General features: G+C 59.2%; 49 protein-coding genes (1 of these 49 running past the window's edge). 14 read left to right on the forward strand and 35 right to left on the reverse strand.

Annotated features, from left to right (window positions below):
* Window positions 1-351: 351 nt before the first annotated feature.
* The gene (gene gmhB / locus BVU99_RS03570) at window positions 352-915 is read right to left on the reverse strand and encodes a D-glycero-beta-D-manno-heptose 1,7-bisphosphate 7-phosphatase (RefSeq protein ID WP_025304009.1); all 564 of its coding nucleotides are present in this window, start codon (window positions 913-915) and stop codon (window positions 352-354) included.
* A gap of 188 nt (window positions 916-1,103) precedes the next feature.
* Between gmhB and metN the strand changes: the two genes are divergently transcribed.
* From metN to proS, 6 genes are all read left to right on the forward strand, one after another.
* The gene (metN, locus tag BVU99_RS03575; protein ID WP_049203287.1) at window positions 1,104-2,135 is read left to right on the forward strand and encodes a methionine ABC transporter ATP-binding protein MetN; all 1,032 of its coding nucleotides are present in this window, start codon (window positions 1,104-1,106) and stop codon (window positions 2,133-2,135) included.
* Window positions 2,128-2,781: a methionine ABC transporter permease MetI gene (locus BVU99_RS03580; protein ID WP_004932010.1), complete on the forward strand. Its 654-nt coding sequence runs from the start codon at window positions 2,128-2,130 to the stop codon at window positions 2,779-2,781. The genes metN and BVU99_RS03580 overlap by 8 nt, the downstream gene beginning before the upstream one ends.
* A 39-nt stretch (window positions 2,782-2,820) precedes the next feature.
* On the forward strand, window positions 2,821-3,636 hold the full coding sequence (locus BVU99_RS03585; protein ID WP_025304010.1) for a MetQ/NlpA family lipoprotein: 816 nt from the start codon (window positions 2,821-2,823) through the stop codon (window positions 3,634-3,636).
* Window positions 3,637-3,750: 114 nt separating this feature from the next.
* On the forward strand, window positions 3,751-4,155 hold the full coding sequence (gene rcsF / locus BVU99_RS03590) for an Rcs stress response system protein RcsF (protein ID WP_025304011.1): 405 nt from the start codon (window positions 3,751-3,753) through the stop codon (window positions 4,153-4,155).
* The gene (tsaA, locus tag BVU99_RS03595) at window positions 4,152-4,859 is read left to right on the forward strand and encodes a tRNA (N6-threonylcarbamoyladenosine(37)-N6)-methyltransferase TrmO (RefSeq protein ID WP_033644898.1); all 708 of its coding nucleotides are present in this window, start codon (window positions 4,152-4,154) and stop codon (window positions 4,857-4,859) included. The genes rcsF and tsaA overlap by 4 nt, the downstream gene beginning before the upstream one ends.
* A gap of 112 nt (window positions 4,860-4,971) precedes the next feature.
* Window positions 4,972-6,690, forward strand: a complete 1,719-nt coding sequence (gene proS, locus BVU99_RS03600; protein WP_099817541.1) for a proline--tRNA ligase — start codon at window positions 4,972-4,974, stop codon at window positions 6,688-6,690.
* Between the two features lie 60 nt (window positions 6,691-6,750).
* Here proS and nlpE read toward each other — a convergent pair whose 3' ends face one another.
* From nlpE to BVU99_RS03615, 3 genes are read right to left on the reverse strand one after another with little or no spacing between them, the layout of a single operon-like run.
* Window positions 6,751-7,434, reverse strand: a complete 684-nt coding sequence (nlpE, locus tag BVU99_RS03605; RefSeq protein WP_016929868.1) for an envelope stress response activation lipoprotein NlpE — start codon at window positions 7,432-7,434, stop codon at window positions 6,751-6,753.
* Between the two features lie 29 nt (window positions 7,435-7,463).
* Window positions 7,464-7,877 (reverse strand): alternative ribosome rescue aminoacyl-tRNA hydrolase ArfB, encoded by a 414-nt coding sequence (gene arfB, locus BVU99_RS03610; protein ID WP_004931997.1) that lies wholly within the window; start codon window positions 7,875-7,877, stop codon window positions 7,464-7,466.
* Between the two features lie 3 nt (window positions 7,878-7,880).
* A complete protein-coding gene (locus BVU99_RS03615) occupies window positions 7,881-8,429 on the reverse strand; it encodes a YaeQ family protein (protein ID WP_025304016.1) in 549 nt (182 codons plus the stop codon).
* Window positions 8,430-8,642: 213 nt separating this feature from the next.
* Between BVU99_RS03615 and BVU99_RS03620 the strand changes: the two genes are divergently transcribed.
* Together BVU99_RS03620 and rof are read left to right on the forward strand one after the other, a co-directional pair.
* Window positions 8,643-8,843 (forward strand): YaeP family protein, encoded by a 201-nt coding sequence (locus tag BVU99_RS03620; protein WP_033652508.1) that lies wholly within the window; start codon window positions 8,643-8,645, stop codon window positions 8,841-8,843.
* Window positions 8,830-9,093, forward strand: a complete 264-nt coding sequence (rof, locus tag BVU99_RS03625; protein WP_004931991.1) for a Rho-binding antiterminator — start codon at window positions 8,830-8,832, stop codon at window positions 9,091-9,093. The genes BVU99_RS03620 and rof overlap by 14 nt, the downstream gene beginning before the upstream one ends.
* 50 nt (window positions 9,094-9,143) lie before the next feature.
* On the opposite strand, the gene BVU99_RS03630 is transcribed toward rof, so the two are convergent.
* The 8 genes from BVU99_RS03630 to BVU99_RS03665 all read right to left on the reverse strand — a co-directional run bounded on the left by BVU99_RS03630 (window position 9,144) and on the right by BVU99_RS03665 (window position 18,686).
* On the reverse strand, window positions 9,144-9,458 hold the full coding sequence (locus BVU99_RS03630; protein ID WP_025304017.1) for a c-type cytochrome: 315 nt from the start codon (window positions 9,456-9,458) through the stop codon (window positions 9,144-9,146).
* Window positions 9,458-10,789 carry a tRNA lysidine(34) synthetase TilS gene (gene tilS / locus BVU99_RS03635; protein WP_099817542.1) on the reverse strand — a complete coding sequence of 444 codons (1,332 nt, stop codon included), beginning with the start codon at window positions 10,787-10,789 and terminating at the stop codon, window positions 9,458-9,460. The genes BVU99_RS03630 and tilS overlap by 1 nt, the downstream gene beginning before the upstream one ends.
* A 56-nt stretch (window positions 10,790-10,845) precedes the next feature.
* Window positions 10,846-12,291, reverse strand: coding sequence for a dipeptide permease DtpD (gene dtpD, locus BVU99_RS03640; protein ID WP_099817543.1), 1,446 nt, complete (start codon window positions 12,289-12,291; stop codon window positions 10,846-10,848).
* Window positions 12,292-12,359: 68 nt separating this feature from the next.
* On the reverse strand, window positions 12,360-14,498 hold the full coding sequence (gene cadA / locus BVU99_RS03645; protein WP_043139919.1) for a lysine decarboxylase CadA: 2,139 nt from the start codon (window positions 14,496-14,498) through the stop codon (window positions 12,360-12,362).
* A gap of 95 nt (window positions 14,499-14,593) precedes the next feature.
* Window positions 14,594-15,937, reverse strand: a complete 1,344-nt coding sequence (cadB, locus tag BVU99_RS03650; protein WP_025304021.1) for a cadaverine/lysine antiporter — start codon at window positions 15,935-15,937, stop codon at window positions 14,594-14,596.
* 369 nt (window positions 15,938-16,306) lie between these two features.
* Window positions 16,307-17,863: a lysine decarboxylation/transport transcriptional activator CadC gene (gene cadC / locus BVU99_RS03655; protein ID WP_089181232.1), complete on the reverse strand. Its 1,557-nt coding sequence runs from the start codon at window positions 17,861-17,863 to the stop codon at window positions 16,307-16,309.
* An 89-nt stretch (window positions 17,864-17,952) separates the two neighbouring features.
* Window positions 17,953-18,342 carry a VOC family protein gene (locus tag BVU99_RS03660; protein WP_025304023.1) on the reverse strand — a complete coding sequence of 130 codons (390 nt, stop codon included), beginning with the start codon at window positions 18,340-18,342 and terminating at the stop codon, window positions 17,953-17,955.
* A 110-nt stretch (window positions 18,343-18,452) separates the two neighbouring features.
* Window positions 18,453-18,686, reverse strand: coding sequence for a glutaredoxin domain-containing protein (locus BVU99_RS03665; protein WP_025304024.1), 234 nt, complete (start codon window positions 18,684-18,686; stop codon window positions 18,453-18,455).
* 147 nt (window positions 18,687-18,833) lie between these two features.
* On the opposite strand from BVU99_RS03665, the gene BVU99_RS03670 reads away from it, so the two are divergent.
* Window positions 18,834-19,379: a MarR family winged helix-turn-helix transcriptional regulator gene (locus tag BVU99_RS03670; protein WP_025304025.1), complete on the forward strand. Its 546-nt coding sequence runs from the start codon at window positions 18,834-18,836 to the stop codon at window positions 19,377-19,379.
* A 4-nt stretch (window positions 19,380-19,383) separates the two neighbouring features.
* Here the strand turns inward: BVU99_RS03670 and BVU99_RS03675 are convergent, their stop codons facing one another.
* The 18 genes from BVU99_RS03675 to rpsB all read right to left on the reverse strand — a co-directional run bounded on the left by BVU99_RS03675 (window position 19,384) and on the right by rpsB (window position 41,350).
* Window positions 19,384-21,525: a lysine decarboxylase LdcC gene (locus BVU99_RS03675; RefSeq protein WP_025304026.1), complete on the reverse strand. Its 2,142-nt coding sequence runs from the start codon at window positions 21,523-21,525 to the stop codon at window positions 19,384-19,386.
* A 111-nt stretch (window positions 21,526-21,636) separates the two neighbouring features.
* On the reverse strand, window positions 21,637-22,596 hold the full coding sequence (gene accA, locus BVU99_RS03680; protein ID WP_019455765.1) for an acetyl-CoA carboxylase carboxyl transferase subunit alpha: 960 nt from the start codon (window positions 22,594-22,596) through the stop codon (window positions 21,637-21,639).
* Window positions 22,597-22,608: 12 nt separating this feature from the next.
* On the reverse strand, window positions 22,609-26,097 hold the full coding sequence (gene dnaE, locus BVU99_RS03685; protein ID WP_025304027.1) for a DNA polymerase III subunit alpha: 3,489 nt from the start codon (window positions 26,095-26,097) through the stop codon (window positions 22,609-22,611).
* Between the two features lie 78 nt (window positions 26,098-26,175).
* Entirely contained in the window at window positions 26,176-26,769 is a 594-nt protein-coding gene (gene rnhB, locus BVU99_RS03690; protein ID WP_025304028.1) for a ribonuclease HII, read from the reverse strand.
* A complete protein-coding gene (gene lpxB, locus BVU99_RS03695; RefSeq protein ID WP_004931967.1) occupies window positions 26,766-27,914 on the reverse strand; it encodes a lipid-A-disaccharide synthase in 1,149 nt (382 codons plus the stop codon). The genes rnhB and lpxB overlap by 4 nt, the downstream gene beginning before the upstream one ends.
* Window positions 27,915-27,917: 3 nt before the next feature.
* The gene (gene lpxA, locus BVU99_RS03700) at window positions 27,918-28,706 is read right to left on the reverse strand and encodes an acyl-ACP--UDP-N-acetylglucosamine O-acyltransferase (protein WP_025304029.1); all 789 of its coding nucleotides are present in this window, start codon (window positions 28,704-28,706) and stop codon (window positions 27,918-27,920) included.
* A gap of 3 nt (window positions 28,707-28,709) precedes the next feature.
* Entirely contained in the window at window positions 28,710-29,165 is a 456-nt protein-coding gene (gene fabZ / locus BVU99_RS03705; protein ID WP_004931962.1) for a 3-hydroxyacyl-ACP dehydratase FabZ, read from the reverse strand.
* Window positions 29,166-29,325: 160 nt separating this feature from the next.
* The gene (gene lpxD, locus BVU99_RS03710; RefSeq protein WP_025304030.1) at window positions 29,326-30,348 is read right to left on the reverse strand and encodes a UDP-3-O-(3-hydroxymyristoyl)glucosamine N-acyltransferase; all 1,023 of its coding nucleotides are present in this window, start codon (window positions 30,346-30,348) and stop codon (window positions 29,326-29,328) included.
* Between the two features lie 3 nt (window positions 30,349-30,351).
* Complete coding sequence (gene skp / locus BVU99_RS03715; protein ID WP_025304031.1) at window positions 30,352-30,849, reverse strand: molecular chaperone Skp; 498 nt, start codon at window positions 30,847-30,849, stop codon at window positions 30,352-30,354.
* A gap of 156 nt (window positions 30,850-31,005) precedes the next feature.
* A complete protein-coding gene (gene bamA / locus BVU99_RS03720) occupies window positions 31,006-33,432 on the reverse strand; it encodes an outer membrane protein assembly factor BamA (RefSeq protein WP_099817544.1) in 2,427 nt (808 codons plus the stop codon).
* A 35-nt stretch (window positions 33,433-33,467) separates the two neighbouring features.
* The gene (gene rseP, locus BVU99_RS03725) at window positions 33,468-34,823 is read right to left on the reverse strand and encodes a sigma E protease regulator RseP (protein WP_025304033.1); all 1,356 of its coding nucleotides are present in this window, start codon (window positions 34,821-34,823) and stop codon (window positions 33,468-33,470) included.
* Window positions 34,824-34,850: 27 nt separating this feature from the next.
* Complete coding sequence (gene cdsA, locus BVU99_RS03730) at window positions 34,851-35,693, reverse strand: phosphatidate cytidylyltransferase (RefSeq protein ID WP_099817545.1); 843 nt, start codon at window positions 35,691-35,693, stop codon at window positions 34,851-34,853.
* 9 nt (window positions 35,694-35,702) lie between these two features.
* Window positions 35,703-36,461, reverse strand: coding sequence for a (2E,6E)-farnesyl-diphosphate-specific ditrans,polycis-undecaprenyl-diphosphate synthase (gene ispU / locus BVU99_RS03735; RefSeq protein ID WP_025304035.1), 759 nt, complete (start codon window positions 36,459-36,461; stop codon window positions 35,703-35,705).
* Between the two features lie 277 nt (window positions 36,462-36,738).
* Window positions 36,739-37,935, reverse strand: a complete 1,197-nt coding sequence (gene ispC / locus BVU99_RS03740) for a 1-deoxy-D-xylulose-5-phosphate reductoisomerase (RefSeq protein ID WP_049206171.1) — start codon at window positions 37,933-37,935, stop codon at window positions 36,739-36,741.
* A gap of 157 nt (window positions 37,936-38,092) precedes the next feature.
* Window positions 38,093-38,650, reverse strand: coding sequence for a ribosome recycling factor (gene frr, locus BVU99_RS03745; protein ID WP_004931943.1), 558 nt, complete (start codon window positions 38,648-38,650; stop codon window positions 38,093-38,095).
* Window positions 38,651-38,769: 119 nt separating this feature from the next.
* On the reverse strand, window positions 38,770-39,495 hold the full coding sequence (pyrH, locus tag BVU99_RS03750) for a UMP kinase (protein ID WP_004931940.1): 726 nt from the start codon (window positions 39,493-39,495) through the stop codon (window positions 38,770-38,772).
* A 148-nt stretch (window positions 39,496-39,643) separates the two neighbouring features.
* Complete coding sequence (tsf, locus tag BVU99_RS03755; RefSeq protein ID WP_025304037.1) at window positions 39,644-40,495, reverse strand: translation elongation factor Ts; 852 nt, start codon at window positions 40,493-40,495, stop codon at window positions 39,644-39,646.
* Window positions 40,496-40,624: 129 nt separating this feature from the next.
* Window positions 40,625-41,350, reverse strand: coding sequence for a 30S ribosomal protein S2 (rpsB, locus tag BVU99_RS03760; protein ID WP_016929891.1), 726 nt, complete (start codon window positions 41,348-41,350; stop codon window positions 40,625-40,627).
* Between the two features lie 345 nt (window positions 41,351-41,695).
* Here rpsB and map point away from each other — a divergent pair, with 345 nt between their 5' ends.
* The 4 genes from map (at window position 41,696) to BVU99_RS03780 (ending at window position 46,613) form a co-directional block, all read left to right on the forward strand.
* Window positions 41,696-42,490, forward strand: coding sequence for a type I methionyl aminopeptidase (gene map / locus BVU99_RS03765; RefSeq protein WP_004931936.1), 795 nt, complete (start codon window positions 41,696-41,698; stop codon window positions 42,488-42,490).
* A 73-nt stretch (window positions 42,491-42,563) separates the two neighbouring features.
* Window positions 42,564-45,227, forward strand: coding sequence for a bifunctional uridylyltransferase/uridylyl-removing protein GlnD (gene glnD / locus BVU99_RS03770; protein WP_099817557.1), 2,664 nt, complete (start codon window positions 42,564-42,566; stop codon window positions 45,225-45,227).
* A gap of 42 nt (window positions 45,228-45,269) precedes the next feature.
* The gene (gene dapD, locus BVU99_RS03775; protein ID WP_004931932.1) at window positions 45,270-46,094 is read left to right on the forward strand and encodes a 2,3,4,5-tetrahydropyridine-2,6-dicarboxylate N-succinyltransferase; all 825 of its coding nucleotides are present in this window, start codon (window positions 45,270-45,272) and stop codon (window positions 46,092-46,094) included.
* A 129-nt stretch (window positions 46,095-46,223) separates the two neighbouring features.
* On the forward strand, window positions 46,224-46,613 hold the full coding sequence (locus BVU99_RS03780) for a DUF3461 family protein (RefSeq protein WP_004931929.1): 390 nt from the start codon (window positions 46,224-46,226) through the stop codon (window positions 46,611-46,613).
* A gap of 57 nt (window positions 46,614-46,670) precedes the next feature.
* Here BVU99_RS03780 and BVU99_RS03785 read toward each other — a convergent pair whose 3' ends face one another.
* The 5 genes from BVU99_RS03785 to BVU99_RS03805 all read right to left on the reverse strand — a co-directional run bounded on the left by BVU99_RS03785 (window position 46,671) and on the right by BVU99_RS03805 (window position 56,834).
* Window positions 46,671-47,123 carry a flavodoxin gene (locus BVU99_RS03785; protein ID WP_033644870.1) on the reverse strand — a complete coding sequence of 151 codons (453 nt, stop codon included), beginning with the start codon at window positions 47,121-47,123 and terminating at the stop codon, window positions 46,671-46,673.
* A 33-nt stretch (window positions 47,124-47,156) separates the two neighbouring features.
* Window positions 47,157-47,927: a tRNA pseudouridine(65) synthase TruC gene (gene truC / locus BVU99_RS03790; protein ID WP_099817558.1), complete on the reverse strand. Its 771-nt coding sequence runs from the start codon at window positions 47,925-47,927 to the stop codon at window positions 47,157-47,159.
* 60 nt (window positions 47,928-47,987) lie between these two features.
* Window positions 47,988-50,336, reverse strand: coding sequence for a penicillin-binding protein 1C (gene pbpC, locus BVU99_RS03795; protein ID WP_099817546.1), 2,349 nt, complete (start codon window positions 50,334-50,336; stop codon window positions 47,988-47,990).
* A gap of 49 nt (window positions 50,337-50,385) precedes the next feature.
* Complete coding sequence (locus tag BVU99_RS03800; protein ID WP_099817547.1) at window positions 50,386-56,361, reverse strand: alpha-2-macroglobulin; 5,976 nt, start codon at window positions 56,359-56,361, stop codon at window positions 50,386-50,388.
* Window positions 56,362-56,507: 146 nt separating this feature from the next.
* The gene (locus BVU99_RS03805; RefSeq protein WP_025304043.1) at window positions 56,508-56,834 is read right to left on the reverse strand and encodes a YqcC family protein; all 327 of its coding nucleotides are present in this window, start codon (window positions 56,832-56,834) and stop codon (window positions 56,508-56,510) included.
* Window positions 56,835-57,012: 178 nt separating this feature from the next.
* On the opposite strand from BVU99_RS03805, the gene BVU99_RS03810 reads away from it, so the two are divergent.
* Window positions 57,013-57,671 carry the 5' portion of an MFS transporter gene (locus tag BVU99_RS03810; protein ID WP_049206166.1) on the forward strand. Its footprint extends 580 nt past the window's final position, so only the first 659 of its 1,239 coding nucleotides appear in the window; its start codon is at window positions 57,013-57,015; the stop codon falls past the right edge of the window.

Consider the following 57,671-nt stretch of genomic DNA (forward strand, 5'->3'; position numbering starts at 1 on the left):
TTACTGCATGAATTTTACTTCAGTTAGTCACTCTTCAAGACTTGATATTTTTTTGCATCCGAAGATGCTGGATATCGTCTTGTGGAGTGCCCACACAGATTGTCTGATAAATTGTTAAAGAGCAGTGAGTTAGGCGCTTTCGCTTGCTAACTCGAGGTGGCGTATATTACGCTTTCCTCTTTCAGAGTCAACCCTAATTTTCAGGATTTTTTCTCTGCGACCCCCGGATACTCTGTGAAGTTGTTCACATGTTCCGTGTCGATGGAGGCGCATTATAGGGAGCTGGTTCAGAATGACAAGCGTTAATATGCATTTTTTATCTGACCGCTCACTATTCATTCGTAACGCCTATTAAACCCGCTTTTTGATGGCTGCAGGCAGGTCCGCCAGGCTATTTAGCACCCAATCGGCCAGCTTTTCGCCCTGCTCCGTCACCGGCTTGCCGGTACGCACCAGCACCTTGGTGCCGACGCCGGCCGCGATCGCCGCCTGCATGTCTTCCGGTTTATCCCCCACCATATAAGAAGCGGCCATATCGATGTTCAATTCCTGCTGTGCTTGCAACAGCATGCCCGGCTGCGGTTTACGGCAGTCGCACACCTGACGATACTCCTCTACTGCCGCCTCCGGATGATGCGGGCAGAAATAGATGCCGTCGAAGTCGACATCGCGATCGGCCAGCGACCAGTCCATCCACTCGGTCAGGTACATAAACTGGTCTTCGCTGAACTTGCCGCGCGCAATGCCGGACTGGTTGGTCACCATCACCAACGCGAAGCCCATCTTTTTAAGTTCGCGACAGGCGTCAATCACGCCGTCAATAAAGTGGAAATTGTCGATTTCATGGACATAACCATGGTCAACATTAATCGTACCGTCACGATCGAGAAAAATTGCTGGAACGCTTTGTGTCACCGCTTTGCTCCTGAGGGGCTGAATACGCTGACAGTATCGCATGTTTTACCCCGCACTGAGAACGCCGGAGAACGTCGCTGGCCGTTGACTTAGACGTCTAGACGCCTTAACATCTGATCCATACCTTGGTTCCACGCCGAGGTTTACTTTTATCTAGCCACGGGCAACCACGCTAAAATAAGAAGAATATGATTAAACTTTCTAACATCACTAAAGTGTTCCAGCAGGGTTCGCGCACCATTACCGCGCTCTCTGACGTGACCCTTCACGTCCCTGCAGGGCAAATCTATGGCGTCATCGGTTCCTCCGGCGCCGGTAAAAGCACGCTGATTCGCTGCGCCAACATGCTGGAGCGCCCAACGTCCGGCCAGGTGCTGGTCGATGGTCAGGATCTGACTTCGCTGTCGGAAAGCGAACTGACGCGCGCGCGCCGCCAAATCGGCATGATCTTCCAGCACTTCAACCTGCTTTCGTCCCGCACGGTGTTCGGCAACGTGGCGCTGCCGCTGGAACTGGACAATACGCCGCGCACCGAGATCAAAAAGCGTGTGACCGAACTGCTGGAGCTGGTCGGCCTGGCGGACAAGCACGACGCCTACCCGGCCAACCTGTCTGGCGGCCAGAAACAGCGTGTGGCGATCGCGCGCGCGCTGGCCAGCAACCCTAAAGTGCTGCTGTGCGACGAGGCCACCAGCGCGCTGGATCCGGCCACCACCCGTTCCATCCTGGAACTGCTGAAAGACATCAACCGCCGTCTGGGCCTGACCATTCTGCTCATCACCCATGAAATGGACGTGGTGAAACGCATCTGCGACCAGGTCGCGGTCATCAGCCAGGGGCAGCTGATCGAAAAAGACAGCGTCAGCGAAGTGTTCTCACACCCGAAAACCCCGCTGGCCCAACAGTTCATTCAGTCCACGCTGCATCTGGATATTCCGGACGACTACGCCGCGCGCCTGTCGCCGGAGCGCCAGGGCGACCGTCAGCCGCTGCTGCGCCTGGAATTCACCGGCCAGTCGGTCGATGCGCCGCTGCTGTCTGAAGCCGCTCGCCGCTTCAACGTGAACAACAACATTATCAGCGCCCAGATGGATTATGCCGGCGGCGTGAAATTCGGCGTGATGCTGGCGGAGCTGCACGGCAGCGACGAAGACGCGCTGGCGACGATTAAGTTCCTGCAAGAAAATCAGGTAAAAGTAGAGGTTCTGGGTTATGTCTGAGGCAATGATGTGGTTGATGGCGCGTGGCGTGTGGGAAACCGTCATGATGACCTTTGTCTCCGGCTTCTTCGGTTTCGTGCTCGGCCTGCCGGTAGGCGTGCTGCTGTATGTGACCCGCCCGGGGCAGATCATCGCCAACAATTCGCTGTATAAGATCCTGTCCGGGCTGGTGAACATCTTCCGTTCCATCCCGTTCATTATCCTGTTGGTTTGGATGATTCCTTTTACCCGCATGATCGTCGGTACCTCGATCGGTCTTCAGGCGGCCATCGTGCCGTTGACCGTGGGCGCCGCGCCGTTCATCGCGCGCATGGTGGAAAACGCCCTGCTGGAGATCCCGTCCGGTCTGGTGGAAGCGGCGCGCGCCATGGGCGCCACGCCGATGCAGATCATTAAGAAAGTGTTGCTGCCGGAAGCCCTACCGGGCCTGGTCAACGCCGCGACCATCACCCTGATCACCCTGGTGGGTTACTCCGCCATGGGCGGCGCGGTCGGTGCCGGCGGTCTGGGCCAAATCGGTTACCAATACGGTTATATCGGTTATAACGCCACAGTTATGAATACCGTATTAGTATTACTGGTAGTTTTGGTTTATCTGATCCAATTCTGCGGCGATCGCATCGTCAAAGCCGTTACCCATAAATAGTTTCACAGCATATTAATGCGAGTCTAATGAGGAAGGGATATGTCGTTAACATTTAAATCCATCGCGACAATTGGCGCACTGATCGGCACTCTGGCTCTGGCGGGCTGTGGCCAGGATGAAAAGAATCCAAACCACATCAAGGTCGGCGTGATCGTCGGCGCAGAGCAGCAAGTGGCTGAAGTGGCGCAGAAAGTGGCGAAAGAGAAATACGGTCTGGACGTCGAGCTGGTCACCTTCAACGATTACGTGCTGCCAAACGAAGCGCTGAGCAAAGGCGATATCGACCTGAACGCCTTCCAGCACAAGCCTTATCTGGATCAGCAGATCAAAGATCGCGGCTACAAACTGGTGCCGGTCGGCAGCACCTTTGTTTACCCGATCGCCGGTTACTCCAAGAAAATCAAATCGCTGGACGAACTGAAAGAGGGTTCTCAGATCGCACTGCCGAACGATCCGACCAACCTGGGCCGCTCGCTGCTGCTGCTGCAGAAAGTCGGCCTGATCAAACTGAAAGACGGCGTTGGCCTGCTGCCGACCGTGCTGGACGTGACCGAGAATCCGAAAAACCTGAAGCTGGTTGAGCTGGAAGCGCCTCAGCTGCCACGTTCTCTGGACGATCAGCAGATCGCGCTGGCGGTGATCAATACCACCTACGCCAGCCAGATCGGCCTGACGCCGGCGAAAGACGGTCTGTTCGTGGAAGATAAAGACTCGCCTTACGTCAACCTGCTGGTTGCGCGCGAAGATAACAAAGATGCGGAAAACGTGAAGAAATTCGTGCAGGCCTATCAGTCTGACGAAGTTGACGCCGCCGCCAACAAAATCTTCAACGGCGGTGCGGTGAAAGGCTGGTAAGCGCTTATTCACCAATTTTATTCCTATAATTGCAAGACGGGCCAAGGCCCGTCTTGTTATTTCCGCCATAGATTGCTTCAATAGCGCCACTTTCATTAAGGCAGAGGAATCTCAATGCGTGTTTTACCTCTCTGTTTGTTAGCGCTCGCGCTGGCCGGATGTTCATCGCAACGTATCGCGCCATCCTCAACAAACAGCACCAGCAAGCCGACCACGACCGCCCCGGCCAAGACCACGCCGGCCGCCCGCCCCGCTCCGGTAAAACTGTATAAAAGTGCAGAAGAACTCGTGGGTAAACCGTTCCGCGATCTGGGTGAAGTGTCCGGCGAATCGTGCCAAACCACCGTACAAGACTCCCCACCGAATCTGGCTACCGCCCGTAAACGCATGCAAATCCGCGCGTCTTACATGAAGGCCAACGCCGTGCTGCTGCACGACTGCCAGATTGTCAGCGGCGTCGCCGGTTGTTATCAGCAGGCCGTCTGCCAGGGCTCGGCGCTTAACGTCTCGTCCAAATGACCGAATTCGTTTTCGAGCAGATCGGCGTGATCCGCTCGCCGTATAAAGAGAAATTCGCCGTGCCCCGCCAACCTGGGCTGGTCGAAGACGGTGGCGGCGAACTGCTGTTGCTACCGCCCTACAACCAGGCGGAAGCGGTTCGCGGTCTCAGCGATTTCAGCCATCTGTGGGTGATGTTCATTTTCCATCAAACCATGGAAGGCGGCTGGCGCCCGACGGTACGCCCACCGCGTTTAGGCGGCAATGCCCGCATGGGCGTGTTCGCCACCCGCTCCACCTTCCGCCCCAACCCGCTCGGCATGTCGCTCATTGAGCTCAAAGGCGTACGGGTGAAAAACGGGGAAGTGGCGCTGGAACTGGGCAGCCTCGATCTGGTCGACGGTACCCCGGTGGTGGACATCAAGCCTTATCTGCCGTTCGCCGAGAGCCAACCGCAGGCCCGCGCCGGCTTTGCCCAGGCCGCGCCCGCCGGCGATATGCCGGTGCGTTTCGCGCCGCAGGCGGAACAGCAGCTGCAGCAACATCAGGCGCGCTACCCGCAATTAAGGCGTTTTATCAGCCAGGTGCTGGCACAGGACCCCCGTCCCGCCTATCGTAAAGGAGAGGACGTCGAACGGGATTACGCCGTCTGGCTGCTGGATTTCAACGTGCGCTGGCGCGTCGTAGACGGCCACACCGAAGTGCTGTCGCTCGACCCGCGTTAAAATTCCGCCGCCTCTCTTTTGGCGACCCGCTCGCGCTGGTAAACTAAATCACTTTTTGGCCGCCACTCTGGCAGCCCGATGCAATTTGCAGTTCTAACGGAACCAAAACACCATGCGTACTAGCCAATATCTGCTCTCCACTCTGAAGGAGACACCTGCCGACGCCGAAGTGATCAGCCACCAGCTGATGCTGCGCGCCGGGATGATCCGCAAGCTGGCCTCCGGTCTTTACACCTGGCTGCCGACCGGCCTGCGCGTTCTGAAGAAGGTTGAAAACATCGTTCGCGAAGAAATGAACAATGCTAATGCGATCGAAGTGTCCATGCCGGTGGTTCAGCCTGCCGACCTGTGGCAGGAAAGCGGCCGTTGGGAGCAATACGGCCCCGAGCTGCTGCGCTTCGTCGACCGCGGTGACCGTCCTTTCGTGCTGGGCCCGACGCATGAAGAAGTGATTACCGATCTGATCCGCAACGAGATCAGCTCGTACAAGCAGCTGCCGCTGAACTTCTTCCAGATCCAGACCAAGTTCCGTGATGAAGTGCGCCCACGTTTCGGCGTGATGCGTTCCCGTGAGTTCCTGATGAAGGATGCCTACTCCTTCCATACCTCGCAGGAGTCTCTGCAGGAGACTTACGACGCGATGTACGAAGCGTACAGCAAAATCTTCAGCCGCATGGGCCTGGATTTCCGCCCGGTGCAGGCCGATACCGGCTCGATCGGCGGCAGTGCGTCGCACGAATTCCAGGTGCTGGCAGACAGCGGTGAAGACGATATCGTGTTCTCCACCGGTTCCGACTTCGCCGCCAACATCGAGCTGGCGGAAGCGGTCGCGCCGGCGGCTCCGCGCGCGGCGGCCAGCGAAGCGCTGCGCCTGGTAGATACCCCGAACGCAAAAACCATCGCCGAGCTGGTCGAGCAATTCGCGCTGCCAGTGGAAAAAACCGTGAAGACGCTGATGGTACGCGCCACTGAAGAGAGCGGCCATAAACTGGTCGCCCTGCTGGTGCGCGGCGATCACGAGCTGAACGAAATCAAGGCCGAGAAGCTGGCGCAGGTTGCCGCGCCGCTGACCTTCGCCACCGAAGAAGAGATCCGCGCCATCGTCGGCGCTGGCCCGGGTTCACTCGGCCCGGTCAACCTACCGATGCCAGTGGTAGCCGACCGCAGCGTAGCGGCGATGAGCGACTTTGGCGCCGGCGCCAACGTTGACGGCAAACACTACTTCGGCATCAACTGGGAGCGCGATCTGCCGCTGCCGCAGGTGGCCGACATCCGTAACGTGGTGGAAGGTGACGCCAGCCCGGACGGTCAGGGCACGCTGCTGATCAAACGCGGCATCGAAGTGGGCCATATCTTCCAGCTCGGCACCAAGTATTCGGAAGCGATGAAAGCGACCGTACAGGGTGAAGACGGCCGCAACCAGGTGCTGACCATGGGTTGCTACGGCATCGGGGTCACGCGCGTCGTGGCAGCCGCCATTGAGCAAAACCACGACGAACGCGGCATCATCTGGCCGGACGCCATCGCGCCGTTCCAGGTCGCTATTCTGCCGATGAACATGCACAAGTCGTTCCGCGTGCAGGCGCTCGCCGAAGAGCTGTACAACACCCTGCGCTCCCTCGGCATCGACGTGATCCTCGATGACCGCAAAGAGCGTCCGGGCGTGATGTTCGCGGACATGGAACTGATCGGCGTGCCGCACTCTATCGTTATCGGTGACCGTAACCTCGACAACGAAGAGATCGAGTACAAGAACCGCCGCGTCGGCGAGAAGCAAATGATCAAAACCGGCGAAATCGTTGATTTCCTGCTGGGCCAGATCAAACGCTGAGCGACGAACGCCAGAAAATAAAAAACCCGCCTAGGCGGGTTTTTTTATATCCGAAAACGCTTACTTGCTGCTGCAGTTCTTGCTGCGATCGAACGCGATTTTGCCGTCCGGTACCACCGCCTTCTCTATCTGCCCTTCTTCCATCGATGGCTGCACGCTGAAGTGCGCATTGAAGGTCAGGAACACCGGCTCGCCGGCATTTTTGTTGGCTTTGGCGTAACCTTGCTCCAGCGCGATGTTGTTATCCACCGGGAACGTGATGCCGGTAGCGCAGTCCTTGAAGACTGCCGCATCCGCCATATAGGTGTAACTGCCTTTCATCACCATAGGGGTTTTAGGCAACGGTTTTTCAATTGGCTCCAGGCGGTAATTCAGCTTGGAGGCGATCGGCGCGCCGCTGCGATCCAGCATCTCCAGGCTCTTGCCCACCGGGCGGAAGTAGCGTTTTTCACCGGTGCTGTCGGTCAGCACCAGCTTATCCGCAGTGCGCGCCCATTTGCCGTAGTCGGCAAAGGTCTGATCGCCGTCTTTGGTGCCGCGATAGGTTTCCTGCAGAACAAAGGTGCCGTCCTCATCCAGGAACAGCGCCGTATCCAGCCCGCCGCAATCGGCGCAAGGCAACAATCCTTGATAACTCTGCGGCATCGCCTGCAGCGGTTGTTCCTTCGGCTGATAATGATTGTTGCATCCCAACAACGAGAGTGCGCCTGCCGCCAAGAACAGGGCTACCGTAATTTTCTTCACAGTTATTCTCCTACTGTGTTCATGTATTCCTAAGTGCGAACCTTGCCACGCAGCGCCTTGGTGGCGCCTTTACGCGTCTTGCCTTCCAGGCGACGCAGTTTCGCCCCTTTCGTCGGCTTGGTCGCCTTGCGCGTTTTTTCCACCACCATCGCCTGCTGAATCAGCGCGACCAACCTGGCCAACGCCGCTTCGCGATTCAATTCCTGACTGCGATACTCTTGCGCCTTGATAATCACTACGCCATCAGCGGTAATGAGATGATGATTCAGCGCCAGCAGCCTTTCCTTATAATACTCTGGCAGGCTGGATGCCCGGATGTCAAAGCGCAAATGGATCGCCGTTGAGGTTTTGTTCACGTGCTGGCCGCCCGCGCCCTGCGCGCGGATCGCCGTCAATTCCAGTTCATTATCCGGTATGGCTACGTTTCTTGACAGTTCCAGCACCGGTTACACCTGTGCCTGCTGCCACTCGGCAAACTGGATTTCCAGACTATTCTGAGCATCGGACAGCCAAATAGTTCCCTCCTGCAGCGTTGCCTGCAGCGTCATGGTGCGGCTGGCCAATGCCGTCAGGCGCGCCAACTGCTCGTCGTCAAGGAAACGCACGCTCAGGTTCTTGTAGCCGGCCACCTTACCCTGCATTCCCTGCCACCACACGTGCGCAGCGCGCTCGCCGTAGGCGTACAACACCACGCGCGGCGACTGGTTGCAGGCCTTGCGGATGCGTTTTTCGTCGGGTAATCCCATCTCGATCCACATTTCCAGCCCGTTGTGGTCGTTGCGCTGCCAGATCTCCGGCTCGTCGTCGGCGCTCAGCCCTTTGGTGAACACCAACCGCTCGTCGGCATGACAGATCCAGGCCAACAGGCGCAGCATCATGCGCTGCTCATTTTCGGACGGGTGTTGCGCCAGCGTCAGCGTGGCGTCGTGGTAGAAGTGACGATCCATATCAGCAATATTGACCGCGGCTTTATAAATGGTTGCTTTCAGCGCCATGGGTGACCTCGTTATTATCCGGCGACAGTGTACTTGATCAGGGCCAAACCCCGCCAGCGCGGCCAGGCTGCGGCAGTGCGAAAGGCGTGCCGGGGTGCTGATAACTCCATAACAGCTGTGCTATAGTCGTCTAGGATAGGATAAAACTCCGAGAGCCTGCGCCTCATCGCGATAGTAGTCTTGATGATGCAGAGGTTCTTAAGGGAGGAAACTGTGCAACAATACTGTGAGTTAGTACGCCGTACTTACGCCGAGATTGGCAGTGGAGATCTTGGCTACGTGCCTGATGCGCTGGCTTGTGCGTTAAAGGCATTGGACGATGTCGCAGCGAACCATGCGCTACCGTCCTCCGTTAGGGAACAGGCGGCCTTTGCCGCCGCTAACTTATTGGTGAGCGACTATGTTGATGAATGATGAGTACCAACCCATCAATTGCGATGACTACGACAACCTGGAACTCGCCTGTCAGCATAAACTTATTCTGAAGCTGGAGTTACGCGACGGAGAAGTGATCGAGGCCAAGGCGATCGACCTGCTGCAAAAGAAACGCGTTGAGTATCTGACCATCGAACAGAACGGCCAGCAGCGCGACCTGCGTCTGGACCATATCAGCAGTTTCAGTCATCCGGAAATCGGTACCGTGGTCGTCAGCCTGTCGGACTGAGCAGCGGTAACCCCATCCCAACAGGGCAGCCCAACGGCTGCCCTCGTCATTTAGGGCTTCAGGCTGGCGTAATAGGCCGCCAGATCGGCGATATCGTCATCCGACAGCCCCGACACGTAGGCCTTCATCACCTCGGCCTGGCCGCCGTTGCGTTCCCCTTTCTTGTACGCCTGCAATGCGTGCTGCAGGTACATGGCATTCTGCCCGGCCAGATTCGGGTACATCGGCACCGTCACCTTGCCCTGCGCGCCGTGGCAGGCCGCACAGGCGGCGGCTTTGGCCTGGCCGGCCGCCGCATCTCCCGCCGCCAACGCCGGCAGGCTGAACAGGCCGGCAGCCAACAGCGCGATTTCCACAAACTTCATCATTGCTCCTCACGATTATGATTTTTTTCCCAGCGCAGCCGCCACGGGCGTTCGCCTTCCGGCACCTGCCCCGCCTCACAGACGAATACGCCCAGCGCGGCGATCAGCTGCTCATCATAATAAATCAACGGGATGCGTTCACGCTGCCAGGGAGGAATACCCAGCTCCTGCCACAGTTTTTTTATCGGCCGCGAATGGACGCGCCCCACGATGCGCACCGCGCCCTGTAAGCCGCCGAAACGAATGCTAATCTGCTGCGATGGCTGCGGTGCACGCAGCGCCAGATCGCCCTCACCGGCAACCAACTGCCCCAGCCCGTCCGGCAACGTCAGCGGCTGGTCAGGCTGCCAGGGCAGATGCACATCGCGCAGCGCCGCCAGCGGCGGCAACAGGTGCAATCGGCCGCGGAAACGGCGGATCTGATAGGCGCCGAGCTGCAGCTGCGGTTCGGCATCTTCCCGGCTGAGCGCCACCTCATCCCACAGACGCTGAAGCTGCTCACGCGCCGGCATGGTGACGTTAAACAATGCGATCCAGCGCCGCAGCAAGGCGAAGCGCCGCACCGGCGAACAGTCGGTCAGGCCGTCAATCGCCAATGAGCGATCCGCCGCCAACAGGCTTTGCAGCTGTTCTGCCAACAGTTCGTCCAGCAGTTGCTCCTGCTCGGCGCACAGGCCGGCGCTGCGCGCTACCGCCGAGGCGAAGTGCGGCCAGCGCTGGTTGAGCTGCGGCAACACCTGCAACCGCAGGAAATTGCGATCGAAGCGCGTGTCCTGATTGCTGTCGTCATCTATCCAGGTTAAGGCGTGGCGTTGCGCGTAGCTTTCCAGCGTCTGACGCGAACAGCCCAACAGCGGCCGCAACAGCAGGTGCTCGCCCAGCGTCGCGCGCGCCGCCATCGCCGACAGCCCCGCCGGCCCGCTGCCGCGCTTGAGCGCCAGCAGGAAGGTTTCGCTTTGATCGTCGAGGTGTTGGGCGGTGAGCAGCGCTTCGCCCTCCGTGAGGGCGGCGCTGAAAGCGGCATAGCGCGCCGCACGCGCCGCCGCTTCGATGCCGCCCTGGCGGGCGTCCACCTGCACATGCGTCACCGTCAACGGGATCTGCCAGTCGGCACACCGGCTGCGGCAATGCTCAACCCAACGGTCGGCAAAGGCGCTCAGGCCATGATGCACGTGCAGCGCACGCAGCTGCAGCGCCGGACGTTGGCGGCGCAACGCCGCCAGCAGATGCAGCAGCACGCTGGAATCCAGGCCGCCGCTGAACGCCACCAGCAGCCGCTGCTGCGCGCCCAGCTGGTCCGCCACCTGCGTCGTTAATTGATCAGTATCCATCGGTAGGCTTTGTCACTTCTACATAGCTGCACGTTAACCCCGCCTACCGCCATCAATCAAGCATTAACCGTCCGGGCCTGGCGTCGCGTCAGCAGCCACCAGCCGCCCAGCACCGCGATCACCGCCAGCGCACATCCGGCCGCTCCCCAGCCGATCTGGGCGAAAATGCGGCCATACGCCTGCATCGCCGCCCCCTCTATGTGATCTTCGGCGGTCTGATTGGCGATGATGCCCGCCAGATAGTTGGCGATCGAACCGGTCGCCAACATATAGATGCCGGTCAACACGCCGGTGGCGCCGGGGATATTCAGCCGGGTGATCTGCGCCATCGCCACCGGATCGATAAACAGTTCGGCAAAGCCCATCACCGCCAAACCGGCGATCATCAGCCCCATCGATCCCGGCCCGTGCAGCCGCGTATTGAGCGCCATCAGCGTAAAGCCGACGCCGATCAACAGCAGACCGAAGGCGAACTTGCACCAGATGCGCAGCGTGCGGTCGCCATCGCCACTCGCCAGCCAGGCCAGCGCCACGCCGCCCAGCATCACCGCACAGGCGTTAACCGACTGGAACAAGGCGGTCGGCACCGTCCAGCCGAACCAGCGCCGGTCAACGAAATGATCGATAAACAGGCTGATGGAGCTGCCGCCCTGCTGGGCAAAGGCCCAGAACAGCGTGCCTAGCAGCATCAGCACAACGATCTGCCACAGCCCCCTGCGCTGGCCGGCGTCCGCGCGCAGCATAATGCGCGCCACCAGCACCACCGCCGCCACGCACACCAACCCGAGCAAATAGCCGGCCCAGCCACGTTCAAACAGCAGCGTGAAGAACAGCGGCGACGCCAGCAGCGCCGCCAGCAGCCATCCCCAGTGCGGCAAGCCCAGACTCCTGGCGCGCATCAGCGGTGCATTCACGCCGCGCGTGTGGCGGAAATGGCGTCCGCCCAGCAGAAAAATCACCAGACCGGCGAACATGCCGATCCCGGCCAACGCAAAGCCGACGTGCCAACCATAGCGTTCGGCCGCCAACCCGCAGGCGATCGGCGCCAGAATAGATCCGACGTTGCCGGCGGCGTACAGCAGCGAGAAGCCCCCTTCGCGGCGCGAGTCCTGCGCCGGATACAGCTCGCCCAGCAGGCAGCTGATATTGGATTTGAACAGGCCGTAGCCGCAGATGATGATGGCCAGCGCCAGATAGAGCGACTGGGCGGAGACCGCGCTCAGGCCAAGCACGATATGCCCCAGGGTCATCAGGGCCGCGCCGGCGATCACCGCGACGCGATTGCCCAGCAGGCGGTCGGCGAACCAGCCGCCAAGAATAGGAGTGACGTAAACTAACGAAGCGTAAGCGCTGTAGAGATCGATGGCGTGGCTGTCGGTATAGCCGAGTTGGTGGGTCAGATAGAGGATCAGTAACGCACGCATGCCGTAAAAGCTGAAATATTCCCAAATTTGTATCGCTACGACATAGTAGATTGCGCGCGGCTGTGAGGGTGTTTTCATGGTGGTCTCCCATCAGTCGGTGAACGGCAAAGGGGAAGCGCGAGCGCCTCCCCTCTTATTGGCTGCGGTTATTTCGCCTTCAGCACTTTCACCCGATAACGTCCGTCCGCCTGACGATAGGCGCCGTGAATGTCGGTTTCAAAGCCCGGATAATGCGCGCCGATTTCGCACAGCATCTGCAGGAACTCCAGCACCGGCCGGCTCTCTTCGGTCAGCATTTCGCCCGGCATCACCAGCGGCACGCCCGGTGGGTATGGGAGGATCATATTGGCGTTGACCTTGCCGACCATCTCTTCCAGATAGACCTCTTCCACTTCGCCGTGCAGCTCTTTCTGGAACGCCTGGTACGGATTCATCACCATGGTTGGCAGCACTTCGAACGCGCGGTACATCAGGTCCGGCAGGTTGTGCTGCTCCACTAAGCGGTGAATGTTCTGCGCCAGATCCTGAATGCGCATGTTTTCATAGAAATCAGGCGCTTCGTGATACAGCGAAGGCAGCATGTTTTTCACCCGCAGGTTCAGATCGAACGAGCGTTTGAAGTCGGTCATCGCGCGCAGCAGGCTGAGCGCCTTGGTTTTGTCGATGCCAATGCTGAACAGGAACAGCAGGTTGTACGGCCCGGTTTTCTCGACGATGATGCCGCGTTCGTCGAGGTATTTCGCCACGATGCTGGCCGGGATACCGAACGGCTGCATCTCGCCTTCCTTGCTCATCCCCGGCGTCAGAATGGTGACCTTGATCGGGTCCAGATACATGTGTTCGTTGTCGATGTTCTTGAAACCGTGCCAGGCGCTGTCGGAGCGCAGCGGCCAGCATTCCGGCTCATCGATATGCTCCGGCTGCCAGACGTCGAAGAACCAGCCGTCGGATTCGACTTTCAGGCGTTTGATCTCTTTGCGGAACTTGATCGCGCGCTCGATAGAGCCGTTGATCAGGCGCTTGCCGGCGTTGCCTTTCATCATCGCCGCGGCGGTTTCGGTCGACGCCACGATGCCGTAGTGCGGCGAAGTGGTGGTGTGCATCATGTAGGCTTCGTTGAAGGTTTCTTCGTTGATATCGCCCTTCACATGAATCATCGAAGCCTGCGAGAAGGCCGCCAGCAGTTTGTGGGTGGACTGGGTTTCGTAGATCACCTTGCCCTCCACGCGGCCGCCGCTCATGCCGCACTTGCCTTTATAGATCGGGTGGAAGTTGGTGTAAGGCACCCAGGCGGAATCGAAGTGGATCGACTTCACGTCCAGGGTGTTCTTGATAAAGTCGGTGTTGTACAACAGCCCGTCATAGGTGGAGTTGGTGATCACCGCGTGCACCGGCCAGGTGGCGTTCGGGGTCTCCTTCACGCGCTTGGCGATGGTGGCGCGCTGGAACTCGCTCTGCGGAATGCCGCCGAGGATGCCGTAGGCGTTGCGGGTCGGGCGGAAGTAGATCGGCGTGATGTCGCTCATCATCATCAGGTGAGTCAGCGACTTGTGGCAGTTACGGTCAATCAGCACCGTGCTGCCCGCCGGTGCCGAATACATGCCGACGATCTTGTTGGCGGTGGAGGTGCCGTTGGTGACCATGTAGCTGCGTTCGGCGTTGAACACGCGGGAAATGTACTCCTCCGCCTCTTTGTGCGGGCCGGAGTGATCCAGCAGCGACCCCAGTTCGGACACCGAAATCGAAATATCCGACTTCATGGTGTTCGGGCCGAAGAAATCGTAGAACAGGCTGCCCACCGGGCTCTTCTGGAACGCGGTGCCGCCCATGTGGCCCGGCGTACAGAAAGTGTATTTGCCTTCGCGCACGTATTTAAACAGCGCCTTGGTCAACGGCGGCAGGATGGTGTCGATATACTCGTCGGTGTTCTGTTTGATCTTGGCGGCGATGTCGGTTGCCGCGCCGAGCGCATATTCGAAGAAGCGCACCTGCATGCGCAGATCGTTCAGGCTGACGTCCAGCGTGGAATAGGTGTTGGCGAACGCGTACAGCGGCATGTACTCGTTCAGCTGACTGATCTCTTCGCACAGCTCCAGGTTGTATTTGTCCCAGTCGAAGATCACCCCGCACAGGCGGGCGTTGTTCTCGATCAGTTTCAGCAGGTCTTCGCGATCGTTAGGGTAAACGATGCGGAAATCCAGACTTTCCAGCGCCTGATGCAGTTCACGGATAGGCTCTTCTTTGAAGTAGACACCCATGTGATTCATGATGGCGATAACGTTCATATGCATTTCTCCTGGCAAAGCAAGCCCCTTCCCGTCGCGGCTGACAGGTCGGAAAGAAAGGGGCTGGGTAAATTCAGTCGGTCAGCGGACGCGAATCAGTGCGCTTTGGCCGTGGTGTTTTCATCGACCGCCGCTGCGTTGGCAGCCTGGCGGGTATTCATTTTCCGGGCGTAGAACATCAGGATAATCAGGCTGATGATAAAGGTGCCGGACAGTTCGAATGAGTTGGCGCCCATCAGCGCGATGAAGCAGAAGCCGCAGCCGCACACCGAAGCGATCAGGCTCAGCAGGTTGCGCACATTGACCCCTTCGAAGCGGATCAGATCTACGCAGGAATAGAAGTAAGGCAGCATGGTCAGCAGCACCGCGATGCCGGTCAGCTCGCCGAACAGGTCGGAAGCCTTGCCGCCTGCGGAGCTCATCAGGGTGATCAGCACCATCAGCGCGGTCATTTTGCAGCCGGCCAGCAGCAGGCCTTTTTTCGGAATGCCGTTTTTATCCAGCTCGCCGTACACTTTCGGGAAGTTGCCGTCATTGGCGGCGCGCACCCCGGCCTGGCCGACCAGCATCATCCACGAACCGAGTGAGGTCAGGCAGGCGAAGGCGGTGAAGGCGGAAACCATCGGTGCGGCCCAGTTGCCCATAATCGCCGAGGCGCTGATGGCGAACGGCGCGCCGCTGGCGGCCATTTCAGACGCCGGGAACATGCCGCTGATCACCTGGGTGGCGGCGATGTAGATGATGCCCGCCAGGCCGGTGCCGAGCATGGTCGCCAGCGGCACGGTACGTTTCGGGTTTTTCACCATGCCGGTGCTGACCGCTGCGGATTCCACGCCGATGAACGCCCACAGACACAGCAGAATACTTTTGATGACCGCATGGCTGTCGGTGGTGCCGGAGGTATTCCAGTTAGCCTGGTAGGTGGCGGCGTCAAACCAGTGCCAGCCGAGGGTGGCGGTCACGATCACCGGGATCAGCACCAATACCAGGCCCAGGGTAGTCAAACGGCTGACCCAGGTTCCGCCCAGCATGTTGACGAAGGTGAAGACCCACACGATGGCGATACAGGCGATACCGGCAGGTATCGGGTTGTTCAGCGCCGGGAAGAAGGTGGAGAGATAAGAAACGGCGGTAATGCCGATGGCCAGGTTACCGATCCAGTTGGCATGGTAATAAAGCACGCCGGTCTGGAAACCGAAGGCCGGGGAAATTTCACCGGCGTAGGCGATAGGGCCGCCCTGCTGCGGGTTTTTGGTGGCGAGACGGGCATACACATAGGCCAGCGACATCGCCCCGATAATCGAGATCACCCACCCCCAAATGGCGATGGATCCGAGACTCGCCAGGTTGGCGGGCAATAAGGCAATCCCGCTCCCCATCATATTGCCGGCGACGACGCCGGTGCAGGCAATAAGCCCTATTTTCTTGGGTGAAGCCATGGTCAGTTTCTCCTGATTTACGTTTCTTATAAGCCACACCCATAAATAAAAGATTTTAATGAGCCGGCTTGATAGTCAGGATGCTAACCATCGGGGGGAATAAAGTCCTAAAGATAAAGTGAGATTACGCTCATGATCATACAAATGATAACCTGAGGTTTTTGATTAACACATCAAGATAAAAAGGTTTGCTAAAGAAAAGATAAACATCGTTTAAAAACAGAATGATGCCCAGGTTAATAATGAATAACAAACGACAGAAAAGGAACAATATTACGCAGCAAAATAACACAATGGCGCAACATGTCTTCACCAATAAATAACGCCGACAGCATTCCCGGAGAATAATGGCGGCGTAGTATCGATTAATTATTGGTGCTGGTAGTTATTTAAATAAGGCACCACGTTGGTCAATGACGTCTGGAATACGCCATTGGTGATCCAATGCAAGGTATCCTCACCGGGGCGCAAATTGAACGCGGTAATATAAGAATCCGCCGCCAAATGATTCTGCCCCTGCATTTCATACACTTTGCCCAGCAACACATAATTCAGCCACGACATTTGCAACTCAATCCCCAGATCGATCGCCCGGTGCGCCTCGTCAATGCGCCCCTGCGCCAACGCATCGACCGCCAGAACTTGCTGCATGATCGGCGTGTTTTTCAATTCGGGGATCGTCGTCAGATGGCTGATATCGGCGCGCAATTGTGCCAAGGCCTGGCTGTCGAACGGTTGGTAAGAATTGCGTAGCACATCCACCAGCGCCTTTTCCGCCAGCAGGTAGTGGAAATTCGGCGCGCTTTTAATCAGCTCGCTCAGCTGAGCGCTGGCGCGAGTCAACGAATCGGCATCACCGTGGATCAACAATTGATGTGCCTGGTAGAAGCGCTGCAGCAGCGGCCCGTTGTCGGGCAGCAGCTGCGCCAGACGCTGCTCCAACTGCGGCGGCCAGGGCTGCTTCAGCGCCGTGGACAGGCTGGCGAGGAAATCGCTTTGGATCTTCAGCTGGTTATCGGCGGTAATGAAGTAACGCTTGTCCAACATGATTGAGCTGTCGGCGTTATCCACCAGCCGCACGGACAGGAAACACTGCTGGGCGCGGTAGTGGCGCTGATTGACGAACTCGATATACAGCGACTTGCCCGAGTTGCTGGGGCCGGAATAGTTGTAATTGGTTTGGTCGTGCACCAGGAAGGTCGAGTAGGTGTTGAGCGAATCGGTGATCAGCTCGCTGACGCCCACCACATAAGAGAGCTGCGGCATCCAGTTGCTGCAGCTCTCGCCGCCCTGGATGCGGATATCGATATCGCGCGGGTTGAGCAGCACCGGCATGGTCGAAACCGGCACGCGCTGCGACAGCGTGGCGATGCCGACAAACGCCACGCAGACGCTGAGCGCCGCCAGAAACGCCAGCCACACCCAGAACGTCGAGCGGAGATAAAAGCGCGGCTTCTTTTCGCCAGGCGCGGCGACCGGCGTTCGGGGCCGGCTCGGCGGCACGTACGGCGTCTCGTCGTCGTCATCGCTGCCGTCTTCCGGCTCATGCATGATCACCGCGATCTGCGGCGCCTGTGCGGGAGCAGGTTGCGTCTCGCCCTCTTCACACCATATCACCGACGTCGCCAGCTTATACCCACGCTTGGGCACGGTGATAATGTATTCCGGGCTGTCGCTGTCGCCGTCTTTCAGGTATTTGCGCAGCTCTGAAATACATTGGGTCACCACGTGGTTGGTGACGATATTGCGCTTCCAGACGTTGTCGATCAGCTCGTCGCGGCTCAGCACCACATCGGGGTGCCGGGCGAAATAGCACAGCATGTCGATCAGGCGCGGTTCCAGCGTTTTCTGGCGGCCGTCTCGGCTGATGGTGTTGTCGGCAGGGGTAACCAGCCACTCCCCGACGCGAAAAGCAGGCTCTTGCATGGCGGAAATAACTCTGTAGGCATGTAGGGCAAGGGCGCGATCATAGCATAACCGCCCCCGGCTGTGGCCGCCGGGAGGCGATTAAGCCGTTAACTCTCGTATAATTCTAACGGTAAACCATCAGGATCGCTGAAAAAGGTAAAGCGGGATTGGGTGTAGGGATCGACGCGCACCGGTTCGCAGGCAACGCCGGCCGCCTGCAGATGGGCGATGGCCCGATCGATGTCGTCAACGCTGAACGCCAGATGGCGCAGGCCGCAGGCCTCCGGGCGGCTGACGCGGGCCGGCGGCGAAGGGAAAGAAAACAGTTCGATAGTGTATTGTCCGTTGAGCGCGAGATCCGCTTTCCAGGAGTCGCGCTCCTCGCGGTAAACTTCACTCAGCAGGGTAAAACCGAGAATATCGCAATAGAAATGCTTACTGGCAGCGTAGTTCGCGCCAATGATCGCAATGTGATGCACCTGACGTAATCCCAGCATAGAAACCCTCTCCTGTTCATTCTGATGGGGCACGGTATCCGGCGGCGGCGATGACGTCAACGGCAAAAACCCCGCGGATTGCCGCGGGGCATGATTCAGCACACGGCGTCTCAGGCCTTCAGATCCGCCAACGCCGCGCCGAAGTTGATGTGCAGCACCTGCCCATCGACCACCAGCGCCGGTACACTCTGCACGCCGAGGCGCTCAGCTTCCGCCACGCGCGTTGGGCGTTCCCCCAGGTGCACCACTTCCACCTGCACGTTATCGCTCAACAGTCCCAACAGCTGCTGTTCGGCACTCACGCATACCGGGCAGCCGGCATGATAAAACACGGCCTTAGTCATCCTCATTCTCCTTGGTATTGACGGTTTCGGGCACGTTTACTTACCCATATTGTTTCGAATCGAAACAATGTGAACAGTATGCCAGCACCAATGACTTGTCAATATAGTTTTTAATCGATACTATTTACGCAGCCTGATGAGGATACGATGCTAAAACTGTTTGATCTGCTTGAACGCCTGAATAGCCTGCAACGCAGCTGGCTGCGCAGCCACGAAGAATTGGAAAGCCTGCCGCCGGTGCAGCTGAGCGCGCTCTACTATCTGGCACGCTGTAATCATTACTCCAACACGCCGATGGCCGTGGCGGAATACCTTGGCCTGACCAAGGGAACGGTGTCCCAATCGCTGAAAAAGCTGGAGCTGAACGGCATGATCGCCCGCACGGCGGACGCAAAGGATCGCCGCAGCGTGCGGCTGCGGCTGACAGAAAAATCGCGAAGTTTAATGGAGACTCTGTTTCCTCCTGCCTATCTGCAGCAGGCGCAAGACGCCATGCAGCAGGACGGCGAACAGTTGCAGGCGCTGTTAACCCAGCTGCTGCGCCAACTGCAGCGGCAGGAAAATGCGGCGCTGTTCGGCGAATGCCACCGCTGCCGCTATCACCAGCAGCGCAATGGCCAACCGTTTTGCGGCCTGACACAGGAACCGCTGCCGCTCGACAGCGTGAACCTGATCTGCCGAGAATTCGCCTAAACGATTATGCTGGCGCTTTCAACACCTTCACCAGATAGCGCCCGTCCTCCGTCAGTTTGGCGCCGTGGATGTCGGTTTCAAAACCGGGATAGCGCTCACCGATAGAGCACAGCATCAGCAGGAAATCGAGCACCGCCCGGCTCTCTTCGGTGATCATTTCTCCCGGCATCACCAGCGGCACGCCCGGCGGATAAGGCAGGATCATATTGGCCGCCACCTTGCCCACCAACTGATCCAGCTCGCAGGTTTCCACATTGCCGCGCACCTGCTCCTGGAACATCTGGTGCGGCGTCAGCTTCATTTCAGGCAGCACGTCGAACGCCCGCTGCATCAGGCGCGGCAGATCGTGTTGGCGGATCAGCCGATGAATGCCGGCAGCCAGATCCTGGATACGCATATGGCGATAAAAATCCGGATCCTCGGCGTACAGATCCGGCAGCATATTCTTCACCCGCAGGTTGAGATCGTAGGCGCGCTTGAAATCAGTCAGGCCGCGCAACAGGCTCATCGCCTTGGTTTTGTCGATGCCGATACTGAACAGGAACAGCAGGTTGTACGGCCCGGTCTTCTCCACCACGATGCCGCGCTCGTCGAGATACTTCGCCACCAGCGCCGCCGGGATCCCCTCTTCCTCCAGCGCACCCAGCTCGTTCATGCCCGGCGTCAGGATCGTCACCTTGATCGGATCGAGGTACATATGATCGCGATCGGTCTGGCCGAAGCCGTGCCAGTTATCGTCAGGATCCAATGGCCAACACTGCGCCTCATCGATCTCCTCCGGCTGCCAAATGTCAAAGAACCAACTGTCGCTCTCCTCGCGCAGCCGCTGCACTTCACGGCGAAAATGCAGCGCGCGCTCCACCGATCGATTGATCAAGCGGCGCCCCGGGTTGCCGCGCAGCATGGCGGCGGCGGTCTCCATCGATGCCACAATGCCATAGTGCGGCGAGGTGGTGGTGTGCATCATGTAGGCTTCATTGAAGGTGCTCTCGTCGTAGTCGCCCTTGATATGAATCATCGAGGCCTGAGAGAAGGCCGCCAGCAGTTTATGTGTAGACTGGGTTTCGTAGATGACCTTTCCGGGCACCCGATCGCCGCTCATGCCGCTCTTGCCGTCGTAAATCGGATGGAAGTTGGTGTAAGGCACCCAGGCGGAGTCGAAGTGGATCGACGGCACTGCCAGCGTCTGCTTGATGTAGTCGGTGTTATACAGCAAGCCGTCATAGGTGGAATTGGTGATCACCGCATGCACCGGCCAGGTGGCGTTCGGGGTCTCCTGCACCCGAGCGGCGATGCTGGCGCGGGTGAACTCGCGCTGCGGAATGCCGCCAAGGATGCCGTAGGCGTTGCGCAGCGGGCGCAGATAGATCGGAACGATATCGCTCATCATCAGCAAGTGGCACAGCGATTTGTGGCAGTTGCGGTCGATCAGCACCGTGCTGCCCGCCGGCGCCGAATACATGCCGACGATCTTGTTGGCGGTGGAGGTGCCGTTGGTAACCAAATAGCTCTGCTCGGCGTTGAAAGTACGCGCAATATACTCTTCGGCCTCGAGGTGCGGCCCGGTGTGATCCAACAGCGAGCCGAGCTCGGTGACCGAAATCGAAATGTCGGCCTTCAGGGTATTGGCGCCGAAAAAGTCATAGAACAGGCAGCCCACCGGGCTTTTTTGGAACGCGGTACCGGCCATGTGGCCCGGCGTGCAGAAGGTGTACTTCCCTTCGCGCACGTAGTTGAACAGCGCCTTGGTCAGCGGCGGCGTAATGGTATCAATATATTCTGCGGTGTACTGCTGGATGCGCTGCGCGATATCGTCCGCCGCATTCAGGCCATACTCGAAGAAATAGAGCACCATGCGCATTTCATGCAGGCTGACGTCGAAGGTGGAGTGGGTATTGATAAAGGCGTACAGCGGTAGGTATTCGTTCAGCTCGTTGATCTCGCTGCACAGCTCCAGGCTGTAGTCGTCCCAGTCGAAGATCACCCCACAGATGCGGGCATTGGCTTCGATCAGCTTCAGCAGGTCACCGCTGTTTTTGGGGTACACCAGTTGGAATCCCATGGTGGCCAGCGCCGCGTGGAGCTCGCGGATCGGCTCATCTTTGTAGTAGACGCCCGTCGGGCCCATGATGGCGATGATATTCATCGGCAGCTCCTGTCAGTTAACGGCCAAGTCTCTATAACACCACGAAAATCCGGCGGTGTGTAGCCAAAAAAAAACCGCCCGGAGGCGGTTTCTTGCAGCGAAGAACAGAACTCAGCAGTAGCCGTAGTTCATCAGACGCTGGTAGCGACGGTTGAGCAACTCTTCGTCGTTCAGACCATCCAGATCTTTCAGATCGGCCAGCAGCTGCGCTTTCAGCGCGGCAGCCATCGCCGGCACGTCGCGGTGCGCGGAACCCAGCGGCTCCGGGATCACCGAATCGATCAGCTTCAACTCTTTCAGACGCGGTGCGGTAATGCCCATCGCTTCTGCGGCCAGCGGCGCCTTGTCGGCACTCTTCCACAGGATGGAGGCACAGCCTTCCGGCGAAATCACCGAGTAGGTGCTGTACTGCAGCATGTTCACCTTATCGCCCACGCCGATCGCCAGCGCGCCGCCGGAGCCACCTTCGCCGATGACGGTGCAGATGACCGGGATGTTCAGACGCGACATCTCACGCAGGTTGCGCGCGATGGCTTCTGACTGGCCGCGTTCTTCCGCACCCACGCCCGGATAAGCGCCCGGAGTATCGATAAAGGTGATGAGCGGCATCTTGAAGCGTGCGGCCATTTCCATCAGGCGCAGCGCCTTACGGTAACCTTCCGGCGCCGGCATGCCGAAGTTGCGGCGGATCTTCTCTTTGGTTTCACGGCCTTTCTGGTGCCCGATGATCATCACCGGGCGGCCATCCAGGCGCGCAATGCCACCGACGATCGCTTTGTCGTCAGCGTAAGCGCGATCGCCCGCCAACTCTTCGAAGTCGGTAAAGATATGTTTGATATAATCCAGGGTATAAGGACGGCGCGGGTGGCGTGCCAATTGGGCAATCTGCCAAGCCCCAAGATCGGCAAAAATCTTGCGCGTCAGCTCAACGCTCTTTTCACGCAGGCGCTGAACCTCTTCGTCCAGATTAATATCTAATTTTTCGTCTTGACGGCTGACTGCAGTCAGCGAGTCAATTTTCGCTTCCAGCTCTGCAATCGGCTGTTCAAAATCAAGAAAATTCAGACTCATAGCATTCCTATTTTAGTCAAATTCCAAGTCCACCTGCTCATTGCCTACCAACGTCCGCAAATCGATCAACAAGCGGTCGGTGGGCGTCACGCGCCAGGTTGCGCCAAAACGCAGCTTGGCTCGTGCATCTTCCCGTTGATAGTAGAGATGCACTGGAATCGTCCCCGAGCGATGGGGTTCCAACGACTGACGGAGACGGTTCAAAAGCTGGTCATCAATTTGCCTGTCAGTCAGCGAGATAGCAAGCCCGCGAGCGTATTTTTCCCGGGCTTCACTGATGTCCATTACCTCGCGGGCCATCATTTTAAGCCCGCCGCTAAAGTCATCAAAGCTGACCTGTCCACTGGCGATAAGGATACGGTCTTTTTCCAACAAATGCTGGTATTTTTCTAGCGCTTCGGTGAATAGCATCACTTCCAGACGACCCGAACGGTCATCCAGCGTGCAAATGCCGATACGGTTGCCGCGCTTGGTCACCATGACCCGCGCGGCGACCACCAACCCGACGGCGGTAGTCATTTTGCCCCGATCCGTCGGGTGCATGTCTTTCAAACGCTGGCCACCGGCGTAACGTTCGATTTCCTTCAGGTACTGGGTGATCGGGTGGCCAGTCAGGTAGAGCCCCAGCGTCTCCCGCTCACCGTCCAGCACCACCTGCTCTGGCCAGGGCGCAATATTGGCGTAGGATTGCTCCACCTGCTCCGGCGCTTCCGCCAGTACGCCAAACATATCCACCTGGCCAATAGCTTCGGCTTTCGCATGCTGATCCGCCGCTTTCAACGCGTCGCCGAGCGAATTCATCAGCGCGGCGCGGTGCGGCCCAAGGCGATCGAACGCCCCGGACATGATCAGTTTTTCCAGAATGCGGCGGTTCAGTTTCTTGATGTCAGAGCGCGCGCACAGGTCGAACAGGTCTTTGAAGTAACCTTGTTCGCCGCTGTTGCGCGCCTCGATAATGGCCTCGATCGGCCCTTCCCCCACGCCCTTGATCGCGCCGATGCCATAAACGATCTCGCCATCGTCGTTGACGTGGAAGTGATACAGGCCACTGTTGATGTCCGGCGGCAGGATCTTCAGCCCCATGCGCCAACATTCGTCCACCAGCCCAACCACTTTGTCGGTGTTGTCCATATCGGCGGTCATGACTGCCGCCATAAACTCGGCCGGGTAGTGCGCCTTCAGCCACAGCGTCTGATACGACACCAGCGCATAGGCGGCGGAGTGCGATTTGTTGAAGCCGTAACCGGCGAATTTCTCCACCAGGTCGAAGATTTTCACCGACAGTTCACCGTCGATGCCGCGCGATTTCGCGCCGTCTTCAAAGCCGCCGCGCTGCTTGGCCATTTCGACCGGGTTCTTTTTACCCATCGCACGACGCAGCATGTCCGCGCCACCCAAGGTGTAGCCGGCCAACACCTGGGCAATCTGCATCACCTGTTCCTGATACAGGATGATGCCGTAGGTCGGTTCCAGCACCGGCTTGAGCGACTCGTGCTGCCACTGAATGTCCGGGTAGGAGATCTCTTCGCGGCCGTGCTTGCGGTCGATGAAGTTATCCACCATCCCCGACTGCAGCGGCCCCGGACGGAACAGCGCCACCAGTGCGATCATGTCTTCGAAGCAGTCGGGCTTCAGGCGTTTGATCAAATCTTTCATGCCGCGCGATTCAAGCTGGAACACCGCCGTGGTTTCCGAGCGCTGCAGCATGTCGAAGCTTTTCTTGTCGTCGAGCGGAATGGCGGCGATGTCGATCGGTTCCAGCCCGGTCTTGGCGCGCCGGGCGTTGATCATTTCCAGCGCCCAGTCGATGATGGTCAGAGTACGCAGGCCGAGGAAGTCGAATTTCACCAGCCCGGCGTATTCCACGTCGTTCTTGTCGAACTGGGTCACCGGATGGTGCCCTTCGGCATCGCAGTACAGCGGCGCGAAGTCGGTGATCTTGGTCGGCGCGATCACCACGCCCCCGGCGTGTTTACCGGCGTTGCGCGTTACCCCTTCCAACTTGCGCGCCATGTCGATCAGCGCCTTGACCTCTTCGTCGGCCTCGTAAATCTCCGGCAGCTGCGGTTCGGCGGCGAAGGCTTTCTCCAGCGTCATGCCCGGATCCGGCGGCACCAGTTTGGAGATGCGATCGACGAAGCCGTACGGGTGCCCCAGCACCCGACCTACGTCGCGGATAACCGCTTTCGCCGCCATGGTCCCGAAGGTGATGATCTGCGATACCGCTTCGCGGCCGTACATCTCCGCCACGTGCTCGATCACCTGGTCGCGCTTCTCCATGCAGAAGTCGACGTCGAAGTCGGGCATCGAAACACGTTCCGGGTTCAGGAAGCGTTCGAACAGCAGGTCGAATTCCAGCGGATCGAGGTCGGTGATTTTCAACGCATAGGCCACCAGAGAACCGGCGCCGGAGCCGCGCCCTGGGCCTACCGGCACGTTGTTGTCCTTCGACCACTGGATAAACTCCATCACGATCAGGAAGTAGCCGGGGAACCCCATCTGGTTGATCACCTTCAGCTCAACGTCCAGACGCTCGTCGTATTCCGGGCGGCGCTGCGCGCGCACTTCAGGATCGGGGAACAGGAACTCGAGACGCTCTTCCAGGCCCTCTTTCGATTTGAGCACCAGGAAGTCCTCGGTGCTCATATCGCCGGTTGGGAACTGCGGCAGGAAGTATTCGCCGAGGCGAATGGTGACGTTACAGCGCTTGGCGATCTCGACGCTGTTCAGCAGCGCTTCCGGGATGTCGGCGAACAGCTCGCACATCTCGTCTTCGCTGCGCATGTATTGCTGCGGGCTGTAGTTGCGCGGCCGCTTGGGATCGTCCAGCGTAAATCCGTCGTGAATGGCGACGCGAATTTCATGAGCGTCAAAATCGTCCTCCACCAGGAAGCGCACGTCGTTGGTGGCCACCACCGGCAAGCCGCGCTCGGTGGCCAATGCCACCGCCGCATGCAGATAGTTCTCTTCGTCCGGGCGGCCGGTGCGGATCAGTTCCAGGTAGTAACAGTCCGGGAAATACTGTTGGTAGAAGTCCAGGCATTGATCCACCTGCGCCTGGTTACCGCGCAGCAGGAACTTGCCGACGTCGCCCTGACGCGCGCCGGAAAGCAGGATCAGCCCTTCGCGATGTTCAATCAGCCAGTCGCGATCAATGGTCGGGCCGGCGGCGCCGTAGCCACGCTGATAGGCGCGGGAAATCAGCAGCGTCAGGTTCTGGTAGCCTTCGTTGTTGCTGGCCAGCACCGTCAGCTGAGCCAGTTCGTCGCCCAGCTCATCGCTTTGCACATGGAAATCCGCGCCGATGATCGGTTTGATCCCGGCGCCGTGCGCGCTGCCGTAGAACTTCACCAGCCCGCACAGGTTGGTGAAATCAGTGATTGCCAGAGCAGGCATGGCTAACGCGGCGGCTCTTTTCACCAGCGGCGCCGTCTTGGCCAATCCATCAATCATGGAGTAGTCACTGTGGACGCGCAGGTGAATAAAACGAGGTTCGGCCATCTCCAGATACCTGATTGAAGGGGCTCAGCAGGCTGAGCCCGGGTTAATGCTATCGTCGAGCCCGGTCAGGCCCGCAGACTACAGCGCCAGCGCTCTTTTCACCGGCGCGAAGCTGCGGCGATGATGCTCGGTGGCGCCCAACGCAGCCAGCCGCTCCAGGTGGAGGGCGGTCGGGTAGCCTTTATGCTGCGCGAAACCGTAGTCCGGGAACTCGCTGTCCAGCTCGGCCATTTCGCGATCGCGCGTGACCTTCGCCAGAATGGACGCCGCGCTGATCTCCGCCACACGGCTGTCGCCCTTCACCACCGCCTGCGAACGCATCGGCAGGTTCGGGCAACGGTTACCGTCGATTAAAACCATGTCCGGCGCGATATGCAACCCGGCCACCGCGCGCTGCATCGCCAACATGGTGGCGTGCAAAATATTCAGCTGGTCGATTTCCGCCGGTTCGGCGCGCCCCAGGCTCCAGGAGAGCGCCTTGGCGACGATTTCGTCATACAGCGCCAGGCGGCGTTTTTCACTGAGTTTCTTGGAGTCCGCCAGACCGACGATCGGCTGCGCCGGATCGAGGATCACGGCAGCGGTGACCACCGCGCCGACCAACGGGCCGCGGCCCACTTCGTCCACACCGGCAATCAGCGTGGCAGCGGGATAGATAAAGGGTTCAATCATGCTTTCGCCAGCTCCAACACAGCCTGAGCGGCCTGTTCGTCCGCACCGCAACGAATGCTTTGGTGCAAGGTAAGGAAAGTTTGTTTCAGCGCGTCGGTTTCCGGGCTCTCTTCCAACAGTGGCATCACGGCGGCGGCCAGTTTGTCCGGCACGCAGTCATGCTGCAGCAGCTCGGTGACAATCTCGCGCCCCGCCAACAGATTCGGCAGCGAAACGTAAGGCGTTTTCACCAGCTTCTGCGCCAGCCAGAAAGTGAACGGCTTCATGCGATAGCCCACCACCATCGGGCACTTGGCCAGCATGCACTCCAGCGCCGCCGTGCCGGACGCCAGCAGCGCCGCGTCGCTAGCGATCATCGCCTCGCGCCCCTGGCCGTTCAGCAGATGTACCGTCAGATCCGGCGCAACCTCGGCCTTGATGCGCTCAAACTGCTCGCGCCGTTTGGCGTTAACCAGCGGCACCACCACTTCCAGCTCGGGATAACGCGTGCGCAGCAGCTGCGCGGTTTTGAGGAAGTCGGCGCTCAGCATCTCGACTTCGGCGCCGCGGCTGCCCGGCAGCAAAGCCAAACAGCGCGCCTGCGGAGCGATGCCAAGCTGAGCGCGCGCCGCCAACCGATCGGGCTGCAGCGGCATGGCGTCCGCCATGGTGTGGCCGATAAACCGGCAAGGGACGTTGAAACGATCGTAAAACGCTTTTTCGAAAGGGAGAAAGGCCAGCACCAAATCGGTGGCTTTGCCAATTTTGAAAACGCGCTTTTGCCGCCAGGCCCACACGGACGGGCTGACGTAGTGGATGGTGCGAATGCCGCGCTGCTTGAGGCGGCCTTCCAGCGTGATGTTGAAGTCCGGCGCGTCGATGCCGACAAACACGTCCGGCCGCAGCTCACCGAAGCGGCGAGTGAGATCCTTGCGGATCTTCAAGAGGCGTGGCAAGCGCTCGAGCACTTCCACCACGCCCATGACCGCCAGCTCTTCCATTTCGTACCAGGCTTCGCAGCCTTCGGCCTGCATTAGCGGACCGGCGACGCCAACGAAACGCGCGTCGGGGATCTGCGCCTTGAGCGCGCGGATCAAACCGGCGCCGAGAATGTCACCGGAGGTTTCTCCGGCGACCAGTCCGATAGTCAATGGACGATTCGACATAGCTCAGCGAATGATGCCGCGGGTGGAACGGGTGAAGAAATCGAGGTACTGCTGCACCACCGGCTGCTCTTTGGCCAGGGCTTCGATTTCCGCCTTCGCTTCATCCAGCGTTTTTTCACTGCGATACAGGATTTTGTAGGCGTTGCGGATCGCCTGCATTTCATCCTTATCAAAACCGCGGCGCTTCAGGCCGACCGCGTTGACGCCAAATGGCGTAGCGTGGTTGCCCTGAGCGATGACGAATGGAGGCACGTCCTGAGCGACACCGGAACAACCGCCTACCATCACATGCGCACCGATAATGCAGAACTGGTGGATCGCCGTCATGCCGCCGATAATGGCGTGATCGTCGATTTCCACATGCCCCGCCAGCGTGGCATTGTTGGCCAACACGCAAGAATTGCCGACCACACAGTCGTGGGCAACGTGCACATTGACCATCAGCAGGTTATCGTTGCCCACTTTGGTCAGGCCGGTGCCCTGCGCAGTGCCGCGGTGAATGGTGACGCTTTCGCGGATGCGGTTGCGATCGCCCACTTCAACGCGCGTCGGTTCGCCTGCGTATTTCAGATCCTGGTTCACTTCACCGATGGAAGCGAACTGATAAATCTGGTTATCGCAGCCAATCTTGGTAATACCGTTCACCACCACGTGGGATTTCAGCACCGTGCCGGCGCCGATTTCCACCTGGGAGCCGACGTAGCAGAAAGGGCCGATATGCACGTTGGCGCCGATCACGGCGCCCTCTTCGACTATCGCGCTAGGATGGATAAAGGCGGTTTGGTCAATCACGGATTAAGCCTCCCGGCTGCGGGCACACATCATGGTTGCTTCGCAGACAATTTTACCGTCAACGGTCGCCACGCCTTTGAAGCGAGTCAGACCGCGGCGAGTTTTCTCGAAGGTGACTTCCATGACCATCTGATCGCCTGGCACCACAGGGCGCTTGAAGCGTGCTTCGTCGATACCGGCGAAGTAATACAGCTCGCCCGGCTCCAGTTTGCCGACGCTTTTAAACGCCAGGATACCGGTGGCCTGCGCCATGGCTTCCAGGATCAATACGCCTGGGAAAATCGGTTTGCCAGGGAAGTGGCCCTGGAAAAACGGTTCGTTCACCGATACGTTCTTCACCGCACGCAGATATTTGTGCTCTTCAAACTCGAGGACGCGGTCGACCAGCAAGAACGGGTAACGGTGAGGAAGCAGATCCAAAATTTCTGCAATATCCAGAGTATGAGTGTCAGTAGTCAAAATACTCTTCCTGTCTCTAAAAACTGATGGCATCAACAACACGGCCTGCGCTGACCCCAAAAGGAGATCATCATGCAGGCCGCAAATTAACATCTCTTTGCGCTTTTGGTCTCACGACCAACGCGTTTCGTTTTGTACCCGCTAGGGCGGGCGGCAATGATTAGTCTTTTCCGACTTTACGTTCGACAGCTTTCAAGCGTTTGCTGATCTCATCGATATTCATCACCAACGCAGCGGTTTTACGCCAAACCTTGTTAGGCTGCAACGGAATGCCCGAAGAGTATACCCCAGGTTCGGTGATTGGTCGCATAACCATTCCCATTCCGGTGACAACCACCTTGTCGGCAATTTCCATGTGACCGTTGATCACGCTGGCACCGCCAATCTGGCAGTAGCGGCCGATTTTCAGGCTGCCGGCCATGATCACACCGCCGGCGACGGCGGTATTGTCGCCAATCACGACGTTATGTGCAATCTGGCATTGGTTGTCGATGATAACACCATTCCCGATTTGGGTGTTATCCAAAGCGCCGCGGTCAATGGTGGTGCAAGCGCCGATTTCGACGCGATCGCCGATAATCACCGTGCCCAACTGAGGGATTTTGATCCACTCGCCGCGCTCATTCGCATAGCCGAAACCGTCTGCGCCGATCACGGTGCCCGACTGGATCAGGCAACGCTGGCCGATTTCGACCGCATGATAAATCGTGACGTTCGCCCACAGACGCGTTCCCGCGCCGATGCGTGCGTGTTTGCCGATGAAGCAGCCCGGGCCGATAACCACGTTATCGCCAAGCACCGCACCCGACTCGATCACCGCGTTCGCCCCAATGGCGACATTCTGCCCCAGCTGCGCTTCAGGTGAGATCACCGCGCTTGGCGCGATATCCTGGGCCGGCGACGGCGTGGTGTCCATCAGCTGCGCCATGCGCGCATAGGTCAGGTAAGGGTTCTTAACCACCAGCGCCGCAGCACGGCAGTGTGGTAAATCCGCTTCGGTAAGCACCACGGCGCTTGCCTGGCAGGAAGACAGCTGCTCTTGATAGCGGCTGTTTGACAAAAACGTGATTTGGCCAGGCTGTGCCGAATGCATAGAAGCAATGCCGGTGATGACGAGATCGCCATCACCGTGCAATTGTGCATCCAACTGCTGCGCTAAATCAGCCAGTCGAATTGAAAGCATGTGTTATTTAACCTGTTTCAGCACGTCAGCAGTGATATCTTTGGAAGAGTCTGCATAGGCAACGGCGTTGGCGTCGATCACCACGTCATAACCGCCTTTGCTGGCGACAGATTTCACCGCGTCCTGAATGCGGCTCAGGATCTTGTTACGCTCTTCCATCTGGCGACGACGGTTGTCCTGCTCGAAAGCCTGCGCTTTCTGAGAGAACTGCTCGCGCTGCGCCATCACGTCTTTTTCCAACTTGCTGCGATCGCTGGCTTTCATGGTAGCGCCGTCACGCTGCAGACGCTGCATTTTGGTCTGCAGGCTACGTTCCATGTTCTGGAGTTCGCTTGCACGGCCTTTAAACTCGTTTTCCAGCTGTTTAGCGACCGTTTCGCGGGCCGGCAGCTGTTGGAAAATGCTGGAGACGTTAACGACAGCGATCTTATCTGCTGCCTGAACGCCAGCTGAAGCAGCCATTGCTAAACCGAGGCCTGCGGCACACAACCACTTTTTCACTATAAACTCCTTACCATCACCCATTTGTGTCATATGACACTGAAGTACACAATTTGCCAGACTTGTCCCACCAAACAATGAGAATCATCTCCCTCTGCCGGCGGGCGCCTGGCCATTGCGATTCTTAATAACTGTTATGCCCAGAGGCGAGACCCGTTACCAGGTCTTACCGATGTTAAACTGGAACTGTTCGGACTTGTCGCCTTCGTATTTCTTGATCGGGTTGGCGTAAGAGAACACCAACGGCCCCAGTGGCGACATCCACTGCAGCGCGATACCGGCGGAAGAACGAATATTACTGGCTTTGCTGTAGTCCGGCACGCCGTACATCAGCGTTTCGTTGGTATTCTTCCACTTGGTGTCCCACACGGTACCGGCATCGATGAACAGCGACGTCCGCACCGAGTTGGCGTATTTCTCGCTGATGAACGGCGTCGGGGTGATCAGCTCCAGGCTGGCGACCGCCATGGCGTTACCGCCTACCGCGTCATCCGAGCTACAGATGCTCTGACGATCGGTCGTGCTGCCGGCGTTGAACTGACACTGGTACGAGTTGGAGTTGTAGTACACCGCCTTCGGACCAATGGTGTTGGACTGGAAGCCGCGCACGGTGCTCGAACCACCGGCATAGAAGTTCTCATAGAACGGCATTTCCTTGCCGCCCAGCCCATCCGCGTAACCCAGACGGCCGCGACCCAACAGCACCCAGGTGCGGTCGTCGTTGATCGGCACGTACTGTACGCTGTCCAGCGTCACCTTGTAGTATTCGTTGTCCGAGCCCGGAATGGTGACCTTGCCGTTCAACGTGGTACGGTTACCCGAGGTCGGGAAGTAGCCGCGGTCCAGGTTGTTATAGGTCCAGCCCAGGTTCAGCGTAAAGTCGTCCGTCGAGTAGCTGGCGCGGTCGGTCTTGTTCGCATCCACGCCCATCGAGTCGAGGTAACGCCACATGGCGATCTGCGGCTGCATGTTCGACAGACCGTTGTGGACGTAGCCCAGGCCGGTGCGCAACGAGTTGTTTTCGTTGATCGGGAAGCCCAGCGTGCCGTCGATACCGTAACTCTTGTTGGTATAGTCCGACAGATCCGCGTCATCCGCCTTAAAGTCGTTGTAGAAGATGCGGCCGCCCAGGCTCACACCGTCAACGGTGAAGTACGGGTTGGTGACCGACAGTTCGGTATAGGTCTGGTAGTCGTTCTTGGTGCCGCTGATGCCGACCGAGTAGCCGGTACCCAACCAGTTATCCTGCTGCACGCCGGCCTGGAAGCTGACGCCGCTCTCGGTGCCGTAACCGACGCCGAAGTTAAAGGTACCAGTGTTGCGTTCTTTCACCTTATAGGTCACGTCGACCTGATCGGCGGTGCCCGGCACGCGCTGGGTTTCCACGTCAACCGTTTCGAAATAGCCCAGACGGTTCAGACGCTCTTTACCCTGCTCGACCTGCTCGTTGCCGAGCCAGGCGCCTTCCATCTGGCGCATTTCGCGACGCAGTACGGAATCCTTGCTGGTGTCGTTACCTTCGAACTTGATGCGACGCACGTAGAAGCGGTTGCCCGCGTCAACGTTGACGTGCAGCTTGACGGTTTTATCCGCGTCGTTGATCTCAGGCTGAGTGCCGACGCGCGGGTAGGCGTAACCATAACGGCCCAACATCGTTTTGATGTTGTCTTCCATTTTGGTCACCTTGCTGCCGTTGTACAGCTCGCCTGGCTCAATTTTGGTGAGCTGAGCGACTTCCGCCGAGTGGCCGGCCAGGTTGCCGTTCACGACAACATCGGAAAGCTTGTACTGCTCGCCTTCGGTGATGTTGATGGTGATGTAGATGCCTTTTTTATCCGGCGTCAGGCTCACCTGGGTAGAATCGATGTTGAAGCGGGCATAGCCGCGATCCAGATAGAAGCTGCGCAGGGTTTCGAGATCGCCCGCCAGTTTCTGCTTCTGGTATTTGCGGTCGCCGACCAGGTTCCACCACGGCACTTCGTCACGCAGTTGGAAGCGTGAGATCAGTTCGTCGTTGGTGAAAGCATGGTTGCCGACGATGTTGATTTGTTGAATCTTGGCGGAGACCCCTTCCGTGAACACCAGTTTCAGGTCGACACGGTTGCGCGGCAACGGCGTGACTACGGCTTTCACCGAGGCGCTGTATTTACCGACGCTGTAGTAGAAGTCTTCCAGCCCTTTTTCAATGCTGGAGATCGTGGTGCGGTCGAGCGCCTCGCCCACCCGGACGCCGGAGGCTTCCAGGTTCTGCTTGAGCATGTCATCTTTCACCGACTTGTTGCCGGAGAAAGTGATGCTGGCGATGGTAGGACGTTCCTTCACCTGCACGATCAAGGTATTACCATCGCGCAGTACGCGCACGTCCTCGAAGTTGCCGGTGGCAAACAAGGCACGAATGGTATTACTGATGTCATCGTCAGTGACGGTATCGCCGACGCGAACCGGCATGTTGAGTAACGCCGCACCGACGGCAACTCGCTGCAGGCCTTCGAAATGAATGTCTTTCACTACGAACCCGTCTGCACCGTATACGGTGGCGCTGCCAAACAGCAGCGACGCTATGAGCAACTTTTTCATCGCCATCGTTGTTATGCGTTCTTCCTAACCTATCCCCGCCCCTAGAGGCGGGAAAAATCATTGAAAAGTGCAAGACCCATCAACAACACCAGCACGATCGAACCTATGCGGTAGCTGTAGTCCTGTACTCGCTCGGAAACCGGCCCACCCTTCAGCTTTTCTATCGCCAGGAAGAGGAGATGCCCACCATCTAACACCGGTAATGGGAACAGGTTGATGATCCCCAGGTTGACGCTAATCAACGCCAGGAACATCAGATAATACACGAATCCGACTCCGGCTGACGCCCCAGCTCCCTGTGCAATCGAGATCGGGCCACTCAGGTTGTTCAGCTTTACATCACCGGTTATTAATTTGCCCAGCATGTTGACCGTCAGCCGCATCAGCTGCCAGGTCTTGTCGCCGGCCTGATACAGCGCCGGGAACGGTCCATACTGGCGAATCGTCTTATACTCTTCCGGCAGCGGCAGCACCTTTGGAATGATGCCTGCAAACCCCACCGATTTGTCTTTTCCCACCGGCTTTGTATCCGGTATCAGCGTCAAAGACAAGGGGGCGCCGTTTCTTTCAATCTCCAAAGCCAGCGGCTGCCCCGGGCCATCGTGGATACGCTTCACCAGCGTCTGCCAACGACCCAACGGCTGACCATCGACTTTAACGATCCTGTCCCCCGCTTGTAAACCCGCCTTTTGCGCCGCCGAGTTAGGCTGCACTTCCGCCAACACGGATTCGATCTGCGGGCCGCGCGGCATAATGCCCAGCGCGACAACGGGATCCTGCTTGTCCGGTTCAAAGTTCCACTGGCGCAAATCCAGGGTTTTGGTCACCACCTGCGAAGAGCCGAACGGCGCGACGCCGACTTCGGTTTGCGCATCGCCAATCTTCGCCACCAGCGCCAGACGAACTGATTCCCAATCAGGCGTTTCGATGCCGTCAACCGACTTTAGTTCCATGCCAGACGAAATTTCGGCCTTGGCGGCGATGGATTGCGGCGCGATTTCGCCGATCACCGGGCGGAAACTCGGCACGCCGATGATGAACACCAGCCAATAGGCAAGGATAGCAAACAGGAAGTTGGCGATGGGGCCGGCGCTGATGATGGCCGCACGCTGCCAGACGGTTTTGTTGTTAAAGGCCTGATGGCGCATTTCCGGCGCCACCGACTCCACGCGCTCGTCCAGCATCTTCACGTAACCGCCAAGCGGGATCAGAGCGATGACGTACTCGGTGCCCTGGCGATCGGTACGGCGCCACAGCGCCCGGCCGAAGCCGATGGAAAAGCGTTCAACGCGCACGCCGCAACGACGGGCAACCCAAAAGTGTCCGAACTCATGCACGGTAATCAAGATACCGAGCGCAATCAGAAACGCCACCAGGTTCCAAAGCACGCTGACCATCATCCCTCACTTTCCGTCATCGACGGATTAAAACACCAACAGCATCAGGCAGGCAAACACCGGCACCGCCGCGGTCAGGCTGTCGATACGATCCAGTATGCCGCCATGACCGGGAATCAAATGCCCGCTGTCCTTGATGCCCGCTTCGCGTTTGAACATGCTTTCGGTCAAATCGCCCAGCACCGAAGCCAGCGCGGCGATCACCGAACAGGCCAGCAGCGTGGTCGGCACCACGTTCAGTGGCGCGTAGCGGCCGAACAGCCAGGAAATGACCGCCGACGTCAGCAGCCCGCCGATCAACCCTTCCCAGGTTTTACCCGGCGAGACCTTCGGCGCCAGTTTATGCTTGCCGAACAGCTTGCCGAACATGTAGGCGCCGGAATCCGCGCCCCACACCAGCAGCATCACGTACAGCAGCCACCAGGCGCCGGTAAACGGATTTTGCTCGTAGCCGAACTGGCGCAGCGCCAGCATGCCCCAAAAGAACGGCACGATGGTCAGCAAGCCGAACAGCAGGCGCAGCGGGCGCGAATTGCGCCAGATAGAGGCCGAGCCGGGATAGAACAACACCAGCAGCAACGCCGCCAGCCACCAGGCCAGCGACAGCCACAGCGAGCCGCTTATCTGCGGCACGGATTGATGGTAAGCGGGGACGCTGAGCATCATCAACGCCAGCAGAAAACCGCACAGTATCGCCAACCAGATGCGCTGCGAACGGGAGGTAAAACCGGCCAATTGGCCCCACTCCCAGGCTGCTAACATGCACACGACGAGCGTTACCAGAGCAAAGGCCAGCGGCGGCAACAGGAACAGCGCCGCGATAACGATCGGGATTAAAATCAGAGCAGTTATGAGGCGATACTTCAGCAAAAGTTCTCCCTAGGACGCATCGGCGCCGATAGGTGTTGTTCCCCCGAAGCGGCGCTCACGTTGTGCAAATGCATTCAGCGCACCTTCAAAGACAAGTTCATCGAAATCAGGCCAGAGCACATCAGTAAAGTAAAGTTCAGCATAGGCGATTTGCCACAGCAGGAAGTTACTGATGCGATGCTCGCCACCGGTGCGGATAACCAGATCCACCGGCGCCAGGTCGCTCATGCAAACCCGCTCGCTCAATAATTCCTCGCTGATCTGATCCGGGTGCAACTCCCCTACCCGTACCTGTTCGGCCAGTTCCCTTACTCCCTGAATGATATCCCAACGGCCACCGTAGTTGGCAGCGATATTGAGCGTCAGGCCATCGTTATTTTCCGTCAGTGCTTCAGAGCGGCGGATCCGCTCCTGCAAACGCGCGCTGAATCGGCTGATATCGCCGATCACCCGCAGCCTGACGTTATGTTTATGCAGGCTTTTTACTTCACTATCCAGAGCGCGGACAAAAAGCTCCATCAGGGCGGAGACTTCCTGCACCGGACGGTTCCAGTTTTCGCTGCTGAAGGCATAAAGCGTGAGTGCATCTAAATGGTGGCTGGCGGCAAAACTGACCGCGCGGCGAACCGATTTCACCCCTGCTTTATGACCGAAGACACGTAACTTGCCCTGACGTTTGGCCCAGCGTCCGTTACCGTCCATGATAATGGCGACATGGCGCGGCCCCTGGGAAGATGGATTAGCCTCTTGTTGGTTTGCGGACGACATAACTCGTACTTATTTCCTCAGTAGAAATATAACTGCCTTTCCGGAACATCAGGCCCTTACGCGCAAAAAAAGCCGTGTGCCCGACACGGCTTTCAGCCTGCCCTCGCGATACCCGGCACAGCCGGGCCGCCATTGGCGCACAGAGCGCCAATCGGGCCATAATTCAACGGTATAACCGCTGACAGGTGGCGCAGACTATACCACCTCAGCGGGGCATGAACAAACGGCCCCGCTGCGGCACGCGCGAATTACGAGCAAAATCGGATAATCGCCGTGATCAGCCGCACAACGCGCGAACGCGCTCCTCGGCAGCGGCGCGCGCCTGACGGTCAATGTCTAAGACCGCGTCGATGCAGGTCGGTTCCTGCAGCGCGAGACGTTCCACCACCTGGCGGTTGACCGCGGCAATGTCGGTAAAGCGGATCTGCTGCTGCAAAAATGCCGCCACGGCGATTTCGTTGGCCGCGTTCAGCGCGGTGGTCGCCGCCTGACCGGCCTCGAACGCCTCGATCGCCAAGTACAGGCAAGGATAACGTTCGCGTTCCGGTTCGGCGAAGGTCAGCGAACCGATGCGGCAGAAGTCCAGCGCTTCCACGCCGGAGTTCACGCGCTGCGGATACGCCATCGCGTGGGCGATCGGCGTGCGCATATCCGGCGTCCCCAACTGCGCCAGCACGCTGCCGTCGGCATAGCGCACCATCGAGTGAATCACCGACTGCGGGTGCAGGATCACTTCCATTTGCTCGGCCGAGGCGTTAAACAGCCAGCGGGCCTCAATGTATTCCAGACCTTTGTTCATCATGGTGGCGGAATCCACCGAGATCTTGCGGCCCATCGACCAGTTCGGGTGGGCGCAGGCTTGATCCGGCGTCATCGCGGCGAACTGTTCCAACGGCGTGGTGCGGAACGGGCCGCCGGAACCGGTAAGCACGATGCGCGAAACACCATGACTGTCCAGTGAAGAGTATCCCAACTGACGCTGAATGTTCTCAGGCAAACTCTGAAAAATTGCGTTGTGCTCGCTGTCGAGCGGCAGCAGTTGCGCCTGGCTTTGCCGCACCGCGTCCATAAACAGACGGCCGCAGGTGACCAGCGATTCTTTGTTGGCCAGCAGTACCTGTTTGCCGGCGCGGATCGCCGCCAGCGTCGGCAACAGCCCCGCAGCGCCGACGATGGCCGCCGTCACTTGATCGACGTCATCCAACGCTGCCAGCTCGCAGGCCGCTTGTTCTCCGGCCAAGACTTCGGTAACGACACCGTTTTCCGCCAGGACAGCGCGCAGCTCGCGCGCAGCGTTTTCATCCGCCATCGCGGCGAAGGCGGGCCGGAATTCCATGCATTGCTGCGCCATGACCGCGACGTTACGGCCGGCCACCAGCGCTTTGATCGCAAAACGGTCGGGATTCGCCCTGACCACGGCCAGGGTACTGGTCCCTACCGAGCCGGTCGAGCCAAGAATGGTCAGTTGCTTCATGAGTTCACTCTGAATAACTGTCTGATGAGATCGGAGGTGTTCCAGTGTGGAACCTTGGACACCGCTTGTCCATGATCTTTCAGTACGATGAAACGGGATCTGCGCCACAAAAAACAAAGCGCCGCCCAGGCGACGCTTTCTTTCTGCGCGATGCTGATTAGAAATCCATCAGCTCTTTTTCTTTCTCCGCCAGCGCGGCGTCGACCAGCTTGATGTAAGCGTCGGTCATTTTCTGAATCTCGTCTTGTGAGCGACGTTCTTCGTCTTCGCTGATCTCTTTGTCTTTCAGCAGCGCCTTGACCTTGTCGTTGGCGTCACGACGCACGTTACGCACCGCTACGCGACCCTGCTCGGCTTCGCCGCGCACGATCTTGATCAGATCCTTACGACGCTCTTCGGTCAGCGGAGGCAGCGGAACGCGAATGTCAGAACCGGCGGAAGACGGGTTGAGGCCCAGATCAGAGCTCATGATCGCTTTCTCAACGGCCTGGCTCAGGCTGCGGTCGAACACGTTGATTTTCAGCGTGCGGGAGTCTTCTACGGTTACGTTGGCCAGCTGACGCAGCGGCGTAGCGGCGCCGTAGTATTCCACCATGATGCCGTCCAGAATGCTTGGAGAAGCGCGGCCGGTGCGGATCTTGCTGATTTGGTTTTTGAATGCTTCTACGCTTTTTTCCATGCGTGAATCAGCATCTTTTCTGATTTCATTAGTCACGTTGCAAACCCTTGGAAGCTGGTTACTTGGCAGGCGATACTCAAGTATAGCCCGTAATCGTACTCGAAGAGCGCGCGGCGCCTGGCGTCACGCGCTCCGAAAAAGGGGGGCGAACAGCCTTATTTGCTGATCAGCGTACCTTCGTTCTCACCCATCACCACGCGGCGCAGTGCGCCAGGCTTGTTCATGTTGAACACGCGGATCGGCAGACCGTGATCGCGGGCCAGCGTAAACGCCGCCAGATCCATCACTTTCAGCTCGCGCTCCAGCACGTCCTGATAGGTTAATTGTTCATACAGCGTCGCATCCGGGTTTTTCACCGGATCGGCGGAGTATACGCCATCCACTTTGGTGGCTTTCAGCACCACGTCGGCTTCGATCTCGATACCGCGCAGGCAAGCGGCGGAATCGGTGGTGAAGAACGGGTTGCCGGTACCGGCGGAGAAGATCACCACGCGGTTGTTGCGCAGCAGGCTGATCGCCTCTGCCCAGCTGTAATTATCACACACGCCGTTCAGCGGGATCGCCGACATCAGGCGGGCGTTCACATAGGCACGGTGCAGTGCATCACGCATAGCCAGGCCGTTCATCACGGTAGCCAGCATTCCCATGTGGTCGCCCACTACGCGGTTCATGCCGGCTTGCGCCAGGCCCGCGCCGCGGAACAAGTTCCCGCCGCCAATAACTACACCGACCTGAATTCCCAGTTCGACCAGCTCTTTCACTTCCTGAGCCATGCGATCCAAAACGCTGGCGTCGATACCAAAACCTTCTGCACCTTGCAGGGCTTCGCCACTCAGTTTAAGCAGAATACGCTGATATACGGGTTTTGCATTGGTTGCCATGGTGTTCTGTCCTAAGAAGCAGTATTAGTATTGGGGATTTCAGCCGATGAAACGCGCCTGAGGTGAGTATCACGCTGCAGGGCCTGCCACCGGTGTAATTCTGGCTGGATAGTATGGAACCGCCAGACGGCGGTTCCATCGACAGTCATTAAGACTGTTTGCTCATCGCGGCAACTTCAGCAGCGAAGTCGGTTTCGACTTTCTCGATGCCTTCGCCCACTTCGAAGCGAATGAAGTTGGTCACGTCAGCGTTGTGCTCTTTCAGCACCTGAGCAACAGATTTGCTCGGATCCATAACGAAAGGCTGACCGGTCAGAGAAACTTCACCGGTGAATTTCTTCATGCGGCCTTCAACCATTTTCTCTGCGATTTCTTTCGGCTTGCCTGACTGCATGGCGATGTCCAGCTGAACCTGGTACTCTTTTTCTACCACTTCAGCAGACACGTCTTCTGGCTTCACGAACTCTGGCTTGCTCGCCGCAATGTGCATTGCGATTTGCTTGACCAGCTCGTCGTCAGCGCCTTTAGCCGCAACCAGAACGCCGATACGCGCGCCGTGCAGGTAGCTGCCCAGCACGTCGCCTTCCAGGGAAGCAACGCGGCGAATGTTGATGTTTTCACCGATTTTTGCCACCAGCGCTACGCGCTCTTCTTCGAACTGTGCTTTCAGCACGTCAACGTCAGTGATTTTGCCGGCCATAGCGGCATCCAGCACTTTGTCGGCGAACGCCTGGAAACCGGCGTCTTTCGCGACGAAGTCAGTCTGGCAGTTAACTTCCAGAATGATGCCGTAGTTGCCTTCGATCTTGGTTTTGATCACGCCGTCAGCAGCTACGTTGCCTGCTTTTTTAGCGGCTTTGATCGCACCGGACTTACGCATGTTTTCGATTGCCAGTTCGATGTCGCCGTTGGATTCAACCAGCGCCTTCTTGCAATCCATCATGCCAGCGCCGGTACGCTCGCGCAGTTCTTTTACCAGGGCAGCGGTAATATCAGCCATTTATTTTTCCTCGGTTATCTCGCGTGGAGACAGTTCTCATTCAGATAAGCAAAGGGGGCCTTTACAGGCCCCCCTAACCAACATATGTCAATACCTGGTTAATAAGGGCTCAGTGACGAGCTTGCCTTATTATTCAGCTTCTACGAAGCCTTCTTCCGCCTGAACGGCCAGATCTTGAGAACGACCTTCACGCACAGCGGCAGCAACAGCAGTCAGGTACAGGTTTACTGCACGGATTGCGTCGTCGTTACCAGGGATGATGAAGTCAACGCCGTCTGGGTTGGAGTTGGTATCAACGATAGAGAATACCGGGATACCCAGGTTGTTGGCTTCTTTGATCGCGATGTGCTCGTGATCGGCATCGATAACGAACAGTGCGTCTGGCAGACCGCCCATATCCTTGATACCGCCCAGGGAGTTTTCCAGCTTGGCCAGTTCACGAGTGCGCATCAGCGCTTCTTTCTTGGTCAGCTTGTCCAGGGTGCCGTCTTGAGACTGGATTTCCAGATCTTTCAAACGTTTGATGGACTGACGAACGGTTTTCCAGTTAGTCAGCATGCCACCCAACCAGCGGTGGTTCACGAAGAACTGGTCACAGCTGTTCGCAGCGTCTTTTACCGCTTCGCTTGCTGCGCGTTTGGTACCAACGAACAGGATCTTGCCTTTACGGGAAGAGATCTTGCTCAGTTCAGCCAGAGCGGCGTTGAACATTGGTACGGTCTGCTCCAGGTTGATGATGTGAACCTTGTTACGAGCGCCGAAGATGAAAGGCTTCATTTTCGGGTTCCAGTAACGAGTCTGGTGACCAAAGTGAACACCAGCCTTGAGCATGTCGCGCATGGAAACAGTTGCCATGATTAAACCTCTATAGATTAATTGGGGTTATGCCTCCACGTATCCCATAACGCCGACCCTGGCGGCGACAAGTCACCTCAGGGCACCCCGGCGGATGTGCCGATACGTGTGTGTTATTTACACAAAATGAGTGCAGTTAAAGTATTTTCGGCCAATTCCTGCCAGGTCACAAGAACCAAGTCGCGGATCGCCGGCGCGCTTTATACCATAAACCCGCTGCCGACACCAACTTTTGTTGCTTTTCGCCGGGCGTCGGGAAATGAAATTTGGCAGCCTCCGGCCGGGCTGATACCATAAGTCACTGCTTCTTATTGTCGACGATAACGACACCTGCGGACAAATTTCATGGCAATCTCAATTAAAACACCTGATGACATCCAAAAAATGCGCGTGGCCGGCCGCCTGGCCGCCGAAGTGCTGGAGATCATCGAGCCGCACGTCAAACCTGGCGTGACCACCGGCGAGCTGGACCGTATCTGTCACGAGTACATCACCAACGAGCAGCAGGCCATTTCCGCCTGCCTCGGCTATCACGGCTTCCCGAAATCCGTGTGTATATCGGTGAACGAAGTGGTGTGCCACGGCATCCCGAGCGACGACAAAACGCTAAAAGACGGCGACATCGTCAATATCGACGTGACCGTGATTAAAGACGGTTTCCATGGCGACACCTCTAAGATGTTCATCGTCGGCAAACCGACCATTCTGGGCGAGCGCCTGTGCCGCGTCACTCAGGAAAGCCTGTATCTGGCGCTGAAGATGGTCAAACCGGGCATCCGTCTGCGCACCCTGGGCAAGGCTATTCAGCAATTCGTCGAAGCCGAGAAGTTCTCCGTGGTGCGCGAGTACTGCGGCCACGGCATCGGCGAAGTGTTCCACGAAGAGCCGCAGGTGCTGCACTATGACGCGGACGACGGCGGCGTGGTGCTACAGGCAGGCATGGCTTTCACCATCGAACCGATGGTCAACGCCGGCGACTACCGCATCCGCACCATGAAAGACGGCTGGACGGTAAAAACCAAAGATCGCAGCTTGTCGGCGCAGTATGAGCATACTATTGTGGTCACTGATAACGGCTGCGAAATAATGACGTTGCGCAAGGATGACACCATCCCCAACATCATTACGCACGAGATGTAAGCACCGCGACGAACGCCGCGTGCAGAATATCACCAGGCCGGCTTATGCCGGCCTTTTTTATGGGCTGCGCACTATGTCTGACAATCTTCTTCAACAGGCGGCCCCGGCCGTGCCGATGCCACCCGTCTCTCCCAGCGCCTACGGCGACGACGACCTCACCTGCCTGGTGCTGAAACAGCGGCTGGAGCAGTTTCAGCTGTGGCTGGCGGCGGCGTTCGACGCCGGCTCCAGCGCCGAAAGCCTAGTGGCGGCGCGCAGCGACTTCATCGATCGCCTGCTGCGCCGGCTGTGGACCTTCTACGGCTTCGAAGATATCCCGGAAACCGCACTGGTGGCGGTCGGCGGCTACGGCCGCGGCGAGCTGCATCCGCTGTCGGACATCGACGTATTGGTGCTCAGCCAGCGCCGGCTGACGGAACAGCAGTCGCAGCGGGTCGGCGAATTCATCACCCTGCTGTGGGATCTCAAGCTGGAGGTGGGCCACAGCGTGCGCACCCTGGAAGAGTGTCTGCTGGAAGGGCTGGCGGATCTGACCGTGGCCACCAACCTGATCGAATCGCGCATGATCTGCGGCGACGTCGCGCTGTTCCTGCAAATGCAAAAACACATCTTCAGCGACGGCTTCTGGCCTTCGCCGCAGTTTTTCCACGCCAAGATCAACGAGCAGCAGGAACGCCACCAGCGCTACCATGGCACCAGCTATAACCTGGAACCGGATATCAAAAGCAGCCCCGGCGGCCTGCGCGATATCCACACGCTGCTGTGGGTGGCGCGCCGCCACTTCGGTGCCACCTCGCTGGACGAAATGGTCGGTTTCGGTTTCCTCACCCAGGCCGAGCGCAACGAACTGAACGAATGTCAGAGCTTCCTGTGGCGCATCCGCTTTGCGCTGCATCTGGTGCTGCCGCGTTACGACAACCGTCTGCTGTTCGATCGTCAGCTCAACGTGGCGCAGCTGCTGCGCTATGAAGGTGAAGGCAACGAGCCGGTCGAGCGCATGATGAAAGACTTCTACCGCATGACGCGGCGCGTCAGCGAGCTGAACCACATGCTGCTGCAGCTGTTCGACGAGGCCATCCTGGCGCTGGACGCCACCGAGAAACCGCGTCCGCTGAACGACGATTTCCAGCTGCGCGGCGATCTGATCGATCTGCGTGACGAAACGCTGTTCATCCGCGAGCCGCAAGCCATCATGCGCATGTTCTACCTGATGGTGCGCAACCGCGAGATCAAAGGCATTTACTCCACCACCGTGCGCCAGCTGCGCCACGCGCGCCGTCACCTGAAACAGCCGCTGTGCACCATCCCGGAAGCGCGCGATCTGTTTATGGCCATCCTGCGCCACCCCGGCGCGGTGTCGCGCGCGCTGGTGCCGATGCACCGTCACAGTGTGCTATGGGCTTATATGCCGCAGTGGGGCAAGATCGTCGGGCAGATGCAGTTCGATCTGTTCCACGCCTATACCGTCGACGAGCACACTATCCGGGTGCTGCAGAAGCTGGAGAGCTTCGCCGATGCGCAAACCCGGCCGCGCCATCCGCTGTGCGTGGAGCTGTATCCGCGCCTGCCGCACCCGGAACTGCTGATGCTGGCGGCCTTGTTCCACGATATCGCCAAAGGGCGCGGCGGCGATCACTCGATCCTCGGCGCGGAGGACGTGGCCGAGTTCGCCGAGCTGCACGGTCTCAACTCGCGAGAAACCCAACTGGTGGCCTGGCTGGTGCGCTGCCACCTGCTGATGTCGGTCACCGCGCAGCGCCGCGATATCCAGGATCCGACGGTGATCCAGCAGTTCAGCAGCGAAGTGCAGAGCGAAACTCGCCTGCGCTACCTGGTATGCCTGACGGTGGCGGATATCTGCGCCACCAACGAAACCCTGTGGAACAGCTGGAAGCAGAGCCTGTTGCGCGAGCTGTATTTCGCCACCGAGAAACAGCTGCGCCGCGGCATGCAAAACAGCCCGGATCTGCGCGAACGCGTGCGCCACCATCGGCTGCAGGCGCTGGCGCTGCTGCGCATGGACAACATCGACGAAGAGGCGCTGCACCGCATCTGGAGCCGCTGCCGCGCCGACTATTTCCTGCGCCACTCGCCGAATCAGCTGGCCTGGCACGCCCGCCATCTGCTTGCCCACGACTCCACCCAGCCGCTGGTGCTGGTCAGCCGCCAGGCGACGCGCGGCGGCACCGAGATCTTCATCTGGAGCCCGGATCGTCCTTATCTGTTCGCCGCCGTCGCCGGGGAGATGGATCGCCGCAACCTGAGCGTGCACGACGCACAGATCTTCACTAACCGCGACGGTATGGCGATGGACACCTTTATCGTGCTGGAACCGGACGGCAGCCCGCTGGCGCAGGATCGCCACGCGGCGATCCGTCAGGCGCTGCTACAGGCCATCACCCAACGAGAGTATCAGCCGCCGCGTGTGCGCCGCCCCTCTTCCAAGCTGCGCCACTTCAGCGTGCCGACCGAGGTCACCTTCCTGCCGACCCACACCGATCGCCGCAGCTACCTGGAGCTGACGGCGCTCGACCAACCCGGCCTGCTGGCGCGGGTGGGCGAAGTGTTCGCCGATCTGGGGCTGTCGCTGCACGGCGCGCGCATTTCCACCATCGGCGAGCGGGTCGAGGATTTGTTTATTCTGGCCGACGGCGAGCGGCGCGCGCTCGACCAAGAAACGCGCAGAAAGTTGGAGCAACGGTTGACAGAGGCCCTCACCCCGAACGATAAAATGTGATACAAGTAACTTTTTACCGACAACATCAGGAAAGAGAACAGCATGCAGCAATTACAGAACGTTATTGAAAGCGCCTTCGAACGCCGTGCGGACATTACCCCGGCGAACGTAGACACCGTAACGCGCGAAGCGGTAAACCAGGTGATCGGCCTGTTGGACAGCGGCGCCCTGCGCGTTGCCGAGAAGATCGACGGTCAATGGGTCACCCATCAGTGGCTGAAGAAAGCCGTGCTGCTCTCTTTCCGCATCAACGACAACAAGGTAATGGACGGCGCGGAAACCCGCTACTACGACAAGGTGCCGATGAAATTCGCCGACTACGACGAAGCGCGCTTCCAGAAGGAAGGTTTCCGCGTCGTGCCGCCGGCCACCGTGCGCCAGGGCGCGTTCATCGCTCGCAACACCGTGCTGATGCCGTCTTACGTTAACATCGGCGCCTACGTCGACGAAGGCACCATGGTCGACACCTGGGCCACCGTCGGTTCTTGCGCGCAGATCGGCAAGAACGTTCACCTGTCCGGCGGCGTCGGCATCGGCGGCGTGCTGGAGCCGCTGCAGGCCAACCCGACCATCATCGAAGACAACTGCTTCATCGGCGCACGCTCCGAAGTGGTGGAAGGCGTGATCGTGGAAGAAGGCTCGGTGATTTCGATGGGCGTCTACCTCGGCCAGAGCACCCGCATCTATGACCGCGAGACCGGCGAAATCCATTACGGCCGCGTGCCGGCGGGTTCGGTGGTGGTTTCCGGTAACCTGCCGTCGAAAGACGGTTCTTACAGCCTGTACTGCGCGGTGATCGTCAAGAAAGTCGACGCCAAAACGCGCGGTAAAGTCGGCATTAATGAGTTATTGCGTACTATCGACTAAATTGAAATAGCGGGTGATTCACCCGCTATTTTTTTGTCTGCGTTTCGCTGGCAGTCACAGTCGCAGATCTCGCTTTCCGCCATAATCGCAGTCGTGGAATATAACGATCACATCTAAAGAGGGCGCAGTATGTACGATAACTTGAAGAGTTTGGGCATCAATCAACCGGAAGACGTCGATCGCTATAGCCTGCGTCAAGAGGCCAACAACGACATCCTCAAGATCTATTTCCGCAAGGACAAGGGCGAGTTCTTCGCCAAGAGCGTGAAGTTCAAGTATCCGCGCCAGCGTAAAACCGTGGTGGCGGACAACGCCGGCCAGGGCTACAAGGAAATTCACGAGATCAACCCGAACCTGCGTTACGTGATCGACGAACTGGATCAGCTGTGCCAGCGCGATCAGGTGGAAGTGGATCTTAAGCGTAAAATCCTCGACGACCTGCGCCATCTCGAGGGCGTGGTGTCGCACAAGATTGCCGAGATCGAAGCCGATCTGGAAAAACTCACCCGCGGCAAGTAATGCGGATCGGTTGACCCGCATCATCGTTAAGGCGCCCTTTTACGGCGCCTTTTTACGTTATGACTGCAGCAGCGTGCCCCACTGCTCGACCCACGGGCAGGCGGCCACTTCCGGCTCCGGCTGTTCCATCGCATCGATTTCCAGCACTTCACCAACGCGGGTGGCGCCCTGCTCCTGCAGCAACGCATCAAACGTGCGCCCCGCGCCACAGAAGTGGTCATAGCTGCTGTCGCCGAGGGCAATCAGCCCGTAGCGCAGTTCCGGCTGATAGCCAACCTGATCGCGAATGGCGTGGAACAGCGGCGCGATGCTGTCCGGCAAATCGCCCTGCCCGGTAGTGGAGGTGATCACCAGCGCGTAATGCTGACGATAAAACTGCCAGGCCTCCAGCGTGCCCTCTTCGAACAGTTTGACCTCATGGCCCTGCTCGCTGAGGATGTTTTGCGCCTCTTCCGCCACCAACAGCGAATTGCCGTAGACCGTTCCCACGAAGATACCAACCTGAGCCATGGCTCCTACTCCCTTCATTACCTTTAAAAATTGTCAGCTATCCTGACCGTTAGCCGCGCTAAACTCAACCCCGGCAAGTTCAGGGAATACCCCCGCCCAGCCGAACTGCGCCATCACCCCTTGCCAGTCTTCGTCCCAGCGCGCCGTCACCTGCAGCGGCTCGCCGCTCACCGGGTGCGTCAGCTGCAGATGGCTGGCGTGCAGCATCAGGCGCGGGCAGCCGAAATGCTGCGCCATCCCACGGTTCTGCCGCAAATCGCCGTGCTTGCTGTCACCGATGATCGGATGGCGAAGATGCGCCATGTGGCGCCGCAATTGGTGTTTGCGGCCGGTTTCCGGCTGCAGTTCCACCAGACTGTAACGTGCGCTGTCGTAGCGGCCGACGGCCACCGGCATCTCTACCTGCACCAACGGCCGGTAGTGCGTAACGGCCGGCTGCGGCCCCTTGTCGGCATCGGCATGTTTATCGGCGATTTTGTCCAGCTCCGCCGTCAGCGGGTAGTCGAGGGTCGCCCCCTCCTGCACGTAACCGCGCACCACCGCATGGTAGGTTTTCTGCACCTGATGCTGCTCGAACTGCTGCGACAGCAGGCGCGCCACCTCGCTGGAAAGCGCCATCAGCAGCACGCCGGAGGTCGGGCGATCGAGACGGTGCACGGTAAAGACGTGCTGCCCGAGCTGATCGCGCACCGTTTGCATCATAAAACGTGTTTCATGACGATCCAGCCAACTGCGGTGTACCAACCAGCCCGACGGTTTGTTCACCGCCACCAGGTGTTCATCCTGATACAAAATCTCAATCACATCGCTTTCCCAGGTCAATAGCCGTTTCGGGCGCGAGTATAACAGGCGTGCGGCTCAGCGCTAGTTTACCCATTCGATGGTCACCAGGCGCGTATCGGCGCGGCCGCGATCGTCCACCGCCCGAATGCGATAACGCCCGTTGTTGATCGGCCGCCAGTCGATCGGCTTTTTGCTGGCGCTGCTACCGAGATAGATATCGTCGACAAACCAGTACACCGTCTTGCTGTCGGCATCCGTCACCGCATTGAAGGCGATTTTGTCCCGCCCCTGCTGCGACTGGCGCAGGGTATAGGTGGTATTTTTCAGCGGCGAAGTGATGCGCGGTGCGTTGCCGCCGACGGCGATGCCGTTATCCTTGCAGCGGTTAACCGGCGGCGTCCGTTTCGGCAGCCCGGCCTGGGCGAACACGTTGGCCAAATCGGAAGGCCAGAATTCAAAGATTTCGGTACGAGTCTGCGCCGCGTCATACGGCGGGCAAACGACCTCGCCGCTGTGAATATCCAGCACCACAGGCCGATAGACGCTGTCCACCTTGATCGGCGACTTGCCGGGAATGAACCAGGTCTTGCCCTTTTGCTGGCACCACGGCGTCGGCAGATCGCCGCTGGCGAGACAAATCTCCACCCGCCGCAGCCGTTGGGGGAACGGATGTTTCGGTTCCCGCAGGCCAGGGTAGCTGGCGTTGACGCTGTCGATGATATTGAAAAACAGCGGCGCGGCCGCCTCGGCGCCGACCAACGCATTGTTGCCGCGCCCGTCGAAGTTGCCTTCCCACACCACCAGCACGTAAGGGCCGAAGATTCCGACGCTCCAGGCGTCGCGAAAGCCCCATGAAGTCCCGGTCTTCCAATACGCCGGCAGCGAAGAAGAACGCTGTGCCAGCGTATCGCCCGGCCGCCGGTGCTGGCGCAGCATATCCAGCGTGATGAAACTGGCCTCCTCACTCAGCAGCCGCACCGGCGTCGATTCGGCCTCGTTCAATCGCATGCGAAGCGGCCGCAGCTCGCCGCGGTTCGCCAGCAGCGCATACAGCTTCGCCAATTCCTGCGCCGTCACCTCACCGCCGCCCAATACCAGCGACAGCCCGTAGTGGCTCTCATTGGCCATATTGGCGACGCCGGTCAGGCGTAAGAACTGATAAAAAGTCGGCTGGCGCAGCTGCGAGGCGACATATACCGCCGGGATGTTACGGCTGAAGTTCAGCGCGTCGGTGGCGGTCACCGGGCCGAGAAAGCGCCGGTCGAAGTTTTCCGGCGCATAGGCGCCGAACGACGAAGGCACGTCTTTCAGGATAGTCATCGGATGCAACACGCCTTGCTCCATGCCCAGCGCGTAGATGAACGGCTTCAGCGTCGAGCCCGGCGAACGTTTGGCGTTGGTGCCGTTCACCTGCCCCTGGATCGGCCGATTGTAATAGTCCGCCGATCCTACCAGCGCGCGCACCCCCATATCGCGGCTGTCCACCAGCAGCACCGCGGCGTTTTGAATGCCGCGGCTGCGGTTGCGGGCGATAAAGGCGTTAACCTGCCGCTCGACCAGCCGCTGCAACCCGGCGTCCAGCGTCGTGTCTACGCGGGTATCGCGCTGCACCAGTTGCTGCGTCTGCAGGCGTAGCTGTTCGATAAAGTGCGGCGCAATATAAGGCACTTGTTCAGGCTGCCGCAGCGCCAGCGGCAGGCGGAACAGCGTTTGCTGGCTGGCGTCGGTCGGGTAAACCTGCTGCCAGCGCTGGAACAGACGGTTGCGCGCCTGCGTCAATGCGGCACCGAGCACGCCGGTTTTTGGCTCCAGACGGTAGCTGGGCGACTGCGGCAGCACCGCCAGCGTCAGCGCCTCCGGCAGGGTCAACGCCTTCGGCGACTTGGCGAAGTAGATCAGGCTGGCGGCGCCGATGCTTTCAATGTTGCGACCGTAGGGCGCGTAATTCAAATAGGCTTCCAGGATATCGCGCTTGGAGTAGCTCAGTTCCAGCTGCACCGCGCGCAGCACCTGCAGCAGCTTGCCGCCCGACGTGCGGGTATTGAGATGCCAGCGCATCCGCGCCAGCTGCATGCTGATGGTCGATCCGCCCTGCATTTTGCCGCCGGCGACATAGCTGCGCCAGAAGCCGCGCATCAGGCTGACGGGGTTAAAGCCGGGGTTGTAGTAGAACCAGCGATCCTCGTGCAGCAGCAGCCCGCGCACCGCCAGCGGGGACACCTGCTCCAGCGGGGTCCATAGACGGTAGCGATCGTCGTTGGCCAGCGTGATGCGCAGCAGCGCGCCGTGCCTGTCATAATAAACGGAAGACTGCGGCAGCCCCTGCCACAGGGGCGGATGCGGCCACAGCCGAATCGCGGCCAACAGCAGCGCCAGTAAAAACACCGCCATCAAGCCGTTTTGCAGCACGCGCCCGGTCAGGATCTTCATACGTTCTCAGCATTCCGGCGCCAGACGCTGGCCTGGCGCCGGATATGGCCTAGTCGTTGCCCGCCGGCACCACCACCAGCTTACCGCCGCCGGCCGACATGGCCTGCACTTCACGGTCGTACATGGCTTCGCCGTAGGCCGGTGGAACAATAAAGCTGCCGGTATTGGTGGCCTTGATCTGATAGACGAACTCCTGCACCTCGGTGCCGGCGCTGCCGTAGATAATCACCCGATCCTCACGGATATCGCTGTAATCCGGCGCCCAGGTGGAGCCGGTGGCGGCCAGCGGCGACTGCCAGCCGCCGCGATCGTCGCTCTCCTCGCCGGTATCGGCCGGTTCCGGCGGCGTCTGCTGCACCACTTCGAACCCGCCCGGCAGCAGATCGACGATCGCCAGGTTGCTCTGCCCCTCTTTCGAGTTGGCGCGCACCTTCAGATGGACATTGATCTTCTGCCCCAGCGTCACCTGCGTCACCGCTTTGCCTTGCTCGTCGGTGTAATCGCGGACAATCTCAATGCCGCGCGACAGCGCTTTTTGCGGCGCATTCAGATCGTAACCGGCCTGCGTCACCACATACCAGGCCGGCGCATTGCCGCCGTTGGTGAAGCGCACGGCGGTGGCATCGGCGTTGAACTGCCCCTGAACGAACAGCCCCTGCAGCTCACTGATGCGCTGCGGCTCGCCGCCGCTTTTGCCCACCTGCACGATGCCTAACGCGTCCGCATTGGCGGATTGCGCCGCCACCTCAGTCGAATAGCTTTCCAGCGCCAGGATGCTCATTGCAGAGGAGTACGTGGTGTAACGCTCTTCTTTCAGTGCCTTGACCATATTCTCCAGCACCTGCGGCGGAATCGACGCCACCTTCTCAGGGAAGTGACGGGTAATCAAATACAGCCGCGTCGCATCCAGCACCAGCGGATCGAAATAGTTCTGCGTCCACCAGGCGCTGTCATAGGCTTTGCTCAGTTGCTGCCAGCTCGGTTGCAACAGCGCGGCGGCTTCGTCGTCCATCTTCAACAGGCGATAGGAAGAGGCCAGATACAGCGCGCTCAGGTCGGTTTTCCACTCCTCGCCATAGCGTTTTTGCAGCGTATCCTGCACCGCCGCCAGCGAGTTGGTGGTCACTTCGCCCTGCAGCGTCAGCAGGTAAACCGCCCAGCTGCGCAGGCGCAGCAGATACAGATCGTCGAACCCGCTGGCCGCCAGCTCGCGCAACGCGCCGTTGGCTTCATCCAGCATGCCTTCCGGCAGGGCGTAGCCCGCCGCTTTGGCTTCGAGCAGATATTGCACCACATAAGGCGTGACGAAAGGATCGGCATCCGGCGATGAACGCCAGGCGCCGATCGCCCCGCTGTCGTTCTGGCGGGCGCGCAGCACGCCAAGCAGATTGCGCAGCTGCTTGCTGACTTCCGCCTGGCTCAGGCTGCTTTTCATCTCTGGGTGACGGCTCTGCAGCATCAGCGGAATGGAACGGCTGACGATCTGCTCGGAACAGTAATATGGGTAATCCGCCAGGTATTGCGCCAGCCCATTGGTCAGCACCAGCGGTGAATTCGACACCGCAGCCCGGCGCTGCGCGAAAGCATCGAACATCTGGCGCAGGCCATCGACGTTCTGGCTGCTGCCACTCATGCGCCCCATCACCGACTGGGTGCGGTACGGCGCCGCCGGCCGCACCGAGGTGCTGACGGTGCGGCGGCTGGCCTGGTCGCCGTAACGGGCGTCGAACACCAGCGGCGCATCGCCCAAAACGGCTTTGGCGCGCAGGCGGAAAGCGATCACGCCCTCGCGTTTTTCCGCCAGCGTCAGGCTTTGCGTCGCGTTGCCCACCACCTCCAATTGCGGCGGCGGCGTCAGCAGGACGTTGATGGCTGCCGACTGGCCGTTCAGCCCTTCGAGGTTGTTGCTGATGCCCACGCTGACGTCGAACTCATCGCCCGGCGCCACCATCGCCGGCACGTTCGGCGTCATGATGAAGCTGTCACGCACCGTGGCGGCGGTTTGCGCCTTGCCGATTTTCTCCGGCGTCACCGAAATCGCCATGACGCGGATCTTGCCGTTGAAGTAGTCCGGCACCGGGTAGACGAACTGCTTCTCGCCGCTGACTTCGGTAATGCCGGACCAGTAGGCCACCGGCTTGTCACGCTTGCGTTTGAACGGGTTGAGGTTGAGATCCAACCCTTCGCCCGCATCGCCGCCCGGCGCCGCGGTCAGCGCCATCAGCTTGCTGAACTCCGGCAGGATCAGATCCAGGATCTGCGAGCTGCTCACGTTCAGTTCGCGCTTGCTGAAGAAGAACTCCAGCGGATCCTTCAGGCGGTAACGCGCCACCTGCAGAATGCCCTCATCGACGGCGAACAGCGCCACCTGCTGCGGCGCATCGGTCTTGACCGTCATCGTCAGGTTTTCACCCGGCTTGATGACCGCCGGCGCCGTCACCTCGAGGCTGTTTTGGCGCGCCTTGGTGCTGATCTTGAACGGCATCACGCCGTAGCTCAGCGGGCTCATGAAGATCTCGCTGGAGTTGATGTCGCGCACGAACTGCACGTTGATGTAGCCGTTGCCCTCCATGCCGGCCGGCACGCGGATCGTCTGCACCGAGCTGGTGGTATCGCTGTGGAACCACTGCCAGGCGTAAACTTTGTCCTTCTCGATGGTGATCAAACCGCTGCCGGTATAAGGCGCGTTAATCGCCACCTCGATCTCCTCGCCCGGCTGGTATTCCGCCTGGTTCAGTTTCAGCTTCAGTTCGGCGTTGCGATCCAGCGAACGGCTCAGGTTGGCGTTGCCGGCCACGCTGTAGGCGACGCGGTTGAGCGTCTTGCCCTGCGCATCTTCAATCACCAGCACGAAGTCGCCCGGCTTATCAGTCGTCAGCCGCAGATCCGCGCCCTGCTCACTCAGCGCCAGCGGCTGTTCCGACAGCTGCACTTCCTTCATCTTCGACTGGTATTTGTAAACGCCCGAATCCTGTTTGGTCAGCACCGAAATGTATTTCTGTTCGATCAGCACCTGCTTCAGATTCGGCATGGCGATCTGTTTCAGGGCCGGATCGATGGCGATCACATTCAGATGCCGCTCCGCGTCGCGATTGATGTAGCCCAGATCGCCGTCGGCCTTCACCCCAATCAGATAATCGTAAGGCGAAACCAGCGTACGGGCGGTAGCCGCCACCGAACGCCCGCCGCCGGCGACGAACGCCTCCGACAACAGCTGCAGCTGATAGGTCGCGTCGGCGTAGGATTTCAGATCGAGCGGAATATCGGCCGCGCCATGCTCATCGGTGGTGCGATCTTCCAGCTCGGTTTCGAACCCGTCGCTGTTTTGCCGGTTTTCGTAGAACGCATAATCCGGGAAGCGATCGAAGCTCGGATACATCGGCCGCAGCGTCAGCCTGGTGGTCACGCGGCGATCTTGCGCCGGGGTGCCGAACAGGTTCTGCACGTCGATGCTGGCCTTCAGCTCAGACGGTTTTACCCAGCCTTGCTGGCGGTCCGGCGTCAACGCCAGCTTCACTTTCAGCTGATCCGGTTCGAACTCCTTCACATTGACCGCGGTATGGCCGAGCAGCGTGGAGGTATCGTTGTTTTTGCCGATCAGATACAGATAGACGTTCCACTCGCCGGTCGGTGAGTTTTCATCGGTGGTATAGCTCAGCTCGTTGAAACCGCTGGCGCCCAGCGTCAGCGGTACGGTGGACATCAGCTTGTCGCGCGGATCGCGAATTTCGGCACGCACCGGCACGCCGGCCAGGCCAACGCCCCAGTCGGCGGCGCGGGTGATCAGGCCAATATTGAAAGTATCCCCCGGCCGATAAACGCCGCGATCGGAGAATAGATAACTGCTGAGGGTGCGCGGATCGGTCGGCGTTTGTTCACCGGCGACGTCGAAGCGCGAGAAGTCCAGCCCGCGATCGTTATAGCTACCGGTCGGCAGGAAGGAGACATCCCCTTCCTTTTCCACCAGGAACATCACCGGCTGGCGCTCGTTGGTGTATACATCGAGCGCCGGGAAACGCACGTGGCCGTCGGCACCGGTGGTTTGGCTGAGCAGCGTCACGCCGTTTTTGGCCACTACCGACACGGTGGCGCCGCTGACCGGTGCGCCGCTTTGGATCGACTGCACAAAGACATCGCGCGTCTTATCCTGCGAGCTCTTGGCGACGATGCCCAGATCGGTCACCACCACAAAGCGCGAATCGCCGACGTCGGGCTGCTCTTCCCCTTCGCTTTCATCTTGTTCCTGATCCTGCTCGGTGCCCGCCTCTTCCGCCGCCGGTTTTCGGTTCGGCTGCCATTCGGACAGCGTCAGCAGGAATACCCCGCGATGGGAGCTGGCGTTGGTGGAGAGATAACGGGAGAGATCGATGCCCTGATAGTTCACTTCCCCCGGCCGCTCGTTGTTGAGCGCCGTTTGGTATTTGAAATGCTCGGTGAAATATTCGTCGTTGAGACGGTTGAATTCCGTGGACGAGTAGTCCCGACTTTTGAAGGAGACAATGTGCTGCAGCTGGCTCGGGATCACCCGTTTGATGTCCAGCCGCAGGCCCGCCACGTTACGCGCCGCCACGCTGATCTGCTTGTCGCCGTTAACCGACAGCAGCGAGCCCTGCGACATGAACTGCAGCGATTTCGGGAACTCCGGCACTTCGACCACCCGATAAACCTTCTTCGGCATCTTGTAACCGCCGACAGAGACCAGCTGGTTGTCTATCTCGAGCAACACAAAGCGGTGCGCCGGAGCGTCGAAACGGAAGCTGAACTGCGGTTGATAGGCCTCTTCCGCCTCGTTAAGCGTCAACGGCAGTGGCGTCGCCTGCGCCAGCACGTTTTTGCCGACGCTGTCGACCGTCCATTGATAGAAGTCTTCGGCATCGTTGGCGGCCTCGGCATCGCTCGGATCGTGCTGCGGCAGCAGCCAGGCTTTGGTGGCCCGCACCAACTCTTTATCCTTCACCGCATCGCTGAAACCGACCACCAGCGCACGCTGCCCTTGGCCGCCGTCGGTGTCCACGACCTGAGCGCTGGCGTCACTCAGCGCCAGGCTGTAGAGGGTGGGTACCTTGACCCAGTTGCTTTTCGCCTCTTCGACCGCGTTGCCGGCCGCCGTCGATTTAACGCCCTTACCGACGGTCAGATGCACCGCGCCGCCCTGATCCAGCGCCTGAAGCGGCTCGGAATGCACCCAGGCGTTCAGTTTTTTCTCGTCATAGACCAGAGAGAAGTTCAGCTTTTTCTCGGAGGACGTGCTGCCTTCCTTCAATACCAGCGAAATCTGTTTTTCAAAGCTGGCGACGTCGACCGGCGCGTTGAACTGCAGATTGAAAATCGCGCTGCGTTTCTGCGCATTCTGTGGATCGCGGTAATACTCGGCCTGCCCCAGACGGTAATCGAACGCGGGCACGGTGAAGGCATAGCGGGTTTTGGCGAGCTTGACCTGCGGCGCCAGCAAGGTGGCGGGCTCCAGGGCCACCTCATATTTCGCTCCCATCGGCAGCGGTTTTTTCGGCGAGAACACCAGCGTTGATTCATTGCTCCACGCCCACTGCCCTTCCGCCGTCGGTTTGAGGGTGATACCGGCGCTCACGGTTTTACCCACCACGGCGATCGGCGCGACCGAGCCGCTGAAGGTCAGGCTCACCGTTTGCGGCGCCTGCCGGGCGGCGGCGTAATCTATCGGCTCGGGGTTGGCCACCTCGGCGCTGATCTCCTGAACCACCAACGGCGCCGGCTCGATGGGCTGGGGCCGATTTTGCCACCAGTGCCAACCGTAAAACGCGCCGCCCGCGGCCCCCGCCAGCAGCAGCAGGCCCAGACCGATCGCTTTCGGGTGTTTATCCACGCCGCTTTCGAGCCGCAAAAAACCGCGCGGCAGCGCAGCCCACCAGGCCGGCGCGCGCCAGCTGAGGTTGCCGACCAGCGGTCTCAGCAACCGTCCCAACAGCGACAACGCCCCACCCAGCAGGCGACAAACGCCCTTAACCAGGGTAAAAGGCAAACGCAGGATAAACCTTAATAAATCCATTATTGCAGCACCTCATCATCCTAATGCAGCCCCCGGTCAACCGTCGCGGTTCAACCGAGCCGAAAGACACCGTCGGCTCTCCTGCCCGGCATCCGCGCGAGTACTCTACACTGCCGGACGGCAAAAATCTGCGCGCCGCCGGTGAATTACGGCTCTTTGTTTAACATCAAATCCAGCTGTTGCAGCAGCACCAGCAGCGGCAGGCTGCTCGGCTCACGATCTTTCAGCGCCTCTTCGAAATAAGGCGTGATGGCGAAGCGCGTCGGCAGCGGCGCTTGGGCATCCAGCAGCGCATACATGCGCGGCAGAAACACCCACTGCAGCCAGGCTTCGGCCGACATGCTGTCGATACAGAACGGCTCGGTGCTGGAAAAAGCCTCATGCTCAGGCGGCGCGGCCTGCCACAGCGCCAGATCGCGCATGGATTGTTCAATCGCCTGCAAACTGCGGCGCACCTGGTTATGTATACTCATCTGCATTCCCGATCTCTTTTCATTATGGTATTCAGCTCGCTGGCTGAAAGGCGGCAAAGCATAGCATTTTTATAGCCCAAATTTGGCGCGCCCGAGACCGGCTGCCGTTTTTATCTGGTGGCGATCGCCGCCACGCGGCACAATAGGCCCATCGAATACACCACACAGATAAAGATTCATGTCCGTAATAACAGAGAAAAAAAACCACGCGACGCCCGGTAAAGCCATGCTGGCCTCGGTCACCGGTTATGCCATGGACGGGTTTGACCTGCTGATCCTCGGCTTTATGCTGCCGGCCATCAGCATCGAATTAGGATTAACCTCATCGGCCGCCGGTTCGCTGGTCACCTGGACGCTGATCGGCGCGGTGCTGGGCGGCGTGATCTTCGGCCACCTTAGCGATCGTTTCGGCCGAATCCGGGTGCTGACCATCACCATTCTGATGTTTTCCCTGTTCACCGGCCTGTGCGCCGTGGCGCAAGGGTATTGGGATCTGCTGGCCTATCGCACCCTGGCAGGCATCGGGCTGGGCGGCGAATTCGGCATCGGCATGGCGCTGATCGCCGAAGCCTGGCCGGCGGAGAAACGCAACCGCGCTTCGGCTTACGTCGGCATGGGCTGGCAATTGGGCGTGCTGGCAGCCGCCTTCCTGACGCCGCTGCTGCTGGAACACATCGGCTGGCGCGGTATGTTCCTGGTCGGTCTGCTGCCGGCGCTGGCGTCATTCCTGATCCGCCGCACGCTGGGCGAGCCGGAGGCGTTCGTGCGGCAGAAAGACGCCGGGCAGCCGCTCTCCTTCCTGCAGCGTTTGCGCCTGCTGTTTAAGGATCGCGCTAC

The organism is Serratia sp. OLAL2 (genome assembly GCF_002752475.1).
Lineage (GTDB): Bacteria > Pseudomonadota > Gammaproteobacteria > Enterobacterales > Enterobacteriaceae > Serratia > Serratia bockelmannii.

Bases quoted from the DNA above. Each gene is read 5' to 3' on its own strand.
- BVU99_RS03670 (WP_025304025.1), top strand. From the start codon at position 18,834: ATGCTAAAACTGTTTGATCTGCTTGAACGCCTGAATAGCCTGCAACGC.
- BVU99_RS03805 (WP_025304043.1), bottom strand. From the start codon at position 56,834: ATGAGTATACATAACCAGGTGCGCCGCAGTTTGCAGGCGATTGAACAA.
- BVU99_RS03800 (WP_099817547.1), bottom strand. From the start codon at position 56,361: ATGGATTTATTAAGGTTTATCCTGCGTTTGCCTTTTACCCTGGTTAAG.
- dapD (WP_004931932.1), top strand. From the start codon at position 45,270: ATGCAGCAATTACAGAACGTTATTGAAAGCGCCTTCGAACGCCGTGCG.
- cadC (WP_089181232.1), bottom strand. From the start codon at position 17,863: ATGCAAGAGCCTGCTTTTCGCGTCGGGGAGTGGCTGGTTACCCCTGCC.
- tsaA (WP_033644898.1), top strand. From the start codon at position 4,152: ATGACCGAATTCGTTTTCGAGCAGATCGGCGTGATCCGCTCGCCGTAT.
- lpxB (WP_004931967.1), bottom strand. From the start codon at position 27,914: ATGTCGAATCGTCCATTGACTATCGGACTGGTCGCCGGAGAAACCTCC.
- bamA (WP_099817544.1), bottom strand. From the start codon at position 33,432: ATGGCGATGAAAAAGTTGCTCATAGCGTCGCTGCTGTTTGGCAGCGCC.
- cadB (WP_025304021.1), bottom strand. From the start codon at position 15,937: ATGGCTTCACCCAAGAAAATAGGGCTTATTGCCTGCACCGGCGTCGTC.
- glnD (WP_099817557.1), top strand. From the start codon at position 42,564: ATGTCTGACAATCTTCTTCAACAGGCGGCCCCGGCCGTGCCGATGCCA.
- rseP (WP_025304033.1), bottom strand. From the start codon at position 34,823: ATGGTCAGCGTGCTTTGGAACCTGGTGGCGTTTCTGATTGCGCTCGGT.
- rnhB (WP_025304028.1), bottom strand. From the start codon at position 26,769: ATGATTGAACCCTTTATCTATCCCGCTGCCACGCTGATTGCCGGTGTG.
- pyrH (WP_004931940.1), bottom strand. From the start codon at position 39,495: ATGGCAACCAATGCAAAACCCGTATATCAGCGTATTCTGCTTAAACTG.
- dtpD (WP_099817543.1), bottom strand. From the start codon at position 12,291: ATGAAAACACCCTCACAGCCGCGCGCAATCTACTATGTCGTAGCGATA.
- proS (WP_099817541.1), top strand. From the start codon at position 4,972: ATGCGTACTAGCCAATATCTGCTCTCCACTCTGAAGGAGACACCTGCC.
- pbpC (WP_099817546.1), bottom strand. From the start codon at position 50,336: ATGAAGATCCTGACCGGGCGCGTGCTGCAAAACGGCTTGATGGCGGTG.
- BVU99_RS03665 (WP_025304024.1), bottom strand. From the start codon at position 18,686: ATGACTAAGGCCGTGTTTTATCATGCCGGCTGCCCGGTATGCGTGAGT.
- BVU99_RS03585 (WP_025304010.1), top strand. From the start codon at position 2,821: ATGTCGTTAACATTTAAATCCATCGCGACAATTGGCGCACTGATCGGC.
- cadA (WP_043139919.1), bottom strand. From the start codon at position 14,498: ATGAACGTTATCGCCATCATGAATCACATGGGTGTCTACTTCAAAGAA.
- metN (WP_049203287.1), top strand. From the start codon at position 1,104: ATGATTAAACTTTCTAACATCACTAAAGTGTTCCAGCAGGGTTCGCGC.
- BVU99_RS03785 (WP_033644870.1), bottom strand. From the start codon at position 47,123: ATGGCTCAGGTTGGTATCTTCGTGGGAACGGTCTACGGCAATTCGCTG.
- BVU99_RS03615 (WP_025304016.1), bottom strand. From the start codon at position 8,429: ATGGCGCTGAAAGCAACCATTTATAAAGCCGCGGTCAATATTGCTGAT.
- dnaE (WP_025304027.1), bottom strand. From the start codon at position 26,097: ATGGCCGAACCTCGTTTTATTCACCTGCGCGTCCACAGTGACTACTCC.
- rof (WP_004931991.1), top strand. From the start codon at position 8,830: ATGTTGATGAATGATGAGTACCAACCCATCAATTGCGATGACTACGAC.
- lpxD (WP_025304030.1), bottom strand. From the start codon at position 30,348: ATGCTTTCAATTCGACTGGCTGATTTAGCGCAGCAGTTGGATGCACAA.
- accA (WP_019455765.1), bottom strand. From the start codon at position 22,596: ATGAGTCTGAATTTTCTTGATTTTGAACAGCCGATTGCAGAGCTGGAA.
- BVU99_RS03675 (WP_025304026.1), bottom strand. From the start codon at position 21,525: ATGAATATCATCGCCATCATGGGCCCGACGGGCGTCTACTACAAAGAT.
- ispC (WP_049206171.1), bottom strand. From the start codon at position 37,935: ATGAAGCAACTGACCATTCTTGGCTCGACCGGCTCGGTAGGGACCAGT.
- ispU (WP_025304035.1), bottom strand. From the start codon at position 36,461: ATGTCGTCCGCAAACCAACAAGAGGCTAATCCATCTTCCCAGGGGCCG.
- tilS (WP_099817542.1), bottom strand. From the start codon at position 10,789: ATGGATACTGATCAATTAACGACGCAGGTGGCGGACCAGCTGGGCGCG.
- rcsF (WP_025304011.1), top strand. From the start codon at position 3,751: ATGCGTGTTTTACCTCTCTGTTTGTTAGCGCTCGCGCTGGCCGGATGT.
- BVU99_RS03630 (WP_025304017.1), bottom strand. From the start codon at position 9,458: ATGAAGTTTGTGGAAATCGCGCTGTTGGCTGCCGGCCTGTTCAGCCTG.
- BVU99_RS03780 (WP_004931929.1), top strand. From the start codon at position 46,224: ATGTACGATAACTTGAAGAGTTTGGGCATCAATCAACCGGAAGACGTC.
- BVU99_RS03660 (WP_025304023.1), bottom strand. From the start codon at position 18,342: ATGCTGGGATTACGTCAGGTGCATCACATTGCGATCATTGGCGCGAAC.
- rpsB (WP_016929891.1), bottom strand. From the start codon at position 41,350: ATGGCAACTGTTTCCATGCGCGACATGCTCAAGGCTGGTGTTCACTTT.
- map (WP_004931936.1), top strand. From the start codon at position 41,696: ATGGCAATCTCAATTAAAACACCTGATGACATCCAAAAAATGCGCGTG.
- tsf (WP_025304037.1), bottom strand. From the start codon at position 40,495: ATGGCTGATATTACCGCTGCCCTGGTAAAAGAACTGCGCGAGCGTACC.
- BVU99_RS03580 (WP_004932010.1), top strand. From the start codon at position 2,128: ATGTCTGAGGCAATGATGTGGTTGATGGCGCGTGGCGTGTGGGAAACC.